Source organism: Acrocarpospora sp. B8E8, assembly GCF_039871605.1.
Lineage (GTDB): Bacteria > Actinomycetota > Actinomycetes > Streptosporangiales > Streptosporangiaceae > Acrocarpospora > Acrocarpospora macrocephala.
Window position 1 is genome coordinate 1 of record NZ_JBDPLV010000061.1, and the last position, 56380, is coordinate 56380.

55 protein-coding genes and 1 pseudogene (1 of these 56 cut by a window edge) are annotated in these 56380 nt (G+C 69.8%); 27 read left to right on the forward strand and 29 right to left on the reverse strand.

The annotated features are described in order from the left end of the window. Positions 1 to 212 precede the first annotated feature (212 nt). Positions 213 to 1829 carry a cellulose binding domain-containing protein gene (locus ABGB08_RS40760; protein WP_347601903.1) on the reverse strand — a complete coding sequence of 539 codons (1617 nt, stop codon included), beginning with the start codon at positions 1827 to 1829 and terminating at the stop codon, positions 213 to 215. A gap of 312 nt (positions 1830 to 2141) precedes the next feature. Between ABGB08_RS40760 and ABGB08_RS40765 the strand changes: the two genes are divergently transcribed. Both ABGB08_RS40765 and ABGB08_RS40770 read left to right on the forward strand, forming a co-directional pair. Beyond that, on the forward strand, positions 2142 to 2312 hold the full coding sequence (locus tag ABGB08_RS40765) for a hypothetical protein (protein ID WP_347602024.1): 171 nt from the start codon (positions 2142 to 2144) through the stop codon (positions 2310 to 2312). Next, complete coding sequence (locus ABGB08_RS40770) at positions 2309 to 2392, forward strand: hypothetical protein (RefSeq protein WP_347602010.1); 84 nt, start codon at positions 2309 to 2311, stop codon at positions 2390 to 2392. Before ABGB08_RS40765 ends, ABGB08_RS40770 begins: the two co-directional genes overlap by 4 nt. Before the next feature lie 41 nt (positions 2393 to 2433). Here ABGB08_RS40770 and ABGB08_RS40775 read toward each other — a convergent pair whose 3' ends face one another. The 10 genes from ABGB08_RS40775 to ABGB08_RS40820 form a co-directional block, all read right to left on the reverse strand. Continuing rightward, positions 2434 to 4395 (reverse strand): DEAD/DEAH box helicase, encoded by a 1962-nt coding sequence (locus ABGB08_RS40775; RefSeq protein WP_347601905.1) that lies wholly within the window; start codon positions 4393 to 4395, stop codon positions 2434 to 2436. Between the two features lie 344 nt (positions 4396 to 4739). Then, positions 4740 to 5108 carry a metal-sulfur cluster assembly factor gene (locus ABGB08_RS40780; RefSeq protein WP_347601907.1) on the reverse strand — a complete coding sequence of 123 codons (369 nt, stop codon included), beginning with the start codon at positions 5106 to 5108 and terminating at the stop codon, positions 4740 to 4742. Further along, positions 5108 to 5539 (reverse strand): Fe-S cluster assembly sulfur transfer protein SufU, encoded by a 432-nt coding sequence (sufU, locus tag ABGB08_RS40785; RefSeq protein WP_155349363.1) that lies wholly within the window; start codon positions 5537 to 5539, stop codon positions 5108 to 5110. Before sufU ends, ABGB08_RS40780 begins: the two co-directional genes overlap by 1 nt. Next, positions 5536 to 6807 (reverse strand): cysteine desulfurase, encoded by a 1272-nt coding sequence (locus ABGB08_RS40790; protein WP_347601909.1) that lies wholly within the window; start codon positions 6805 to 6807, stop codon positions 5536 to 5538. The genes sufU and ABGB08_RS40790 overlap by 4 nt, the downstream gene beginning before the upstream one ends. Then, complete coding sequence (gene sufC / locus ABGB08_RS40795) at positions 6807 to 7553, reverse strand: Fe-S cluster assembly ATPase SufC (RefSeq protein WP_155349365.1); 747 nt, start codon at positions 7551 to 7553, stop codon at positions 6807 to 6809. The genes ABGB08_RS40790 and sufC overlap by 1 nt, the downstream gene beginning before the upstream one ends. A 2-nt stretch (positions 7554 to 7555) precedes the next feature. Continuing rightward, positions 7556 to 7873 (reverse strand): non-heme iron oxygenase ferredoxin subunit, encoded by a 318-nt coding sequence (locus ABGB08_RS40800; protein WP_155356673.1) that lies wholly within the window; start codon positions 7871 to 7873, stop codon positions 7556 to 7558. Continuing rightward, positions 7870 to 8988: a Fe-S cluster assembly protein SufD gene (sufD, locus tag ABGB08_RS40805; RefSeq protein WP_347601912.1), complete on the reverse strand. Its 1119-nt coding sequence runs from the start codon at positions 8986 to 8988 to the stop codon at positions 7870 to 7872. The genes ABGB08_RS40800 and sufD overlap by 4 nt, the downstream gene beginning before the upstream one ends. 2 nt (positions 8989 to 8990) lie before the next feature. After that, complete coding sequence (gene sufB / locus ABGB08_RS40810) at positions 8991 to 10403, reverse strand: Fe-S cluster assembly protein SufB (protein WP_347601914.1); 1413 nt, start codon at positions 10401 to 10403, stop codon at positions 8991 to 8993. After that, entirely contained in the window at positions 10400 to 11140 is a 741-nt protein-coding gene (locus tag ABGB08_RS40815) for a metalloregulator ArsR/SmtB family transcription factor (protein WP_347602012.1), read from the reverse strand. The genes sufB and ABGB08_RS40815 overlap by 4 nt, the downstream gene beginning before the upstream one ends. Positions 11141 to 11298: 158 nt before the next feature. Next, a complete protein-coding gene (locus ABGB08_RS40820) occupies positions 11299 to 12069 on the reverse strand; it encodes a VOC family protein (RefSeq protein ID WP_155356676.1) in 771 nt (256 codons plus the stop codon). 147 nt (positions 12070 to 12216) lie between these two features. On the opposite strand from ABGB08_RS40820, the gene ABGB08_RS40825 reads away from it, so the two are divergent. The 3 genes from ABGB08_RS40825 to ABGB08_RS40835 all read left to right on the forward strand — a co-directional run bounded on the left by ABGB08_RS40825 (position 12217) and on the right by ABGB08_RS40835 (position 15095). Continuing rightward, positions 12217 to 13125: an ABC transporter ATP-binding protein gene (locus ABGB08_RS40825; protein WP_155349371.1), complete on the forward strand. Its 909-nt coding sequence runs from the start codon at positions 12217 to 12219 to the stop codon at positions 13123 to 13125. 193 nt (positions 13126 to 13318) lie between these two features. Continuing rightward, positions 13319 to 14083, forward strand: a complete 765-nt coding sequence (locus ABGB08_RS40830) for an ABC transporter permease (RefSeq protein ID WP_347601916.1) — start codon at positions 13319 to 13321, stop codon at positions 14081 to 14083. A gap of 109 nt (positions 14084 to 14192) precedes the next feature. After that, positions 14193 to 15095, forward strand: a complete 903-nt coding sequence (locus ABGB08_RS40835) for an EamA family transporter (RefSeq protein WP_347601918.1) — start codon at positions 14193 to 14195, stop codon at positions 15093 to 15095. 87 nt (positions 15096 to 15182) lie between these two features. Here ABGB08_RS40835 and ABGB08_RS40840 read toward each other — a convergent pair whose 3' ends face one another. The 6 genes from ABGB08_RS40840 to ABGB08_RS40865 form a co-directional block, all read right to left on the reverse strand. Next, a complete protein-coding gene (locus tag ABGB08_RS40840; RefSeq protein ID WP_347601920.1) occupies positions 15183 to 15860 on the reverse strand; it encodes a GntR family transcriptional regulator in 678 nt (225 codons plus the stop codon). Between the two features lie 131 nt (positions 15861 to 15991). After that, positions 15992 to 16984 (reverse strand): proline racemase family protein, encoded by a 993-nt coding sequence (locus ABGB08_RS40845; RefSeq protein WP_347601922.1) that lies wholly within the window; start codon positions 16982 to 16984, stop codon positions 15992 to 15994. Position 16985: 1 nt separating this feature from the next. After that, a complete protein-coding gene (locus tag ABGB08_RS40850; protein ID WP_347601924.1) occupies positions 16986 to 17876 on the reverse strand; it encodes a dihydrodipicolinate synthase family protein in 891 nt (296 codons plus the stop codon). Further along, positions 17866 to 19332: an FAD/NAD(P)-binding oxidoreductase gene (locus tag ABGB08_RS40855; RefSeq protein WP_347601926.1), complete on the reverse strand. Its 1467-nt coding sequence runs from the start codon at positions 19330 to 19332 to the stop codon at positions 17866 to 17868. Before ABGB08_RS40855 ends, ABGB08_RS40850 begins: the two co-directional genes overlap by 11 nt. Continuing rightward, positions 19329 to 19577, reverse strand: a complete 249-nt coding sequence (locus ABGB08_RS40860) for a (2Fe-2S)-binding protein (protein ID WP_347601928.1) — start codon at positions 19575 to 19577, stop codon at positions 19329 to 19331. Before ABGB08_RS40860 ends, ABGB08_RS40855 begins: the two co-directional genes overlap by 4 nt. Beyond that, positions 19574 to 20830 carry an FAD-dependent oxidoreductase gene (locus ABGB08_RS40865; protein ID WP_347601930.1) on the reverse strand — a complete coding sequence of 419 codons (1257 nt, stop codon included), beginning with the start codon at positions 20828 to 20830 and terminating at the stop codon, positions 19574 to 19576. Before ABGB08_RS40865 ends, ABGB08_RS40860 begins: the two co-directional genes overlap by 4 nt. 82 nt (positions 20831 to 20912) lie before the next feature. Here ABGB08_RS40865 and ABGB08_RS40870 point away from each other — a divergent pair, with 82 nt between their 5' ends. After that, on the forward strand, positions 20913 to 21869 hold the full coding sequence (locus ABGB08_RS40870; RefSeq protein WP_347601932.1) for a COX15/CtaA family protein: 957 nt from the start codon (positions 20913 to 20915) through the stop codon (positions 21867 to 21869). Here the strand turns inward: ABGB08_RS40870 and ABGB08_RS40875 are convergent. Both ABGB08_RS40875 and ABGB08_RS40880 read right to left on the reverse strand, forming a co-directional pair. Further along, positions 21866 to 23083 (reverse strand): PrsW family intramembrane metalloprotease, encoded by a 1218-nt coding sequence (locus tag ABGB08_RS40875; RefSeq protein WP_347601934.1) that lies wholly within the window; start codon positions 23081 to 23083, stop codon positions 21866 to 21868. The two genes, ABGB08_RS40870 and ABGB08_RS40875, sit on opposite strands and share 4 nt — an antisense overlap. A 57-nt stretch (positions 23084 to 23140) precedes the next feature. Beyond that, positions 23141 to 24061, reverse strand: coding sequence for a heme o synthase (locus ABGB08_RS40880; RefSeq protein WP_347602014.1), 921 nt, complete (start codon positions 24059 to 24061; stop codon positions 23141 to 23143). 275 nt (positions 24062 to 24336) lie between these two features. Between ABGB08_RS40880 and tkt the strand changes: the two genes are divergently transcribed. The 9 genes from tkt (at position 24337) to ABGB08_RS40925 (ending at position 34371) form a co-directional block, all read left to right on the forward strand. Continuing rightward, positions 24337 to 26448: a transketolase gene (gene tkt / locus ABGB08_RS40885; RefSeq protein WP_347602016.1), complete on the forward strand. Its 2112-nt coding sequence runs from the start codon at positions 24337 to 24339 to the stop codon at positions 26446 to 26448. Between the two features lie 2 nt (positions 26449 to 26450). Continuing rightward, positions 26451 to 27554, forward strand: coding sequence for a transaldolase (gene tal / locus ABGB08_RS40890; protein ID WP_347601936.1), 1104 nt, complete (start codon positions 26451 to 26453; stop codon positions 27552 to 27554). Positions 27555 to 27556: 2 nt separating this feature from the next. Beyond that, complete coding sequence (locus ABGB08_RS40895; protein WP_347601938.1) at positions 27557 to 29170, forward strand: glucose-6-phosphate isomerase; 1614 nt, start codon at positions 27557 to 27559, stop codon at positions 29168 to 29170. Between the two features lie 3 nt (positions 29171 to 29173). Beyond that, entirely contained in the window at positions 29174 to 30793 is a 1620-nt protein-coding gene (gene zwf / locus ABGB08_RS40900) for a glucose-6-phosphate dehydrogenase (protein ID WP_347601940.1), read from the forward strand. Beyond that, positions 30790 to 31701 carry a glucose-6-phosphate dehydrogenase assembly protein OpcA gene (locus ABGB08_RS40905; protein WP_347601942.1) on the forward strand — a complete coding sequence of 304 codons (912 nt, stop codon included), beginning with the start codon at positions 30790 to 30792 and terminating at the stop codon, positions 31699 to 31701. The genes zwf and ABGB08_RS40905 overlap by 4 nt, the downstream gene beginning before the upstream one ends. A 73-nt stretch (positions 31702 to 31774) precedes the next feature. After that, a complete protein-coding gene (pgl, locus tag ABGB08_RS40910; protein ID WP_347601944.1) occupies positions 31775 to 32548 on the forward strand; it encodes a 6-phosphogluconolactonase in 774 nt (257 codons plus the stop codon). Positions 32549 to 32647: 99 nt separating this feature from the next. Beyond that, positions 32648 to 33028 carry a helix-turn-helix transcriptional regulator gene (locus ABGB08_RS40915; RefSeq protein ID WP_347602018.1) on the forward strand — a complete coding sequence of 127 codons (381 nt, stop codon included), beginning with the start codon at positions 32648 to 32650 and terminating at the stop codon, positions 33026 to 33028. Positions 33029 to 33033: 5 nt separating this feature from the next. Next, complete coding sequence (locus tag ABGB08_RS40920) at positions 33034 to 33450, forward strand: VOC family protein (RefSeq protein WP_347601946.1); 417 nt, start codon at positions 33034 to 33036, stop codon at positions 33448 to 33450. 168 nt (positions 33451 to 33618) lie between these two features. Beyond that, the gene (locus ABGB08_RS40925; protein ID WP_347601948.1) at positions 33619 to 34371 is read left to right on the forward strand and encodes a VOC family protein; all 753 of its coding nucleotides are present in this window, start codon (positions 33619 to 33621) and stop codon (positions 34369 to 34371) included. A 28-nt stretch (positions 34372 to 34399) separates the two neighbouring features. Here ABGB08_RS40925 and ABGB08_RS40930 read toward each other — a convergent pair whose 3' ends face one another. Genes ABGB08_RS40930 through ABGB08_RS40950 form a run of 5 tightly spaced genes read right to left on the reverse strand, consistent with a single transcriptional unit; the run spans position 34400 to position 39338 of the window. Next, positions 34400 to 34615 (reverse strand): hypothetical protein, encoded by a 216-nt coding sequence (locus ABGB08_RS40930; RefSeq protein WP_347601950.1) that lies wholly within the window; start codon positions 34613 to 34615, stop codon positions 34400 to 34402. Then, a complete protein-coding gene (locus ABGB08_RS40935) occupies positions 34612 to 35436 on the reverse strand; it encodes an FAD-dependent oxidoreductase (protein WP_347601952.1) in 825 nt (274 codons plus the stop codon). The genes ABGB08_RS40930 and ABGB08_RS40935 overlap by 4 nt, the downstream gene beginning before the upstream one ends. Further along, entirely contained in the window at positions 35429 to 36844 is a 1416-nt protein-coding gene (locus ABGB08_RS40940; RefSeq protein WP_347601954.1) for an NAD(P)/FAD-dependent oxidoreductase, read from the reverse strand. Before ABGB08_RS40940 ends, ABGB08_RS40935 begins: the two co-directional genes overlap by 8 nt. Beyond that, positions 36841 to 38316 carry an FGGY family carbohydrate kinase gene (locus tag ABGB08_RS40945; protein WP_347601956.1) on the reverse strand — a complete coding sequence of 492 codons (1476 nt, stop codon included), beginning with the start codon at positions 38314 to 38316 and terminating at the stop codon, positions 36841 to 36843. Before ABGB08_RS40945 ends, ABGB08_RS40940 begins: the two co-directional genes overlap by 4 nt. After that, positions 38313 to 39338, reverse strand: a complete 1026-nt coding sequence (locus ABGB08_RS40950) for an amino acid permease (protein WP_347601958.1) — start codon at positions 39336 to 39338, stop codon at positions 38313 to 38315. Before ABGB08_RS40950 ends, ABGB08_RS40945 begins: the two co-directional genes overlap by 4 nt. A gap of 13 nt (positions 39339 to 39351) precedes the next feature. On the opposite strand from ABGB08_RS40950, the gene ABGB08_RS40955 reads away from it, so the two are divergent. From ABGB08_RS40955 to ABGB08_RS40970, 4 genes are all read left to right on the forward strand, one after another. Then, positions 39352 to 40167, forward strand: a complete 816-nt coding sequence (locus ABGB08_RS40955; protein WP_347601960.1) for a DeoR/GlpR family DNA-binding transcription regulator — start codon at positions 39352 to 39354, stop codon at positions 40165 to 40167. A 93-nt stretch (positions 40168 to 40260) separates the two neighbouring features. After that, on the forward strand, positions 40261 to 40398 hold the full coding sequence (locus ABGB08_RS40960; protein ID WP_347601962.1) for a hypothetical protein: 138 nt from the start codon (positions 40261 to 40263) through the stop codon (positions 40396 to 40398). Between the two features lie 452 nt (positions 40399 to 40850). Beyond that, entirely contained in the window at positions 40851 to 41120 is a 270-nt protein-coding gene (locus ABGB08_RS40965; RefSeq protein ID WP_347601964.1) for a hypothetical protein, read from the forward strand. Positions 41121 to 41154: 34 nt separating this feature from the next. Next, the gene (locus tag ABGB08_RS40970) at positions 41155 to 41892 is read left to right on the forward strand and encodes a DUF72 domain-containing protein (RefSeq protein ID WP_347601966.1); all 738 of its coding nucleotides are present in this window, start codon (positions 41155 to 41157) and stop codon (positions 41890 to 41892) included. 2 nt (positions 41893 to 41894) lie between these two features. On the opposite strand, the gene ABGB08_RS40975 is transcribed toward ABGB08_RS40970, so the two are convergent. Beyond that, complete coding sequence (locus ABGB08_RS40975; RefSeq protein WP_347601968.1) at positions 41895 to 44126, reverse strand: molybdopterin-dependent oxidoreductase; 2232 nt, start codon at positions 44124 to 44126, stop codon at positions 41895 to 41897. Between the two features lie 377 nt (positions 44127 to 44503). Here ABGB08_RS40975 and ABGB08_RS40980 point away from each other — a divergent pair, with 377 nt between their 5' ends. Together ABGB08_RS40980 and ABGB08_RS40985 are read left to right on the forward strand one after the other, a co-directional pair. Then, positions 44504 to 46120: a DUF222 domain-containing protein gene (locus tag ABGB08_RS40980; protein WP_347601970.1), complete on the forward strand. Its 1617-nt coding sequence runs from the start codon at positions 44504 to 44506 to the stop codon at positions 46118 to 46120. A gap of 268 nt (positions 46121 to 46388) precedes the next feature. Continuing rightward, positions 46389 to 46628, forward strand: a complete 240-nt coding sequence (locus ABGB08_RS40985; protein ID WP_347601972.1) for a hypothetical protein — start codon at positions 46389 to 46391, stop codon at positions 46626 to 46628. Positions 46629 to 46660: 32 nt separating this feature from the next. Here ABGB08_RS40985 and ABGB08_RS40990 read toward each other — a convergent pair whose 3' ends face one another. Then, positions 46661 to 47521, reverse strand: coding sequence for a hypothetical protein (locus ABGB08_RS40990; protein ID WP_347601974.1), 861 nt, complete (start codon positions 47519 to 47521; stop codon positions 46661 to 46663). Positions 47522 to 47569: 48 nt separating this feature from the next. Here ABGB08_RS40990 and ABGB08_RS40995 point away from each other — a divergent pair, with 48 nt between their 5' ends. Next, complete coding sequence (locus tag ABGB08_RS40995; protein WP_347601976.1) at positions 47570 to 47929, forward strand: hypothetical protein; 360 nt, start codon at positions 47570 to 47572, stop codon at positions 47927 to 47929. A gap of 25 nt (positions 47930 to 47954) precedes the next feature. Then, complete coding sequence (locus ABGB08_RS41000; RefSeq protein ID WP_347602020.1) at positions 47955 to 48428, forward strand: GNAT family N-acetyltransferase; 474 nt, start codon at positions 47955 to 47957, stop codon at positions 48426 to 48428. Positions 48429 to 48433: 5 nt separating this feature from the next. Here ABGB08_RS41000 and ABGB08_RS41005 read toward each other — a convergent pair whose 3' ends face one another. Next, on the reverse strand, positions 48434 to 49210 hold the full coding sequence (locus ABGB08_RS41005) for an SDR family oxidoreductase (RefSeq protein ID WP_347601978.1): 777 nt from the start codon (positions 49208 to 49210) through the stop codon (positions 48434 to 48436). 215 nt (positions 49211 to 49425) lie between these two features. Between ABGB08_RS41005 and ABGB08_RS41010 the strand changes: the two are divergent. Further along, a pseudogene (locus tag ABGB08_RS41010) lies at positions 49426 to 49851 on the forward strand (Clp protease N-terminal domain-containing protein); the annotation flags it as partial. A 642-nt stretch (positions 49852 to 50493) separates the two neighbouring features. Here the strand turns inward: ABGB08_RS41010 and ABGB08_RS41015 are convergent. Next, complete coding sequence (locus ABGB08_RS41015) at positions 50494 to 51072, reverse strand: helix-turn-helix domain-containing protein (protein ID WP_347601980.1); 579 nt, start codon at positions 51070 to 51072, stop codon at positions 50494 to 50496. A gap of 92 nt (positions 51073 to 51164) precedes the next feature. On the opposite strand from ABGB08_RS41015, the gene ABGB08_RS41020 reads away from it, so the two are divergent. Further along, the gene (locus ABGB08_RS41020; RefSeq protein WP_347601982.1) at positions 51165 to 52136 is read left to right on the forward strand and encodes an oxidoreductase; all 972 of its coding nucleotides are present in this window, start codon (positions 51165 to 51167) and stop codon (positions 52134 to 52136) included. A gap of 277 nt (positions 52137 to 52413) precedes the next feature. On the opposite strand, the gene ABGB08_RS41025 is transcribed toward ABGB08_RS41020, so the two are convergent. Continuing rightward, a complete protein-coding gene (locus ABGB08_RS41025) occupies positions 52414 to 53448 on the reverse strand; it encodes a GNAT family N-acetyltransferase (protein ID WP_347601984.1) in 1035 nt (344 codons plus the stop codon). Positions 53449 to 53638: 190 nt separating this feature from the next. On the opposite strand from ABGB08_RS41025, the gene ABGB08_RS41030 reads away from it, so the two are divergent. Further along, positions 53639 to 55030: an FAD-binding oxidoreductase gene (locus ABGB08_RS41030; RefSeq protein WP_347601986.1), complete on the forward strand. Its 1392-nt coding sequence runs from the start codon at positions 53639 to 53641 to the stop codon at positions 55028 to 55030. A gap of 3 nt (positions 55031 to 55033) precedes the next feature. Then, positions 55034 to 56380: the 5' portion of an amidohydrolase gene (locus ABGB08_RS41035; protein WP_347601988.1), read on the forward strand. It continues 288 nt past the right edge of the window; only the first 1347 of its 1635 coding nucleotides appear in the window; it begins with the start codon at positions 55034 to 55036; its stop codon lies beyond the right edge, outside the window.

Below are 56380 nucleotides of genomic sequence, written 5' to 3' on the forward strand. Positions count from 1 at the left end.
CCGGGCCTCCAGGTCTTCGAGAGGAGGAACGGTCATCACGCCTCCGCAATCTGGTTGTTTGATCCGTAACCAGAGTACTCGACGACCAGGACCGATCACAGGAACCTACGATTGTGTCCTACACCCCGCGGAAACCGATGTGACGCCCCGCGCACCACATGATCATCGGGCGGTCGGCTCCCGCCGAGGAGCGGGAGCCGGTCCGGGGATGGTCAGGTGGCCGCGCAGGTCACGGGATTGGGGAGGCCGTTGGTGCTGGACCAGCCGGCGTTGAAGCCGAAGGAGGTGGTGGCGTTCGGAGTGAGTGCCCCATTCCAGGACATGCTGGTAACCGTGATGTTGGCGCCGCTGGTGGTGTGGGTGCCGCTCCACAGCTGGGTGATGGTCTGGCCGTTAGGGAACGCCCATTTCACCGACCATGCGGTGGTGGGGGTGGTGCCGGTGTTCTTCACGGTCACCGTCGCGCCGAAGCCGCCGGGCCATTGGTTGGTCACGACGTAAGTCGCTGTACAGGCTTTCCCAGGAACGGGCGACGGGGACGGGGTGGGACTGGGGGAAGGTGAAGGCGACGGAGAGGGGGAAGGTGAGCGGGACGGAGAAGGTGAAGGGCTGGGAGATGGTGACGGGGAGGCAGGGCCGTTCTTGGCGGCCATTCGGGTGGAGTGGTCGCGGAAGATGGTGAGGGCGGGGTCGCCGAATTTGACCGCGTGATTGTCGCCACCCGCGGATCGATGGGGGTACCACCAGAAGGCGGAGCCGTCCCCGCCCTGCGCTTCGAAATGGTTGTAGATCTCGGTCCACCACTGGTTACGTGTGCCGTTGATGTCGGTGTTCCACTCGCCCATGAAGAAGGGTTTCCCGACCAGGTCATGGGAGTCGGAGATCCACCGGGTGATCAGCGTTTTCGTCTGTTCCAGGCTGAGCGCCGCCCACGCGGCCTGCGGATACGGATGAGCCGACGTGAAATCGATGTACGGCGACTGGTGAATGTAGACGAACGGATTACCCTCGTCCCCACCGAACCCGTAACGCGATTCATGACCTTCCAGACCGGTGCCGAGCAGGTGATTGGGATCGATCCCCTTCACATGCGCACCCATCTCGTCCACCCACGCCCGCAACGTGGCTCCGCTGACATTCTCGGCCGCGCTGACGTCCTGGTACCGAGGCTCGTTCATGAGCTCCCACGCGAAAATGGCGGGCTCGTCCTTGTACTTGACGCCGCTGTAGTGGTTCGTCCTGTTCAGCACGTACGACACGTAGTTCTTGTACTGCACGAAGCAGCCAGCGCATTGCGTCTTGTTGAAGAACTTAGCGCGGCCGGGATGCCCGCCGCTCAGCCCTTCCCATTGGAGTCGCGTGTCGATCCCCCCGTACGCCTCCCAGTAGTTCTCGAAAACCGGGATCAGCTTGATCCCATGCGATTTGGCGGACTGGATCACGTAGTCGAACAACGCGAACTGCTGGTCGTTGTAGACGCCTTTGGTCTTTTCGAAGCCGTGCCAGTCCTCATGACTGAACATCCAGAGGCGGAGCACGCTCACCTTGTCGGCCTGCAGATCGGCGAAGTGGGAGTCGATCTTGGCTTTGTCCATGTACTGGGTCTCGGTGTCGCCGAAACTGCCGCCGAAGGTGAACACGTCGTAGGTGTTGGCGCCGGCGAAGTAGAACGTACGCCCGTCAAGGCAGAAGTGAATGCCGCAACGGTAGGCGAACCCCGCCGGTACGGCGGCACGCGCCGGAGTGCGTGCCACCAGAACGCCGGAGACGGCGAGGACGAATGCGAGCAGCGCGGCGAGCAGAACGCGATGGGAGCGATGGGCGGGCAAAGGATCTCCTCGGTACGGGATCTGATCGAAGACAGCGCCTGACCCGTTGTCGAAACCCAGTGAAGTAATGGACCGGTTAAGTCACAAGAGGCACGAGCATGCCTCTTCGATCAACTGGGCCGACACCGCGCCAGGATCGACTCCCGATGAAACGTTCATTCGGACCGGTCGGCGAATTCCACCAGCGGATAGAGCACGCCGAGCACGACCGGCAGCCGCCACCACGCGGCCCGCTTGCAACTGATCCGGTTCAGTTTCGGATCACTAAATCCGAACGCGACAGGGCCTCAGCCGGAGGCCCCGTTAGCCGAGGTGTCGTGGGCCGAGCACCTCGCCCAGCTGGACTTCTTCGTCAAGAGCCCGGTGCTGCTCGGGCATGCGGCACTCCCCCAGATGCGAGCGCGACGATACGGCCGCATCATCCAGATCGACTCCGAGGTCGCCCACCGGCCGCCGCCGGGCAGGACATCGCGCACGCCGTGAGCTTCCTCGCCTCGGAACAAGCGGGTTTCATCACCGGACAGCGGATCGTCGTGGACGGCGGGCGCGCCCTGAACGCGTGAGCCCACTGGAGCGCGCTCCAGTGGGCTCACGAACGAATCAGCTAGCGGCCGTGCCGGCTGCCCGAGTGACCGCCGGGGCGGCCGCCCTGGCGGAAGCCGCCGCCCGTGCGGGGGCGGAAGCCGCCCCGCTGCTCGGCCGGGCGAGCCTCACCGTTCCAGCCGCCGCGCGAGTCGGACCGGCCTTCGCCGTTGTAGCCGCCCCGCGTCTCGGTACGGGGACGCTCCCCGCCCTGGTAGGACCCACGGTTGTCGCCGTTGCCCCGGTATCCGCCACGCTCGGCGCCCCGGTCCTCGAACCGGCGCCCGCCGTCCCGGTCACCCGTGAACGGACGCCCGCGCCCGGCGGGCCGGTCGCCGTTGAACGGCCGGTTGTTGCCGTACGGCCGGTCGCCGCCGGCCGGGCGATCCTGACGGTCGTAAGCGGGCCGGTCATACGCCGGGCGGTCGTTGCCGAATCCACGGCGATCGTCGCGGTCGTACGAACGCCCGTTGGGACGGTCGGCCGGGCGGCCGTTCTCGCGCGGACGGTCGCCGCCGAACGTGCGCGGCCCGCGGTCGTCGCGGAACTGCCCGCGCGGGGCTCCGCCGCCACTGTCACGACTGTCCCGACGCCGTGCCTCGCCGTCCTCCGCCGGGCGGCGGTTGAAGTCCTCGGAACGGTTGCGGTCGGCGTACCGGCGCGGGCGCCGCTCGCCGTCGCCGAAGCCGCCGCGCGGGCCGCGCTCCTTGGTGGCCCGCAGCGGCTTGCGTACGTCGGGCTCCCAGACCGGGATGGACTCGCCGGAGGGCTGCTGCGCGCCCGCGATCTCGGCCAGCACCGGGTCCCCGGGCACGACCTTGTGCCGGGACGGGTTGATCCCGGCCCGCCGCGCCATCGCCTCGGTGGTCCTGCGCTCGTTCGGCATGACCAGCGTCACCACCGAGCCCCGCTCCCCGGCGCGAGCCGTACGGCCACCGCGGTGCAGGTAACTCTTGTGGTCCGCCGGCGGGTCGATGTGCAGCACCAGGGTCACGTCGTCGACGTGGATGCCCCGGGCCGCGACGTCCGTGCACACCAGGACCTGGACGTTGCCCTCGCGGAACTCGCCGAGGATCCGGGTGCGCTGGTTCTGGCGCTTGCCGCCGTGCAGGCCGCCGGCCTTGACGCCGACCCGGGCGAGCTGCTTGACCACGCGGTCCACGCCGTGCTGGGTGCGGACGAACATGATCGTGCGGCCTTCGCGGGCGGCGATCTCGGCGGTGACGTCGGGCTTGTCATGGAAGGTGACCTGGAACATGTGGTGTTCCATCAGCTCGACCGAGGAGGTGGCCGGGGAGAGCGAGTGGGTCACCGGGTTGGTGAGGAAACGGCGGACGAGCTTGTCGACGTCGCCGTCGAGGGTGGCCGAGAACAGCAGGCGCTGGCCGTCGGCGGGGGTCTCGTTCAGGATGGCGCTGACGACGGGGAAGAAGCCGAGGTCGCACATGTGGTCGGCCTCGTCCAGGATGCTCACCTGGACGTCCTCAAGGGAGCACTCGCCCTGTTCCATCAGGTCGGTCAACCGGCCGGGGGTGGCCACGATGACCTCGACGCCGCGGCGCAGCGCCTCGACCTGCTTGCCCATGGACATGCCGCCGACCACGGTCTTCATCCGCAGGCTGAGGCCGCGGCCGAGAGGCTCCAAAGCGTCGGCGACCTGGAGGGCCAGCTCGCGGGTGGGCACCAGGATGATCGCCCGGGGACGGCGCGGCTGCGCCTTCTCACCAGCGATCCTGGCCATCATGGGCAGGCCGAAAGCAAGGGTTTTGCCAGAGCCGGTCTGGCCGCGTCCGAGCACGTCGTGCCCGGCGAGGATGTCGGGGATGGCCGCTCGCTGGATCGGGAACGGCGCGTTGATGCCGGCGCGGGCCAGGCCCGTGACGAGCGGGCGGGGCAATCCGAGCAGGGTGAACTCCGACACCGCCGGGGTCTCGGGGGCGAGAACGTCGGCGGTGACGGGCATAGCGGGGTCAAGCGTGGTCACGAAGTCGTGCCTTTCCATAGAAGATGACGTGCCGCAGCACGGGCGTTAGGGCGCGTCACTTCTGCGTAAGGACGAGCCAGGTGGTCCGGACGGCCTCAAGCCGTTCCGGACGAGGCACCCCTTTCAGGTGCCGGACGGTGCCGGTTCTGCGCACCGCCCCTGAGGCCGGGGATCCGTCCCCGGCCACGTCGCAGCCACGTCAGCGTGGCGCGAAGTCTGCTCAGCAGTGTGCAGGTGCCGCGGTTCACAGTCGCGGCGCGTAGTCACTGTTCGTGACCGACCCAGCGGCTTGGAAAAGCCGGAGTCCGATGTATCTTACCCCGGATTTCCGGGCGTCATGACCATCACACGTTGAAGCCCAGCATGCGCAGCTGGTCCCGGCCCTCATCGGTGATCTTGTCGGGCCCCCACGGCGGCAGCCACACCCAGTTGATGACCACGCCGGAGACCATGTCGGCCAGCGCCGAGTTGGCCTGGTCCTCGATGACGTCGGTGAGCGGGCAGGCCGCGCTGGTGAGCGTCATGTCGATGGTGGCGACCGGCCGCTCACCCTCGCCGGCGGCGTCCAGGTTGAGGCCGTAGATGAGGCCCAGGTCGACGACGTTGATGCCCAGCTCGGGGTCGACGACGTCCTTCAGCGCCTCCATGACGTCGTCCAGAGCCAGATCGCCGTCATATGCCGCCACAGTCGGCGTCTCAGTGGGCTTGCTCATCAGGAACTCCTCACCACAGCGTCCTTGTATGCCATCCAGGCCAGCAGCGCGCATTTCACCCGCGCGGGGAACTTGGCCACCCCGGCGAACGCGACGGCGTCACCGAGCACCTCTTCGTCGGCCTCGACCGTGCCCCGGCCCTGCATGAGCCGGGTGAACTCGTCGACCACCGCGAGCGAATCCTCGACCGTGGATCCGGCCGCCAGCTCGTGCAGCACCGACGCGGCGGCCTGGCTGATCGAACAGCCCTGCCCTTCGTACGACACGTCGGCGACCTTGCCCGACTCCACCTTGACCCGCAGCGTGATCTCGTCGCCACAGGTCGGGTTCACGTGGTGAACCTCGGCGTCGTACGGCTCTCGCAGGCCACGCCCCTGCGGGTGCTTGTAATGCTCCAGGATCAACTCCTGGTACATCGATTCCGCGATCATCCGAACACTTTCTGCACATGATGGAGCCCGCGAACCAGGGCGTCGATCTCGTCGGTGGTGTTGTAAAGATACAGCGAGGCCCGCGTCGTGGCCGGGATGCCGAACCGCAGGTGCAGCGGCCGCGCGCAATGGTGCCCGACCCGGACGGCGATGCCGAACACGTCGTCCAAGATCTGCCCCACATCATGCGGATGTATGTCGAAGCCACCCGGCGTCTTCAACGTGAACGACACCGTGCCTCCCCGCGACACCACCGACCGCGGACCGATCACCCGCAATCCCGAAATTTCCGACAAGGCTTCCAACGCGTACCCGGTCAGCTGCTGTTCCCACTCCTTGATGGCGGGCATGCCGACGTCGGTGAGGTAGTCCACCGCGACGCCCAGGCCGATGGCCTCGACGATCGGCGGGGTCCCTGCCTCGAACTTGTGCGGCAGCGGCGCGAACGTCGACCGGTCCATCCAGACCGCCTCGATCATCTCGCCCCCGCCCAGGAACGGCGGCATCGCGTCCAGCAGCTCCGCCTTGCCCCAGAGCACCCCGATCCCCGACGGACCGACCATCTTGTGCCCGGTGAAGGCGATGAAGTCCACGCCGAGCTCGGCCACGTCCACCGGCTTGTGCGGCACCGCCTGGGAGGAGTCCAGCAGCACCAGCGCGCCCACCTGGCGGGCCCGCGCCAGGATGGGCGAGATGGGGTTGACCGTGCCGAGCACGTTGGACTGGTGCGCGAACGCGACGACCTTCGTCCGCTCGTTGATGAGCTCGTCCAGGTTCGACAGGTCCAGGCGGCCCTCGTCGGTGACGCCGAACCAGCGCAGCGTGGCGCCGCTTCGCTGGGCCGCGAACTGCCACGGCACGATGTTGGAGTGGTGCTCCATCTCGGTGATGACGATCTCGTCACCGGGGCCGAGCCGGAACCGCTCGTCGGTGTTGAGGGGGTTCCCGAAGGCGTACGCGACGAGGTTGATCGCCTCGGAGGCGTTCTTGGTGAAGATCACCTCGTCCCGCGAGGGCGCGCCGATGAAGGCGGCGACCTTGTCGCGGGCGTTCTCGTACGCCTCGGTGGATTCGGCGCCCAGCGCGTGATGGGCCCGCCCCACGTTGCTGTAGTGCATCGACAGGTGGTCCCGCATGGCCTCGATCACCTGGACCGGCTTCTGCGAGGAGTTGCCCGAGTCCAGGTAGATCAGCGGCCGCCCGCCGGGCAGCTCGCGGGAGAGGACCGGGAAGTCCTTCCTGATCCGCTCCACATCAAGGCCGTCCATCAGAGCGCGGCCTTCGTGTACGCCTCGTAGCCCTCGTCCTCCAGCTTCTCGGCCAGCTCGGGCCCGCCCTCCTCGACGATCCGGCCGGCGGCGAAGACGTGCACGAAGTCGGGCGTCACGTAGCGCAGGATGCGGGTGTAGTGCGTGATCAGCAGCACCCCGGTGTCGCCGGACTCGCGGAACCGGTTGATGCCCTCGGAGACCACGCGCAGCGCGTCCACGTCCAGGCCGGAGTCGGTCTCGTCGAGGACGGCGATCTTCGGCTTGAGCAGCTCCAGCTGGAGGATCTCGTGCCGCTTCTTCTCGCCGCCGGAGAAGCCCTCGTTGGTGTTGCGGGTGGCGAAGGAGCCGTCGATGGCCAGCGCGTCCATGCCCTTCTTCAGGTCCTTGGCGAACTCGCGCAGCTTGGGGGCCTCGCCGCGGACGGCGGTGACGGCGCTGCGCAGGAAGTTGGAGACCGAGACCCCGGGCACCTCGACGGGATACTGCATGGCCAGGAACAGACCGGCGCGGGCGCGCTCGTCCACGGTCATGTCCAGCAGGTCCTCGCCGTCCAGCAGGACCCGGCCGGAGGTGATCGTGTATTTGGGGTGGCCGGCGATCGCGTACGCGAGGGTGGACTTGCCGGAGCCGTTGGGCCCCATGATGGCGTGCGTCTCCCCCGAGCTGACCACCAGGTCGACCCCCTTGAGGATCTCCTTGTCGCCGACGGAGACGTGCAGGTCGTGAATCTCAAGCGTGGACACGGTCATGACTCCTTCGAGAGCGAGACATAGACGTCGTCGCCGTCGATCTTGACTGGATAGGTGGGAACGGGCCTGGTGGCCGGCGGCCCGGTCGGCTTGCCGGTGGCCACGTCGAAGCAGGAGCCGTGCAGCCAGCATTCGAGGGTGCCGTCGTAGACGTCGCCCTCGCTCAGCCTGACCTCGGCGTGCGAGCACACGTCGTGGAGCGCGAACACCCCTTCGCTGGTACGCACGACCGCGACCGGGGTCCCGTCGACCTCGACGGGGATGACTCCCTCGTCCGGGATGTCCGCCAGCTTGCAGACCTTTTCGAATGTCATCGGGTGAGCTCCGCTTCCACCGCCGCCAGCACGCGCTCCTGGATCTCCGGCACGTCGATGCGCTGGATCAGCTCGTTGAAGAACCCGTGCACGACCAGCCGCCTGGCCTCCGACTCGGGGATGCCGCGCGCCTGCAGGTAGAACAGGTGCTCGTCGTCCAGCCGCCCGGACGCGGAGGCGTGCCCCGCGCCGGTGATCTCACCGGTGAGGATCTCCAGGTTCGGCACGGAGTCCGCCCGGGCCCCGTCGGTGAGCAGCAGGTTGCGGTTGAGCTCGTAGGTGTCGGTGCCGGTGGCCTCGGCGCGGATGATGACGTCGCCGATCCAGACGGTGTGCGCGCCCTCGCCCTGCAGGCCGCCCTTGTAGATCACGTTGCTGCGGCAGTCGGGGACGCTGTGGTCCACCAGCAGCCGGTGTTCCAGGTGCTGCCCGGTGTCGGCGAAGTAGAGGCCGACCAGCTCGGCGTCCCCGCCGCGACCGGCGTAGCCGACGCGCGGGGAGAGCCGGACGACGTCGCCGCCGAGGGTCACCAGGATCGACTTGAAGGTGGCGTCCCGGCCGACCAGCACGGTGTGCTGGGCCAGGTGCACCGCGTCCCGGTCGCTGTCCTGCAGGGCCACGAAAGTGACCTTCGCGCCGTCGCCGACCAGGAACTCGACGTTCCCGGCCCGGACGCCGGTGCCGGTGTGGGTGACCACGACGACGACCTCGGCCATCGGCTTGACGTCCACGACCAGGTGGGTGAAGAGCGTGCCGCCCTCGCCGTGCACGTCGATCCGGATCGGCTCGGCGACTACCGCCTCGCGCGGCACGGTGAGCACGGTCGCCTTCTCGAACGAGGCGAACGCCTGGGCCGCGACCCGGTCGGCGGGCTTGCCGGCCTTGCCGACCCGGGGGTCGTCGCGGCCGACCAGCTCGGCACCGATCCCCTCGGGGAGGACCAGTTCCACCTTGTCGGTGCCGTCGGAGACGGCGGAGCCGTCGTGCAGGCCCTTCAGCCGGGACAGCGGCGTGAACCGCCATTCCTCCTCGCGCCCGGTGGGGACCGGGAAATCGGCGAGGTCATATGAGGCCTTCTCGTGCAGGGTGACGAGAGGCTTGGTCTCCAGGCCCATGGTCAGCCCACCGCTCCTTCCATCTGCAGCTCGATGAGCCGGTTGAGCTCCAGCGCGTACTCCATCGGGAGCTCCCGCGCGATGGGCTCGACGAAGCCGCGGACGATCATCGCCATCGCCTCGTCCTCGCCCAGGCCGCGGCTCATCAGGTAGAAGAGCTGGTCCTCGGAGACCTTGGAGACGGTGGCCTCGTGACCCATGGAGACGTCGTCCTCCCGCACGTCCACATACGGGTAGGTGTCGGAACGGCTGATCTGGTCGACCAGCAGCGCGTCGCACTTCACCGTCGAGGCGGAGCCGTACGCGCCCTCCTCGATCTGCACCAGGCCGCGGTACGACGTGCGCCCGCCGCCCCGCGCCACCGACTTGGAGATGATGGTGGAGGAGGTGTTCGGCGCGAGGTGCACCATCTTCGACCCGGCGTCCTGGTGCTGGCCCTCGCCCGCGAACGCGACCGACAGGGTCTCGCCCTTGGCGTGCTCGCCCATCAGGTAGACGGCCGGGTACTTCATGGTGACCTTGGAGCCGATGTTGCCGTCGATCCACTCCATGGTCGCGCCCTCGTACGCCACGGCGCGCTTGGTGACCAGGTTGTAGACGTTGTTCGACCAGTTCTGGATGGTCGTGTAACGGCAGCGGGCGCCCTTCTTCACGATGATCTCCACGACCGCGGAGTGCAGCGAGTCGGAGGAGTAGATCGGCGCGGTGCAGCCCTCGACGTAGTGCACGTAGGAGTTCTCGTCGACGATGATCAGGGTGCGCTCGAACTGGCCCATGTTCTCGGTGTTGATCCGGAAGTAGGCCTGCAGCGGGATCTCCACGCTGACGTTCGGCGGCACGTAGATGAAGGAGCCGCCGGACCAGGTCGCGGTGTTGAGCGCGGCGAACTTGTTGTCGCCGACCGGGATGACCGTGCCGAAGTACTCCTTGAAGAGCTCCTCGTGCTCGCGCAGGCCGGTGTCGGTGTCGACGAAGATGACGCCCTTCTCCTCAAGGTCCTCACGGATCTTGTGGTAGACGACCTCCGACTCGTACTGCGCGGCGACGCCGGCGATGAGGCGCTGCTTCTCCGCCTCGGGGATGCCGAGCTTGTCGTAGGTGTTCTTGATGTCGGCGGGCAGCTCGTCCCAGGACGCGGCCTGCTTCTCGGTGGAGCGGACGAAGTATTTGATGTTGTCGAAGTCGATGCCGGTCAGGTCGGCGCCCCAGGTGGGCATGGGCTTCCTGCCGAACAGCCGCAGGCCCTTCAGCCGCAGGTCGAGCATCCATTCCGGCTCGTTCTTGAGTCCGGAGATGTTGCGGACCACGTCATCGGAAAGGCCACGGCGCGCCACGGCTCCCGCGGCGTCCGAGTCGGACCAGCCGAACTTATAGTTCCCGAGGCCTTCCAGCTCCGGGCGGTCGGTGATAGTCACCTTCCGGACTCCTTGCTCTCTCTTTGCTGCGGGCTGAGGATTACATGCGATCGGGGGCTTACATGGGTGGTGCAGATGCCGTCGCCGTGCGCGATGGTGGCCAGGCGCTGCACGGGCGTCCCGAGCAGCTGCCCGAAGGCCTCGGTCTCGGCCTCGCACAGCTGGGGGAACTCCGCGGCCACGTGCGCGACCGGGCAGTGGTGCTGGCAGAGCTGCTCACCGCCGGTGCCGGTCTTGCTCGCCGAGGCCGCGTAGCCGTCGGCGGACAGGGCTTCGGCCAGCACCCGCAGCCGCTGGTCCTCCGGCACCTCGCGCATGATCGGCGTGAGGCGGGCGACCAGGGCGGACACCTGCGAGCGGGCGAAGTCGGTCACGGCCTCGCCGCCGAGGCGGTCGGCCAGGAAGCGCAGGGCGCTCCCGGCCAGGTCATCGTATGCGTGTTCGAAGGCGCTGCGGCCGGCGTCGGTGATGCCGAACAGCTTCGCCGGGCGGCCCCGGCCGCGCTGCCCGCGCTGGCGGGCGGTGCGCGGCTCGATCATGCCTTCGGCCAGGAGGTTGTCAAGGTGGCGGCGGACGGCGGACGGGGTGAGCCCGAGCCGTTCGCCGAGCGCGGCCGCGGTCACCGGGCCGTGCTCCATGATGAGCCGGGCGACGTGGGCACGCGTCCCACGCTCGGCCGACGGCACAGCGGAGGGCCGCGAGGCCGCGGTCTCCCTAGTGTTCGCCGTCCCGGTCACGTATTTCACAACATCAGTGTGGCGTAATTCCTTCCCTCACCACAAACGGAAGCGGGATACGCGAAGAATGTAATTTGTCACGCAGGTAAGCCTTACCTAACCTGGGCAAACGCGATGATGGGCCGGAACCGATCAAGGCCCCGGCCCCTAATTCGCGATCAGGCCTGCTGCCAGGCGGCGAAAGGCGCGCGCTGCGGGTCGGCGAACACCGCGAACCGCCCCATGTCGGGCACGGTCATCGGCCCGTAGAGCTGCCGCGCGCCGAGGCCGCGCGCCTGCGCGATGGTGGCGTCCAGATCCGCGGTCCCGAGGTAGACCAGCCAGTGCGCCGGCACGTCGGCCGGGAACTGGCTGCCCATCTCCATCATCCCGCAGACCGTCTCCCCGGCCATCATGAACATGGTGTACGGCATGGAGCCCATCATGCGGTTCTCCGTGGTCCAGCCGAAGACCCGGGTGTAGAAGTGTTTGGCCGCCTCGACGTCGCGGGTCAGCAGCTCCACCCAGTTGAGCGTGCCCGGCTCGCCGGCCACCTGGGCGCCGGGGTGGCGGTTGGACTGCCAGACGCTGACGTACGCGCCGGTCGGGTCCTGGAAGACGGCCATGGTGCCCTCGTCCACGATCTCCATGGGCTCCATGATCACGGTGCCGCCGGCCTCCCGGACCGCCTGCGCGGTCTTGCCGGCGTCCTCGGTGGCGAAGTAGGTGTTCCAGCTGGTGGGCTGGTTCTCGCTCATCGTCCGGCCGATCCCGGCCACCGCCTTGCCGCCGCGGCGGAACATGCCGTATCCGCCGGTTTCCGGACGGTCGTCGAACTCGGCCGTCCAGCCGAAGAGCTGCCCGTAGAAGTCCGCCGACTCCTCGACGTTGGTGCTGGACAGGTCCACCCAGCAGGCCGTGCCCGGTCGATACCTCGTGAACTCCGGCATGCCGATCCCCCTTCTCGGTGACACAGGACGATTTAAGCGTTACACGGCATTTGTCCCGAAATCTGCTGACTTTGCGGGATTCCATGCAAGGGTTTACCTGGGACGCCGGAGGCGGGAGCGGGCTCGGCACTCCCTAAACTCGTAGGCATGATTTCCCCTGCCGTCGAGATCACCGGCCTGGTGAAGCGGTACGGGCGGACCACAGCCGTCGACGGGCTGACCTTGAGGTGCGCTCGTGGCGAGGTGACGGCGATTCTGGGCCCCAACGGCGCGGGGAAGACCTCCACGATCGAGATCTGCGAGGGGTTCCTGCGGTTCGACGCGGGTTCGGTGCGGGTGCTCGGCCTGCTTCCCGGGGACCCGAGTCTGCGGGCCAGGGTCGGGGTGATGCCGCAGTCCGGCGGGGTGCCGCAGGCGATCAGGGCGGGCGAGTGGCTGCGCCTGGTGTCCCGGTTCCACGCCCATCCGCTCCCGGCCGCCGCGCTGCTGGACCGGCTGGGCCTGACCGAGCACGCGCGCACGCCGTTCCGGCGGCTGTCCGGCGGGCAGCAGCAGCGGCTGTCGCTGGCCGCCGCCGTGATCGGGCGTCCGGAACTGGTGTTCCTGGACGAGCCGACCGCCGGGCTCGACCCGCAGGCCAGGCACGCCTGCTGGGAGGTCGTCGGCGAGCTCAGGGCGGCGGGGGTCTCGGTGGTGCTGACCACCCACTACATGGACGAGGCGGAGAAACTCGCCGACCACGTCGTCATCATCGACCGGGGCCGCGTCGTCTCCGAGGGCAGCCCCGCCGCCCTCACCGGCGCGGAACGCCAGCTCCGCTTCCGCGCCAGGCCCGGGCTCGACCTCGACGAACTGCTCGCCGCCCTGCCCGCGGGGAGCGCCGCGAAGGAGTCCCCGGCGGGCCACTACATCATCGAGGGCCTGGTCGATCCGTCGCTGCTGGCCACCGTGACCGCCTGGTGCGCCACCGAGGGCGTGACGACCGAGGACCTGAGCATCGAACGCCGCACCTTGGAGGACGTTTTCCTAGAGCTGACGGGAAGGGAGCTCAGGTGAACCGCCGCCAGGTCATGGAGCCCGCACAGACACGCCAGGACGAACCCATCCGGATCCGGCAAGTCCGAAATGCCCAACCGGTTCGCCTGATCGTGAGATTTCGGCATTGCCAACCGATCCGAATGGCGAGAGTCCGACAGGCCCCGGCGTTCCAAATCCGATTTTTCCGACAGATCCTGGCGGACGCATGGCGATGACAACTCTCGACTTCAGTCCCGCGCCCGGGGCCGCGCCGCTCGGGCGGATGGTGCTCGCGCAGGCGGGGGCCGAGGTCCGGGCGATGCTGCGCAATGGCGAGCAGCTGTTGCTGACCATGATCATTCCGGTGCTGCTGCTGGTCGGCTTCTCCAAGGCGCCGCTGCTGGATGTGGCGGGCGAGCGGGTGGATTTCGTGGCGCCGGGCGTGCTGGCGCTGGCCATCATGTCCACCGCCTTCACCGGCCAGGCGATCGCGACCGGCTTCGAGCGGCGTTACGGCGTGCTCAAGCGCTTGGGGGCCACTCCCCTGTCGCGTACCGGGCTGATGCTGGCCAAGACGGCGGCGGTGCTCGCGGTCGAGGTGCTCCAGGTCGTGGTGCTGGTCGCGGTCGCGCTGGGGCTCGGCTGGTCGCCGCGGGGTAATCCGCTATGGGCCGCGGCGCTGATCCTGCTGGGCACGGCGGCGTTCAGCGGTCTCGGCCTGCTGATGGCCGGGACCCTGCGCGCGGAGGCGACGCTGGCGGGGGCGAATCTGGTCTACCTGGTGATGCTGGGTCTCGGTGGGGTGGTGCTTCCGCTGTCGACGTATCCCCAGGGGATCCAGCCCGTGCTGGAGTTCCTTCCCCTGGGCGCCTTCACGGACGGGATGCGTTCGGTGCTCGCCGACGGCGGCGGGTTGCCGTGGCTGGCGGTGTGCGTGCTCGCGGGGTGGGCGGCGGTGTCGCTGACGCTGGCCGCGAGAACATTCCGATGGGAATGACCGCGAAGCCCGACCTTCCCATGAGGGATATTTAACTGTTCGCCCGAATTGGGGGCATACCTCTACGATTTGAGGGCTGCCTGGCTCATATGTGTGAGGAGTTGCGCTCGTGACCGCCGAGACCGTTTCCGGGTCCGCACGGCCGTACAGGATTCGGATCGGGGCGGGGGTCAGGGCCGCGTCCGATGCCGTGCCGCCGTCGGGGCTGGTGTTGCTGGGGATCGTGTCGGTGCAGGTGGGGGCGGGGCTGGCGAAGAACCTGTTCGCGATGTTGCCGCCGAGCGCGGTGGTGTTCCTGCGGATCAGCACGGGGGCGCTGGTGCTGGTGGCGCTCGCGCTGCCCCGGGTGCGCGGGCTCAGCCGCAAGGATCTGCTGGCGGGGGCGGCGTTCGGGGTCAGTCTCGGGCTGATGAACCTCTCGTTCTACGAGGCGCTGGCGCGGCTGCCGATGGGGATCGCGGTGGCGATCGAGTTCATCGGGCCGCTGACGGTCGCCGTGGTGGCGTCCCGGCGCAGGCTGGACCTGCTGTGGGTGGTGCTGGCGGCGGCCGGGATCATGCTGCTCGCGCCGTGGGGGAAGGCCGCGGGCACGAGCTGGGCGGGGATCGGGTTCGCGCTGGGGGCGGGGGCGCTCTGGGCGGCCTACATCCTGCTGTCGGCCTCGGTCGGGCGGCGCTTCCCCGGGACCACGGGATTATCCTTCGCGATGCTGGTGTCCACGCTGGTGGTCGCGCCGGTGGGGATCACCGCCGGGGGCATGGACCTGCTCCGGCCCGAGATCCTGCTGCTCGGGCTCGGCGTCGGGCTGCTGTCGTCGGTCATTCCCTACACGCTGGAGCTGGAGGCGCTGCGCCGGATGCCCAAGCGGGTGTTCGGCATCCTGATGAGCCTGGAACCGGCCGCCGCCGCGCTGGCCGGGCTGTTCATCCTGGGCGAGGTGCTGCACCTGCGCGAGTGGGCGGCCATCGGCTGCGTGATCATCGCCTCGATCGGCGCCACCAGATCCAATTAACCAGAAACCCGTCCCATAGCCAGCCGCATAACCCCGACCAGGCAACTCACCGCCGCGGCTGTCCAAGATCACGACTTTCCAGTTAAATCACTCAGGCTTGTTGGCCCAGATCCCCCGCACATGCTGGATGTGGTGGTTCATGAGGTGCTCGGCGGCGGTCCCGTCGCCGCGGCTGAGGGCGTCGAGCAGGTCGAGGTGCTCGTGCGCCGAGTTGGCCAGCACGCCCCGGTCGGCCAGGCCCTTCAGCCCGTAGAGCCGGGCCCGGCCGCGCAGGTCGCGCACGACCTCCACCAGGTGCGCGTTGCCGGACATGCCCAGCAGCTCCAGGTGGAAGCGCAGGTCGGCGTTGACGTAGGTGAGCAGGTCGCCGCGGACGGCGGCGGTGACGATCTCGCGGGCCAGCGGGCGCAGGCGCTCGAACTCGGCCGCCCTGGCCGGGTCGGCCAGCCGGGCCACGGTGGGGACCTCGATCAGCTGGCGGAGCTCAGTGATCTCGTCCAGGTCCCGTTCCGACATCTCGGTGACCCGGAAACCCTTGTTGCGCACGGCCTCGACCAGGCCCTCCTTGGCCAGGTCGAGCATGGCCTCCCGGACCGGGGTGGCCGAGACGCCGAACTGGGCGGCCAGCACGGGGGCCGAGTAGACCACCCCCGGCCGCATCTCCCCCGCGACCAGGGCCCCCCGCAACGCCTGGGCGACCTGCTCGCGCAGGCTCAGCCGCTCCCCCACCGCCGGCAGGCCGAGCCCTTCAGCTCCCCGAGCCATCCCACTCCCCACTCGCGTACTCCCTGCCAGCATGACATCCGTTCCGGGGCTTTCCGGGGCCGGAATGGTTCCGGCGGGATGGCCAAAGGGGGATCGTACCGTTTCGCATCCGGACAAACGGCATCAGGTGATCAGAGTAGGAATCCATTGGGGAACGGGTCAGAGGGGTCGAGGAAATATTGGGCGGTGCCGGTGATCCAGGCGCGGCCGGTGATCGTGGGGATCACGGCGGGGAGGCCGGCGACGGTGGTCTCCTCGATCAGGCGGCCGGTGAAGCGGGTGCCGATGAAGGATTCGTTGACGAAGTCCGTACCAACGGGGAGTTCGCCGCGGGCGTGGAGCTGGGCCATTCTGGCGCTGGTGCCGGTGCCGCACGGGGAGCGGTCGAACCAGCCGGGGTGGATCGCCATGGCGTGGCGGGACAGCCGGGCGTCGGATCCTGGGGCGAGGAACTGCACGTGGTGGCAGCCTTTGATGCCGGGATCGAGCGGGTGCGCGGGTTCGGGAATGGCGTCCATGATCGCCAGCCCGGCGTCAAGGATCTGCTGCTTGTACGCCCGATCGAACGGAAGCCCGACGGCTTCGATGGGGACAATCGCGTAGAAATTCCCGCCATAGGCGAGGTCGTAGGTTAATTCGCCGTATCCGGTGACTTTTATCGTCTGGTCCAGGGCGACGCTGAACGAGGGCACGTTCTGGATGGTGACCGAGGTCGCGGCACCGTCCTCGACGGCGACCGACGCGGTGACCAGACCGGCGGGCGTGTCGAGCCTGATCGTGGTCACCGGCTCGGTCACCTCGACCATTCCGGTCTCCACCAGGACGGTGGCGACGCCGATCGTGCCGTGCCCGCACATGGGCAGGCAGCCGGACACCTCGATGTAAAGCACTCCCCAGTCGGCGTCCGGGCGGGTGGGCGGCTGCAGGATCGCGCCGCTCATCGCCGCGTGGCCGCGCGGCTCGTACATGAGCAGGGTGCGGACATGGTCCAGGTTGGCCATGAAATATTCGCGGCGCTCCGCCATGGTGGCGCCCGGGATCACCCCGACTCCGCCGGTGATGACGCGGGTCGGCATGCCCTCGGTGTGCGAGTCGACGGCGTGGAACACCCGTTTGGTCCGCATGTCAGCGCAGCCCTTCCGCGAGGGCCTTCTCGGTCGCCGCCCGGACCGCCGCCGCCTGCGCGGGCAGCAGCGGCTGCCTGGGCGGACGGCAACCGCCGCCCGGCCGTCCGGCGAGGTCCATGGAAAGCTTGATGGCCTGGACGAACTCGATCTTGGCGTCCCAGCGCAGCAGCGGATGCAACGCACGATACAGCGGCTGCGCGACGCCCAGATCCCCGGCCATGGCCGCCCGGTAGAGGCGCACCGTGGCCTCGGGCAGCGCGTTCGGGTAGCCCGCCACCCAGCCGACCGCGCCGGCCAGGGCCAGTTCGAGCAGCACGTCGTCGGAGCCGACCAGCAGGTCCAGGCCCGGCGCCTGCTCCGCGATCTCGTACGCCCTGCGGACGTCGCCGGTGAACTCCTTGACGGCCACGATCAAGCCCTCGGCGTACAGCTGGGCCAGCAGCGCCGGGGTGAGGTCGATCTTGGTGTCGATCGGGTTGTTGTAGGCGACGATCGGCACGCCCGCCTCGGCCACGATCCGGTAGTGCTCGATCGTGGCGCGCTCGTCGCCGCGGTAGCTGTTGGGCGGCAGCAGCATGACCGCGCCGCATCCGGCCTCCCCGGCCTGCTCGGCCCAGCGCCTGGCCTCCTGGGCGCCATAGGCGGCGATGCCCGGCATGACGCGGTCCGCGCCGATCGCCGTGACGGCCGTGCGAACAACCTGGGCCCGCTCGCCGGCGGTCAGCGTCTGGTACTCCCCCAGCGACCCGTTCGGCACGACACCGTCACAGCCGGACGCCACCAGCCACCGGCAATGCTCGCCAAAAGCATCGAAATCTACGGACAAATCAGCTTTTAGTGGGAGTGCCGTGGCCACCATCACGCCGCGCCACGGCTTGTCACGTGTCATCGTTGGATCTCCTCAAAGGGTAGGCCGCCAGGTCCTGCAAGCTGATGGGCTGCGCGAACGGGCGGCGCGGCGGTGGCGGGTCCTCCCCGGCCAGCCGGGCGACGGCGTAGCCGCACATCCGGCCCTGGCACCAGCCCATGCCCGGCCGGGCCAGCGACTTGATCGACCGCGCGTCGGTGGCTCCCAGCTCCTGCGCTGCGCCGATCGCCCGGTACGGAACCTCCTCGCACCGGCAGACGATCGTGTCCTCCCGCAGCCAGCTCTTCCAGCCGTCCCGGACCGGGAACACCTCGTGCAGCAGCCGCGCGAACGCCCACGCCCGAGCCCTCCGGCGGGCGATTCCGGGCGGGACGGGCCTGCCGGTGATCGAGTGCGCGGCGATGACCCCTTCGAGCTCGGCCAGTTCCGCGCCGCCGACGCCGGTGGTCTCCCCGGCCGCGTACACGCCGGGAACCGAGGTCCGCATCTCCGCGTCGACGGCCACGATCGGGCTGCCATCGGAGTCCCGCGTGGTCGCGCACCCGAGCTGCACCGGCAGATCGAGTTGCGGGACGAACCCGTAACCCACCGCGAGCACGTCACACTCGATGTCCCGCGTCTTGACCGCCCGCCACTCCGCGTCGATCTTCGCCACGGTGACTTTCGTGAGCTCATCGGTCCCATGCGCCGCGACGACGGCCTGCCCCCGGTGGTACGGCACTCGATGCCGCGCCAGCTGTACCCCATAACCGGCACCTTCGAGGACTTTGGCGGGATACCGCGCCAATGCGCCCACCCGGCGAGCCGCCTCGAACACCCCGACAACGTGCGCACCGGCGGCGGCGAGCCCAGCCGCGACGGGCAGCAGGAACGGCCCGGTCCCCGCCACCACGATCCGCCGCCCGGCCACCACAAGATTCCCCTTGAGCAGCGCCTGCGCGCCCCCGGCGGTCATCACCCCGGGCAGATCCCAGCCGGGAAACGGCACCACCCGATCGTGCGCCCCCGTCGCGATCAGCAACCGCTCGGCCGCCAGCGTCCCACCGTCGTGGTGCACCGAGAACGAAGGTTCCACCGCCCACACCCGGCATCCCAGGTGAAGATCGACCCCAGCCAGACGATCACGAAGCCGCAGAAAGTCCCGCCTGGGTGAAGGCCCGGAAACTGGCGATCCAGACCCACCGCCTGGGTTAGGCCCGCCGCCCGCGCCACCAGCCCGCTCGACCTCGACACCGGCGTGCCCGTCTAGCTGAAGCTCGCCGCCTGCACCGCCACCCCGATGAGGCCGGTCGCGGGTCGCCCTATCTCGCGAGGTTTCCTTCCATACGCCGAAGTCTGGCGGCGGCTGGCGATGGAACTGACCGCCGAGCTGTGGGGCGGCGTCGATTAGTGCGACGTCCAGCCCTTTCCGGGCCGCGGTGCCCGCTGCCGCCATCCCGGCCGGACCGGCCCCGATGACTATGAGGTCATATTTCATGACGGGGTCACCTCGTCCCCGGGGTGGGCCACCGTCAGGCAGGCCCGGACGTTGGGTTCGCCGTTGACGGTGAGCAGGCAGTCGAAGCAGACGCCGATGCCGCAGAACAGGCCACGCGGGCGGCCGTTGATCCGGGTGGTGCGCCAGGATCGGATTCCGGCGGCGTGGAGAGCCGCGCCGATCGTCTGGCCGGGCCGAACCGGGATGGGCCGCCCGGAGAAGAGGATCTCAAAGGGGGCGGTCATGCGAACCTCTCGGGACGGAACGGGAAGAGGTCGATATCCAGTCGGTCGCCGGACATGCCGGACTCTCCCAATCCACCGGATTCGCTCGATTCGGCGAAGGGGCCGGGGCCACCGGAGGGATCGGATCCGCTGGAAGTGCTGAATCGACTGGAGGGGCCGGGGCGGTCGGAAGAGCCCAGTTGGCCGGAGGAGCTGGTGAGGAGTTGGGAGATCAGTAGGCCGGTGGCGGGGGCGAGGCCGATGCCCGCGCCTTCGTGGCCGGTGGCGTGGTAGAGGCCGGGGGCGCGCGGGTCGGGGCCGATGACGGGGAGGTGGTCGGGGCAGTAGGGGCGGAAACCGCAGTAGGCGCGGATCGCTTGTCTGCCGGCGAGGGCGGGGAACAGCGCGATCGCCTGTTCGGCCAGCCGGGCGAGAACCGGATAGGCGATATTTCGGTCATATCCGACTCGTTCGCGGCTGGCGCCGATGAGGATCGTTCCCGCCGGGGTGCCCTCCACGACCGCCGAGGTCTCCAGGCCCTCGTCTTCGCTGGCCACGTTGGTGACGTACGCGGCCGTGTAGACCTTGTGCCGGATCAGCGGCTCGGGGAGCGGTTCGGTGACCAGGATGAAGCCGCGTCGCGGCAGCACCGGCAGGTTGATCCCCGCCAGGGCGGCGACGTCGCCCGCCCAGGTCCCGGCGGCGTTGACGACGGCGCCGGCGCGCAGATCGCCCGCATCGGTCCGGACTCCGGTGACCCGGTCTCCCGATCGGGCGAAACCGGTCACCCGTACCCCCGTACGAACCTCGGCGCCGGAAGCGCGCAGCAGGCGGGCGGCGGCGAGCATGGGCTGGACCTGGGCGTCCTGCGGGTAGTGGACGCCGCCCGCCAGCCCGCGCGCGATATGCGGCTCGTACTCCTCCGGATCCACCACGGCGGCCCGCACCCCGCTGGACTCCTGCTTGGCGGCGAGCCCGGTCAGCGCGGTCAGCACCTCGGGCGTCTCGGCCACGACGAGGCCACCCTTCGGCTCGTACTCGAACCCGCCGACCGCCACGGCCAGCTCCGCCCAGAGCCCGGACGACAACAACGCCAGATCCAGCTCAGGCCCCGGCTCCTTGTCCGAGACCAGGACATTGCCCTCGCCGGCCCCCGTGGTTCCGCCCGCGACCGTCCCCTGATCCACCACGACGACGCTCAACCCGGCCCGCGCGGCATAGAAGGCACACGCGGCCCCCACGACCCCCGCTCCGATCACCACCACGTCCGGCATGGAAGTAAAATGTCACATTCCACTATGCCTTCGCAAGAGGGCGAAACGGGGACCGCACCCCTGGCCACCTACGATGTCAGGCGTGAACCTGCGCTCCCTCCATCAGTCGTTCTGGACCCCCACCCAGCGAAGCATGCGCTCATGGGCCCTCGCGGCGGTCGTGGTCAACGCGGGCATCACCGTCACCGGCGCCGCCGTCCGCCTGACCGGCTCCGGCCTCGGCTGCCCGACCTGGCCGAGATGCACCCCCGACAGCTTCATCCCGGTCGCGCACCCCGAGATCTCCCCGATCAACACCGCGATCGAGTTCGGCAACCGCATGCTCACCTTCCTCGTCCTCGCGGTCGCGGTGGCCTGCTTCCTGGCGGCCCTCCGCCTGACCCCCCGCCGCCCCGCCCTGGTCAGGCTGGCCGTGCTCCAGCCGATCGGCGTGCTCACCCAGGGCCTCTGGGGCGGCCTGGTCGTCCGCAGCGCGCTCAACCCGGTCACCGTGAGCGTGCACTTCCTCATCTCGATCGGCATGATCGCCTCCGCCTTCGCCCTCTACGCCCGCTCCGGCGAGGCCGACAACCCCCCGCAACGCCTGGTCCACCGCGACATCCGCACCCTGGGCTTCGTCCTGGTGGGCGCCGTCCTCACCCTCCTGGTCGCCGGAGTCGTCGTCACCGGCACCGGCCCCCACTCCGGCGACGAGGCCGCCTCCCGCTTCGCCTTCGACATCGAGACCGTCGCCCGCATCCACGCCGACCTCGTCTGGGTCGCCGTCGGCCTCACCATCGCCCTGGCCTTCGCCCTCCACGTCACCAACGCCCCCGGCCTCGCCCGCCGCGCCGCGCTGACCCTCTTCCTGGTCGAACTCGCCCAGGGAGTCATCGGCTACGTCCAGTACTTCCTGGCCGTCCCCGCCTTCCTGGTCGGCCTCCACGTCCTCGGCTCCACCCTGGTCTGGATCGCGACCCTCCGGGTGGTGTTCCTCATGCGCGACCGCGGCGCCCTGGTGGGCGCCGGACCCGTATTCGCCCACGCGGAATCACGTTAGACCGGCGGGGGGTACTGGGTGCCCGGGGGGACGTTCGGGGGCGCGCCGGGGGCGTAGCCGGGCGGGGGGACGCCGCGGGCGGCGGAGGCCTGGTGGCGTTCCGGGATGGGGAAGTTGGTGCGGGCGTAGGCCATGAGGTCGGCGAAGGCGCGCTGCCTGGCGCGGAAGTCGGGCTCGTTGACGCCGCCGCGGACGGCGCGTTCGTGCAGGAGGCCGAGTTCGGTGGCGGCGAGCTGGTAGTCGGTCATGGCGCGCACGCCCGCCTTGCCGCCGTGCGCCTTGGCCCATTGCCGGGCCTGGCGGCGCTTCTGCAGCGAGGAGAGCATGAAGATGTCGGAGGCGTTGATGAGCCCGTTCGCCTCGTACGGCGGCAGGTAGTGGTGGATGAGCCCGACGATCCGCTTCCGGTCGCGGACGATCACCCACAGCTCCACGACGAGCAGCGCCATCAGGAGCAGGTAGGCCACCGCCAGGCCCTGGAACCCGCCGAAGGAGGCGAGCCCGTTCCAGAGCCCGTGCAACACCATGGCCCCGAGCCACCCGAGCAGGACCACCCAGCCGGCGCCCTTGTGCAGCGCCGCGTACGCCACCGCGATGCCGATCATCGACGTGAACAGCGGATGCGCGAACGGCGACAGCACCCCGCGGAGCACCACGGTGGCGGCCAGGCCCTCGGGGCCGTTGTCGGCGAGCGCCGCCAGGTAGTAGCTGACGTTCTCCGACATCGCGAAGCCGAGGCCGACCATGCTGGCGTAGATGATGCCGTCGGTGGGGCCGTCCAGCTCCTGCCGCCGGAAGCGCAGCAGCCCGAGCAGGACCAGGCCCTTCATCGTCTCCTCGACCACCGGCGCGCCGATGGTGGCGACGTAGTTGCGGGCGGTGACCGCGTCGCCGAGCCGGTTCTCGACGTAGATCAGGTTGAGCGAGTTGAGGATGCCCGCGATGAGCACGGCCACGCCCGCGCCCCAGGCGAACGCGAAGATCAGGTTGCTGCGCGGCTCCGGCTCCATCCGGTCCAGCGCCAGCACGCCCGCGAGCAGCAGCGGCACCGGCGCGATGGCCAGCGCCAGGGCGATGAAGAACTGCACCGGATCCCCGTTGAGGATGTCGAAGGAGAACGACACCAGGGCACAGATCCCCGCCACGACGAGACCGAGAATCAGGCCGACCGACGGGCGTTCCCTCAGCACCGCGCGCGGATCAAGGCTCGCCATTCCGCGAGCGTAACCGACCCCCAACGTCCTGTCCGCTCTGGGTGACCAAGATTCTCATCAGACCAGGAGTGAGTCGACGGCCACGGCCAGGAACAGCAGCGCCAGGTAGATGTTGGACCAGTGGAAGAACCGCATCGGCCGCAGGTCGACCCCGGTCTTGCCGGCGTTGAGGCGGTGGCGCAGCGCGTACACCTCGAACAGGCAGGCGGCGCCGAGGGCGGCGGCGACGGCGGGATAGAGCGGGGTGGTCTGGGCGATCGGCCACAGCAGCAGCGAGCAGAGCACGGTCGCCCAGGTGTAGGCGATGATCTGGCGGACGACGACCCGGTCGGAGGCGACCACGGGGAGCATCGGGACGGCGGCGGCGGCGTAGTCCTCGCGGTAGCGCATGGCCAGCGTCCAGGTGTGCGGCGGCGTCCAGAAGAACACCACGCCGAACAGCACCACGGGCGCCCAGGCCAGCTCGCCGGTGATCCCGCCCCAGCCGATCAGCACCGGCATGCAGCCGGCGATGCCGCCCCACACGATGTTCTGCGACGTGCGCCGCTTCAGGATCATCGAGTAGACGAGCACGTAGAACAGGATGGCGCCCAGCGACAACCACGCCGCGAGCCAGTTGACCGTCAAGGCCAGGCCAAGAGTGGACAGCGCGCCCAAAATCACACCAAAGATCAGCGCGCCGCGCGGCGAGACCTGGTGGCGGGCCAGCGGGCGGCGGCGGGTGCGCCGCATCACCTCGTCGATGTCCCGGTCGATGTAGCAGTTGAGCGCGTTCGCGCTGCCGGCCGAGAGGGTGCCGAACACCATCGTCCAGGTGGCGGGCCACAGGCCGGGCAGCCCTCGGGCGGCCAGGAACATGACGGGCAGCGTGGTGATCAGCAGCAGTTCGATGATCCGCGGCTTGGTCAGCGCCACATAGGCCCGCACGACCTCGCCGACGGTGCGGCGGGCCGTTCTCGCGGCCCCTGCCGGGGCCATCGTCGGGTTGTTCGTCAGCACCGTCAAGGCGCTTCCAGCACGTGCGGGGTCAACGCGTAACCTCTGATTAGAGCGGATCTCCGGACAGCCGCCGGTAACTTGAGGACTCACTGTAGTCCGGGGAACCGGTGGTCCCTGAATCGGGGCTGCTCAGGTCGGATCGAGCGCGGATCCAGGGCGGATACACGGTGGTCTACCGAACGGTACGACACCCGACCCGTTAAGGTCCCGTGTGGGCGGGAATTGCCAAAACCGGCGCGAAAAAATCAGAGGGGATCGAGCAGTTGAGCAGCGCAAGCCTTGAGTGGAGCGACCTCGATCGGCGGACCGTCGACGTGGTGCGGGCCCTGGCGATGGACGCGGTGGAGAAGGCGGGTTCCGGCCATCCCGGCACCGCGATGAGCCTCGCCCCCGCCGCTTACCTTCTTTTCCAGAAGACCATGCGACATGACCCGTCCGACCCGACATGGGTGGGCAGGGATAGATTCGTCCTTTCGTGCGGGCATTCCAGCCTGACGCTTTATATACAGCTCTACTTGTCCGGGTACGGCTTGACGCTGGACGACCTGCGCGGCCTGCGCCAGTGGGACAGCCTCACCCCCGGCCACCCCGAGCACGGCCACACGGCCGGCGTCGAGACCACCACCGGACCGCTCGGCCAGGGCATCGGCAACGCGGTCGGCATGGCCATGGCGGCCCGCCGCGAGCGCGGCCTGTTCGACCCGGCCGCCGAGCCCGGCGCCTCCCCCTTCGACCACCACATCTGGTGCGTGGCCTCCGAGGGCGACATCGAGGAGGGCATCAGCCACGAGGTCAGCGCCCTGGCCGCGCACCAGCAGCTGGGCAACCTGACCGTGCTGTTCGACTCCAACCACATCTCGATCGAGGACGACACCACGATCGCCCTCTCCGAGGACGTGGTCGCCCGCTACGAGGCGTACGGCTGGCACACCCAGACGGTCGACTGGACCGAGACCGGGGAGTACGTGGAGAACGTCCACGCGCTCAACGAGGCCCTGGAGGCGGCCCGCGCCGAGACCGAGCGGCCCTCGTTCATCCGGCTGCGCACGATCATCGGCTGGCCCGCCCCGCACAAGCAGAACACCGGCAAGATCCACGGTTCCGCGCTGGGCGCCGACGAGGTGGCCGCCACCAAGCTGGTGCTGGGCATGGACCCGGAGCAGCACTTCGCGGTCCCGGACGACCTCCTGGAGCACGCCCGCCACGTGGTGGACCGGGGCAGGGCCGCGCACGCCGAATGGGAGAAGTCCTACCTGGAGTGGCGGGACGCCAACCCGGACCGGGCCGCGCTGTTCGACCGGATGGCCACCAGGACCCTGCCCGACGGCTGGTCCCTGGCGCTGCCGGGCTTCGAGGTGGGCTCCTCGATCTCGACCCGCAAGGCGTCCGGCGAGGTGCTGTCCGCGCTCGGCCCGGTCCTGCCCGAGCTGTGGGGCGGCTCCGCCGACCTGGCCGAATCCAACAACACGACGATGAAGGGCCAGCCGTCCTTCATCCCCGAGGAGTTCCAGACCAAGGAGTTCCCCGGCAACCCGTACGGCCGGACGCTGCACTTCGGCATCCGCGAGCACGGCATGGGCTCGATCCTCAACGGCATCGCCCTGCACGGCGGCACCCGGCCGTACGGCGGGACGTTCCTGGTGTTCAGCGACTACATGCGCCCGGCGGTCCGGCTGGCCGCGCTGATGAAGCTGCCGGTCACCTACGTGTGGACGCACGACTCGATCGGCCTGGGCGAGGACGGCCCGACCCACCAGCCGGTCGAGCAGCTGTGGGCGCTGCGCGCCATCCCGGGCCTGGACGTGGTCCGGCCGGCCGACGCCAACGAGACGGCCGCCGCCTGGCATGCCGTGCTGGAGCACAAGGACCGCCCGGCCGCGCTGGCGCTGACCCGGCAGAACCTGCCCGTCTACGCGGGCACCGGCGACGCCACCAAGGTCGCCAAGGGCGGCTACATCCTGGCGGAGGCCTCCACCGGGCAGCCCGAGGTGCTGCTCATCGGCACCGGCAGCGAGGTGGAGCTGGCCGTGGAGGCGCGCGAACTGCTGGAGGCGGAGGGCATTCCCACCCGGGTGGTGTCGATGCCGTGCGTGGAGTGGTTCCACGCGCAGGATCTGGCCTACCGGACGACCGTGCTGCCGCCGGCGGTGAAGGCGCGGGTCGCGGTCGAAGCGGGGATCGCGCTGGGCTGGCGGGAGTTCGTGGGAGACCATGGGAACGTGGTGAGCCTGGAGCACTTCGGCGCGTCCGCGCCGTACAAGACCCTGTATCAGCAGTTCGGCCTGACGGCCGAGCGTGTGGTGGCCGCGGCCAAGGGCAGCATCGCGAAGCTGGGCGGCGACCCCGGCGAGACGACGGGAAACTAGACATGAGCGAGAACCTCAACAAGCTGACCGGTTTCGGGGTGTCGATCTGGCTGGACGACATCAGCCGGGACCGGCTCAAGAGCGGGAACCTGGCCGCGCTGATGCGCGACAAGCGCGTCACCGGGGTCACCTCCAACCCGACGATCTTCGCGGGCGCGCTCAGCAAGGGCGACGCCTACCGGACGCAGCTGCACGACCTGGCCATCCGCAAGGTCTCGGTGGACGAGGCGGTGCGGGCGATCACGACGTTCGACATCCGGTGGGCGGCCGACGTGCTGCGCCCGGTCTACGACGCGACCGGCGGCGGGGACGGGCGGGTCTCCATCGAGGTGGATCCCCGGCTGGCCAGGGACACCGCGGCGACGATCGCCGAGGCGCGGGCGCTGTGGTGGCTGGTGGACCGGCCCAACCTGTTCATCAAGATCCCGGCCACCGTGGAGGGGCTGCCCGCGATCACGGAAGCTCTGGCGGAGGGCATCAGCGTCAATGTCACGCTGATCTTCTCGCTGGAGCGGTACCGCGCGGTCATGGACGCCTGGCTGACCGGCCTGGAGCAGGCGCAGGCCAAGGGCATCCCGCTGGCCGGGATCGAGTCGGTGGCCTCGTTCTTCGTGAGCCGGGTGGACACCGAGGTGGACGCGCGGCTGGACAAGATCGGGACGCCGGAGGCGCTGGAGCTGAAGGGCAAGGCCGCGGTGGCCAACGCCCGCCTGGCGTACGCGGCCTTCGAAGAGGTCACCAACACGCCGCGGTGGCAGGCGCTGCGCGCGGCCGGAGCGCGGCCGCAGCGGCCGCTGTGGGCCTCCACCGGCACGAAAAACCCGGAATATCCGGACACGCTGTACGTGGACGAGCTGGTCACCGCCGGGACCGTGAACACGATGCCGGAGAAGACCCTCAACGCCGCCGCCGACCACGGCAAGATCTCCGGTGACACCATCCGGCCCTTCTACGAGCAGGCCTGGAACGCCATGGCCGCGCTCAAGGAGATCGGCATCGACTACGACGACGTGGTTCGCGTCCTGGAGGACGAGGGCGTCGAGAAGTTCGCGGCGTCCTGGCAGGAGCTGCTCAACACCGTCCAGGCCGAGCTGGGGAAGGCCTGATCATGACCGTTGAGGTGTTTCTGGGCGACGCCGCCGGCGCCGTCCAGGACGTGAAGGCCCAGCTGGTCGCGGACGGGGTGCCCGCGGCGCTGGCGGCCGGGGACGCCACGCTGTGGGGTCCGGACGCGCGTGCCGAGGCGGAGATCCGGCTCGGCTGGCTGACGCTGCCGCGGACCAGCAGGGAACTGCTGCCGGAGATCGTCAAGCTGGTGGAGCGGGTGCGGGCCGAAGGGCTCGACCACGTGGTGCTGGCCGGGATGGGCGGCTCCTCGCTCGCCCCCGAGGTCATCTGCGCCACCGAGGACGTGCCGCTGACCGTGCTGGACACCACCGACCCCGGGCAGGTGCGGCGCGCTCTGAGCGACCGGCTCGACCACACGATCGTGGTCGTCTCCAGCAAGAGCGGCGGCACGGTCGAGACCGACAGCCACCGCCGGATCTACGAGCAGGCGTTCCGGGACGCCGGGATCGACCCGGCCGAGCGGATCGTGGTCGTCACCGACCCGGGCTCGCCGCTGGAGAAGGCCGCCGCCGAGGCCGGCTACCAGGTGCTCCTGGCCGACCCCAACGTGGGCGGCCGCTACAGCGCGCTGACCGCGTTCGGCCTGGTGCCGAGCGCGCTGGCGGGCGCGGACGTGGAGCGGCTGCTCGACGACGCGGCCGCCGTCCAGGGCTCGCTGGCCCAGGACGAGGGCAACCCCGGCCTGGAGCTGGGCGCGCTGCTCGGCGCGATGGCGCTGGCCGGGAAGGACAAGCTGATCCTGCGCGACAGCCTGTCCGACATCAACGGCCTGCCCGACTGGATCGAGCAGCTGATCGCCGAATCCACCGGCAAGTCCGGCACGGGCATCCTGCCGGTGGTCGGCGCGGAGGCGGCCGAGGCGCAGGACCAGTTCGTGGTCAACATCGGCGCCGAGGGCGATATCCGGGTCGAAGGACCGCTGGGCGGGCAGTTCCTGGTCTGGGAGTACGCGACGGCGATCGCCGGGCGAATCCTGGGCATCGACCCGTTCAACCAGCCGAACGTGGCCGAATCCAAGGAGAACACCGCCAAGATCCTGCAGGCGGCTCCGGAGATCGGCGCGCCGCTGCTGGTCGACGGCCCGGTCGAGGTGTACGGCGAGCTGCCCGGGCACCCCAGGAACCTGGCCGACGCGCTGACCGCGCTGCTGCACGCGATCCCGTCCGAGGGGTACCTCGCGATCATGGCGTATCTGGACCGGGAGGCGGCCTTCGACGCGGCGGCGCTCGGCTCCCGCGACTTCGAGCGGACCGCCGAGGCCTGGGCCGCCGCCGACGTGGCCACGCTGCGGTCGCTGCTGGACTACCGGACCACGCACGCGGTCACCTTCGGGTGGGGGCCCCGGTTCCTGCACTCGACCGGGCAGTATCACAAGGGCGGGCCGCAGGTCGGGGTGTTCCTGCAGATCACCGGTGCGGTTTCCGACGATGTGGCGGTGCCGGGCAAGCCGTACACGCTGGGGCAGTTGCAACTCGCGCAGGCCCTGGGAGACATCGGGGCGCTACGGTCCCGTAACCGGCCTACCCTACGGTTGCATCTGACCGATCGGGAGGCTGGGGTCGCCCATCTGCTCGCCGTCGCCGAGGAGCTCTGAGCAATGGCACGCAACACTGGGGGCAAGGAGGCGGCCGCGATCTCGGAAGAGGCGCATACGGCCGCGGCCGCGGTGGCGGCCACCGCCACCACCGCGGAGGTGTTCGAGAACAATCCGCTGCGTGACCCCCGGGACAAGCGGCTGCCGCGCGTCGCCGGGCCGTGCGTGCTGGTGCTGTTCGGGGTGACGGGGGACCTGGCCAAGCGCAAGCTGCTGCCCGCCATCTACGACCTCGGCAACCGGGGGCTGCTGCCGCCCGGGTTCTCGCTGGTCGGGTTCGCCCGGCGGGACTGGGCGCATGAGGACTTCGCGCAGGTGACGTACGAGGCGGTCAAGCAGTACGCGCGCACCCCCTTCCGGGACGAGGTCTGGAAGCAGATCTGCGAGGGCATCCACTTCTGCCCGGGCGAGTTCCACGACGAGGGCGCGTTCGACGTGCTCGCGATGATGCTCAAGGAGATCGACGAGACCCGCGGCACCGGCGGCAACTACGCCTTCTACCTGTCGGTCCCGCCCAAGTTCTTCCCGACCGTGGTCGAGCAGCTCAAGCGCACCGGCCTGGCCCAGGCCCCCGAGGGCTCCTGGCGCCGGGTCGTGATCGAGAAGCCGTTCGGGCACGACCTGAAGAGCGCGCAGGAGCTGAACGCGATCACCAGCGCGGTCTTCCCGGAGAGCTCGGTCTTCCGGATCGACCACTACCTGGGCAAGGAGACCGTCCAGAACATCCTGGCGCTCCGCTTCGCCAACACGCTGTACGAGCCGATCTGGAACCGGGGTTACGTCGACCACGTGCAGATCACCATGGCCGAGGACATCGGGATCGGCAGCCGGGCCGGATACTACGACGGCATCGGCGCGGCCAGGGACGTCATCCAGAACCACCTGCTCCAGCTGCTGGCGCTGGTCGCGATGGAGGATCCGACCTCCTTCGACGCCCATTCGCTGCGGCGCGAGAAGGAGAAGGTGCTCAAGGCGGTCCGGCTGCCCGACGATCTGGGCCTGGGCACCACCCGCGGCCAGTACACGGCGGGCTGGCAGGGCGGCGAGTCGGTCATCGGCTACCTGGAGGAACAGGGCATCCCGGCCGACTCCATGACCGACACCTACGCGGCGATCCGGCTGGAGGTGGCCAACCGCCGCTGGGCGGGCGTGCCGTTCTACCTGCGCGCCGGCAAGCGCCTCGGCCGCCGGGTGACCGAGGTGGCCGTGGTGTTCGAGCGGGCGCCGCACCTGCCGTTCAGCAAGGACGACACCGAGATCCTCGGGCAGAACGCGCTCGTCATCCGGGTTCAGCCGGATGAGGGCATCACGGTGCGGTTCGGGTCGAAGGTGCCGGGCACGGCCATGGAGGTCCGGGACGTGTCGATGGACTTCGCCTACGGCGAGTCGTTCATGGAAAGCTCGCCTGAGGCGTACGAGCGGCTGCTGCTGGACGTGCTGATCGGCGATCCGCCGCTGTTCCCGCACCAGCGGGAGGTGGAGCTGTCCTGGCAGATCCTCGACCCGATCGAGGAGTACTGGGCGACGCACGGCCGTCCCGAGGGGTACCCGGCCGGAACCTGGGGCCCCCCGTCGGCCGACGCCATGCTGGCCCGCGACGGACGTGTCTGGAGGCGGCTGTGACCAGCTTCAACCTGACCGACACCCAGGCGTCGAAGATCTCCTCGACGCTCACCAAGCTGCGCCACCAGATGGGCGCGCCCGCCGTGGGCATGGTGCTCACGCTGGTCGTGGTCTGCGACGAGGCCGGGCAGTACGACTCGGTCCGCGCCGCCACCGACGCGGCCCGCGAGCACCCGTCCAGGATCCTGGTGGTGATCGGGCGCGACCCGAACGAGCCCAACCGGCTCGACGCGGAACTGCGGGTCGGCGAGTCCTCCCCCGGCGAGGTGGTGCTCCTGCGCCTGTACGGCCAGCTGACCAAACACGCCGAGTCGGTGATCAGCCCGCTGCTGCTGACCGACACGCCCGTGGTGGTCTGGTGGCCGGGCGCCAGCCCCGAGGTCCCCGCCGAGGACAAGGTCGGCAAGCTGGCCAGCCGCCGCATCACCGACGCGCACGCGGCCAAGGACTCGGTGAAGGCGATCACCGGGCGGTCCGGCGGTTACGTGCCCGGCGACACCGACCTGGCGTGGACCCGGCTGACGACCTGGCGCTCGCTGCTGGCCGCGGCGTTCGACCAGAACGTCGGCAAGGTCAAGAAGGGCATCGTGGAGGCGTCCCCCGGCCACGCCAGCGCCGTCCTGCTGGCGTCGTGGCTGTCGGAACGCCTCGGGGCGCCCATCCAGGTGGGCGAATCCTCCGGTCCCGGCCTTACGGCGGTGCGGATGACGCTGGCCTCCGGCGGCGACCTGACCCTGACCCGGTCGGACGCCCGCCTGGCCACACTGTCCCGCCCCGGCCAGCCGGACCGCCGGGTGGCGCTGGCCCGCCGCCCGACCTCGGAGCTCATCGCCGAGGAGCTCCGGCGCCTGGACCCCGATGAGATCTACGCCTCGGCCCTCCGCCATCTGGCCATCGGCACGAAGTGAACGTGAGGCCGGGTCTCCGGGCCCGGCCTCCGGTTATCAGGTGGCCGTCCGCCGCCAAGCTAAGGAAGAACTCGTGAGTGGTCCGAACGTCCTCGTGCACCAGAACGCCGACGTGCTGGCGGAGGCGGTGGCCGCCAGGCTCATCACCCGCCTGGTGGACGTGCACGCCGCCCGCGGCTCCGCCCACCTCGTCCTCACCGGCGGCACGCTCGGCATCGCCACCCTCGCCGCCGTGGCGGCCACCGCCGCCCGGGACGCGATCGACTGGCGGAACCTCGACCTGTGGTGGGGCGACGAACGTTTCCTGCCCGCCGGCGATCCGGAACGCAACGAAACCCAAGCCCGCGAGGCGTTGCTCGACCAGGTCGACCTGACCCCGTCCCGGATCCACCCGATGGCCCCCTCCGACTCCGGCCAGAGTGCCGAGGAGGCCGCCGACTCCTACGCCGCCGAACTCGCCAAAGCCGCCTACCCGGAGGACCACGGCCCCGTGCCGTCCTTCGACATCCTCCTGCTCGGCCTCGGCCCCGACACCCACGTCGCCTCCCTCTTCCCCGGCCACCCGGCCCTCTACGAGGAGGAACGCTCCGTGGTGGCCGTCCACCACTCCCCCAAACCCCCGCCCACCAGAATCTCCCTCACCTTCCCCGCCATCCAGGCCGCCCGCGAAGTCTGGGTCGTCGCCGCGGGCGCGGAAAAGGCCCGCGCCGTCCACCTGGCCCTCACCGCGGGCCGCCTCCAAGCTCCCGGCGCCGGAGCCCGTGGCCGCCAGCGCACCCTCTTCCTCCTCGATCGCACCGCCGCGGCCGAGATCCCCGCGGGCCTCGGCCGCATCGCCTCACCCTGACGCCTTTCCGATAGGCCTCGACCGCGTCGGCAGCGGCTGTGCGATGCTGGGTGCGTGACGCTGGAGGACCTCGTCCGGCTGCGCCGGGCCCGTGACACGATGGACCGCGACTACGCGAAGCCGCTCGACGTTCCGGCGCTGGCGCGCGTCGCCGTCATGTCGCCGGGCCATTTCTCCCGCAGCTTCCGCGCCGCCTTCGGGGAGACGCCGTACAGCTATCTGATGACGCGCCGGATCGAGCGGGCCAAGGCGCTGCTGCGGCGGGGTGACCTGTCGGTGACGGAGGTCTGCTTCGCGGTCGGATGTACCTCGCTGGGGTCGTTCAGCTCGCGGTTCACCGAGCTGGTCGGCGAGAGCCCGAGCTCATATCGGGCCCGCAGCCATGACGAGGGCGCCGCCATCCCCGCCTGCGTCGCCAAGATCTTCACGCGACCGGTCAGGAACGGAGAAGCGAAGCCCGCTGACCGGCCCGTATCGTGAAACGCATGGACATCAAGCTTTCAACGTGCTTCATCGCAGTCGACGACCATGACAAGGCGATCGCCTTCTACCGGGACGTTCTCGGCTTCGAGGTGCGCAACGACGTCGGGTTCGAGGGGATGCGCTGGGTGACCGTCGGGGCGCCGTCGCAGCCCGACGTGGACATCGTCCTCGAACCGCCCCTCGCGAACCCGAACGCCTCGCCCGCCGACAAGGAGGCCATGGCGGAACTGCTGGCGAAGGGCCAGCTGCGCGGTGTCATCTTCAGGACCGACGACTGTGACGCCACCTTCGAGCGCATCAGCGCAGCGGGCGCCGAGGTGCTGCAGGAGCCGATCGACCAGCCGTACGGCGTCCGCGACTGCGCCTTCCGCGATCCCTCCGGCAACATGCTGCGCTTCAACCAGCCGCGCAAGCGGTGAGCTCCGGTCCCGCGAACCGGGCGCTTCATGGGGCGATTGCCTGTCGTTGATCCCTCCCGGACATCCGGGCCTCCGGAGTAAACCCTTCGACGAGATCGCGCAAAAGCAGGATTTTTCGGGGGTTCTGGGGCGTCGGAGCCATAGAGGGCCACGCGAAGGAGGGGTGGTATGGCAGTGATCACGAAGTATCGGCCGGGGATGCCGTGCTGGGTGGATCTGTCGACTGTGAATGTCGATGAGTCGGTCGGGTTCTATGGGCAGATCTTCGGCTGGACCATCGAGTTCGACGAGATCGGCGGCTACGGCCAGTTCTACCGCCGGGACAAGTCCGTCGCGGGGATCGGCTCGACCATGGGCCCCGAGTCGCCCACCCTGTGGAACATCTACATCGCCACCGATGACGCGGCGAAGAGCGTCGAGCTGGCCAGGGAAGCCGGGGCGAACGTCGTGGCCGAGCCGATGGAGATCACGGGTGAGGGGACCGTGGCCGTCTTCCAGGATCCGACCGGCGCGTACGTGGGGGTCTGGCAGGCCGACCAGCACGAGGGCGCCGAGCTGATCAACGAGCCGGGTTCGGTCAACCTGTTCGAGCTGGTGACCAACGACGTGGAAGAGGCGAAGAGCTTCTACGGGAAGGTTTTCGGGTGGACTCCCGGAATCCCGGCGAAGCAGTACACGCCCATGTTGTCCGAGGGCAGCCCGGTCGCCGGGATGCTCGGCATCGACGACCGGTTCCCGGCCGAGATCCCGCCGCGCTGGCTCGTCTATTTCGGCACCGCCAACCTCGACGCCACCATCGACCAGGCGCTCGGCCTCGGCGGCAGAGTGCTGCTCGGCCCGGTCGACGTGCCCGGCACCGGCCGTTTCGCGGTCTTTGGCGACCCGATGAACGCACCCTTCGCCGCCTGGCAGGCCGCCTGACCGCGCCATGGGCGCCCCCATACCGGAGTCAGCGGGAGGTAGCGCGGCGGCGGGAGACCGCCAGCGCCGAAACCAGCGTGACCGCGCCGAGTGCGAGCCATGCCGTCTTCGGCACGTCCTCGATGCCGACCTCGATCTCCGAGGGCCAGGCGCCCATATGTCCGTGGACGGTGATTCGGGACCCGTGTAGTCGGATCTTGTCGAAGGTGAAGAGGAATGTGCCTACCGGCGAAGAGACCTTCATGGGTGTCCGATCCGTAGGGTCGTCGGGACGTGGTCACGGGGAGCGCGCTGCTGAAGGGCCAGGGTGGCCGCCTGGATGCCCGCCTCGATCGGGGACCAGCCGGGCTCGTCGTCGGCCAGGTCCTGGGCGAAGATCACTCCCGGGCGGTCGAGCACGGCTCCGTCGACGTTGCGGTACGGGACATGGCCGTCGGCGAGCACGAGCGAGTCGCACACCCGCGTCCAGGTGCGTTCGCCGTCGGAGACCTCGATCGACTGGATCCTGGGCGTCCCCAGCGTGCGTACGACCCGGACACCGGGCAGGACCTCGGCGGTGGCCGGGAAGTCGAGCCACGGCGAGCCGAGAACCGTGCACGCTCCGGCCCTGAGGGCTTCGACGGCGACCTCCCTGGCCCATCGCCCGGCGCCGAGTATCACCACATTCCGCCCGAGGATGACCCGTCGCGCCAGCAGGTGGGCCGCGACGGTGGCCGGGATCACTCCCCCGGTGCGCGCGCCGTCCACCCGTGATTCCGCCCGGGTCCGGGGACGATGACCGGTGGCGACGACCAGCGCGTGGGCCGGGTGGAGCCCGCCGGACTGGCCGATGGCCAGCAGCCGGTCCCCCTCCCACCGCACCGCCTGCGTCCCGGCGGCGAACTCGACGCCTCGCGCCTCCGCCCTGGCCCGCAGGTCGACGTGCGCGCGATCCTCCCAATGTTCACCCCCGATGACGGGCAGCCGCTCGAACACGGTGACGCGGGCTTCCCGTCCGAGCGCCGCGGCGCAGGCCAGCCCGGACAGGCCGGACCCGGCGACGACGATGTGCGCCGGTTCAGGCACCGCCGACCCCCCATTCCGAACCCGGCTCGCCCTGCGGGACGTTCCACGGTTCATATCCGTGCTGGACGGACAGGATGAATCCCACCCCGACCGAGCAGTAGGCGCCCTGGCAGCGTCCGGCCATGGCGCGGGTGCGTTTGCGTACGCCGTCGAGTGATCGGGCCGGCACGGCGCCCGTGCAGGCCGCCTGGATCTCGGCGGCGGTCACGTGCTCGCACGCGCACACCACCGTCGAATTCGCGAGCGAGGCCGCGTCCGCGCTGGACAGCTCGGCCAGGCGGGGGACGCGCGGGAGCCGTACCCGCGAATCCGGGCGCGGGGTCAGCGGGACGCCGATGGATTCGAGCAGCGAGCAGACCAGGTCGGCGACCGCCGGGGAGGACTGCACGCCGGTCGAGCGGATCCCGGTCGCGTGCACGAGGTTCGGGACCTGGGCGGACACCTCGATGCGGTAGGTACGGTCGGCCGCCGGGCGCAGGCCCGCGAAGACCTTGATGACGTGGTCGCGGGACAGGGCCGGGATCAGGTTGCCGGCCCGCCGCCAGATCCAGTCGAGCGTCTGCTCGTCGGTGGTCTTGTCGGTCTTATCGGTTTCGTCGGTGGCGGTGGGCCCGACCAGGACCGTCCGGTTCGTGGTCGGCACCGCGAGGACGCCGCGGGTGTGCTCGGTCGGGATGGTCGTGAGGATCTTGGTGATTCGTTCGCCGACCGCCCGGTCGAGCAGGAGGAACATGCCCTTGCGCGGCCATATCTCGAACGATTCGGCCTTGGCGGCGCGGGCGATCACGTCGCCGTTGACGCCGGCCGCGTTGACGACCGCGCCGACCGCGAAGGTCTCCCCGGGGGTCACGACGTGGGTGATGCGCCCGTCCCGATCGTGCAGGAAGCCGGTGGCCGGGGTCGAGCAGCGCAGCTCGACCCCGTTGGTGACGGCGAGCCGGGCCCGGCCGATGGTCAGCCGGATCGGGTCGACGACGGCCTCGCCGGGCACGTGCAGGGCGGCCAGCGCGTCCGGGGCCATCCCGGCGGCGGTTTCGCGGAGCCGCGCGCCTTCGAGCACCTCGAACCCGGCGCCCGCGTTGGCGGCCTGTTCGGCGAGTTTCTCCACTTTCGCGAGGTCGTCCTCGTCGAACGCGAACGAGAGGGAGCCGACCCGCTCGAACGGGACGTCGAGGGCTTCGCAGGTCGACTCCCAGGTGTCGCGCGAGGCCAGGACCAGATCGGATTCGAGCGTTCCCGTGGGCATGTCGTAGCCGGTGCCCGCGATGCCGGAGTTGGCCTTCGACGCGCCTTCGGCCACGTCGTGGGCGGCTTCGAGCCACAGGACGCGCAACCGGCAGCGCGACAGCCGCGCCGCGATGGCGGAGCCGATCACTCCGGCCCCGATGATGGCGACGTCATAAATCAACGGGAGACCTCGAGTTCACTGGGATCGATGCCGCGCGTCGCGGCGACGAAACGGCGCCAGCGGGCCCGGTGCTCCTCCCGCCAGGCGGCGTCGCGGCGCGGCTCGACCGGCGGGTGGAACGCGGCCCGGGCGGCGAGCCCGGGCAGGTCGAGTTCACCGGCCCCCATGGCGGCGAACCCGGCGACTCCGGCGGCGGTGCTGTCCCGGTTGACGGCCGGGAGGATCGCGCGCCCGCACAGGTCGGCCTGGAGTTGCAGCAGGGTGGCGCTGGCGCTCAGACCGCCGTCGACGCGCAGCGCCTCGGGCGGGTCCTGCTCCCGTTCGACGGCGTCGATCACGTCGGCGACCCGGTTGGCCACTCCCTCGAGCACGGCGCGGGCGATGTCGGCGGGGGTGGTCGAGGCGCGCAGGCCGGACAGCACGCCCGCCGCGCCGGGACGCCACCAGGGCGCGCCGACGCCGCTGAAGCTCGGCAGGAACATGGTCCCCGGATTCCCGCCGGCGGCCAGCGCGCTCACGGCGGCGGCGTCCGGGGCGAGCCCGAGCGAGACCAGCCAGTCGACCGCCGTCGCGGCCGTGAACACGCCGCCTTCGATGGCCCACGCCCTGGTCTGGCCCATCGACCAGGCGAACGTCGGCATCAGGCCGTTTCCGGGCCGCCGGGGTTTGGGTCCGGCGTTGGCTTCGATGAAGCAGCCGGTGCCGTACGTGATCTTGACGTCGCCGGCGCTGATGCCGCCGACGGCGGCCAGCGCGGCCTGCTGGTCGCAGGAGCTCGCATAGAGCGGCGCGCCGAGGCGCGTCGGCAGCGGCTCGCTGACGATCGTGTCCACGATGCGAGGGAGCGTGCGGATATCTATCCCGTACGCCCCTGCGCAGCCTTCGTCGAATTCGAGCGTGTCGAGGTCCATCAGCTGGGTCCTGCTGCCGGTGGATGGATCTGTGATGAACTCGCCCCCGGTGAGGTGGTAGATGAAGAAACTGTCGAGCGTGCCCACCGCGAGATGCTCGGCGGCCTCCTGGACGGCGGGAAGGTTCCGCAGCATCCAGGCGATCTTCCCCGCCGAGAAGTACGGATCCAGCGGCAGACCGGTGCGTTCCTCCAGTTCGTGCTGCTGCGGCGTACCCGCCATCGGCTCGACCACCTCGGTCGCCCGCCGATCTGACCAGAGGATCGCCGGAGACAGCGGCTCCCCTGTCCTGCGGTCGAAGGCGATCACGCTCTCGCCCTGGTTCGCCAGCCCGATCCCGGCCAGTTCGGCGCCGCCCTCGACCCGCGCGAGGGCTTCGGCGACGGTGTCCTCGATGGCCGCGAGCAGCGCCAGGCCGTCCTGCTCGTCCCAGCCGGGACGCGGATGCGACGTGGCCGATCGCCGCCGCGCCGACGCCACGCAGCGGCCTTCCTCGTCGTAGAGCCCGGTGAAGGTGCTCGTGGTCCCCTGGTCGACGCCCGCGTAGACACGGATGCTCATTTCGCGCGTTCTCCTTCGTGAAGCAATCGCCGCGGAGCCGTGAACCGGAGAACGGCCCACCAGATCAGGCCACTCGCGAACACCCCGGCCGCGACCAGCGCCGGTTTGTGATTCTCCTCGCGGCCGATCACCAGGACCAGTATCAGCACGGTCCACGCGCACGCGCCCAGCGCCGCCGCCAGATCGAAGCGCCCCAGCGAGAAGGCTCCGGGCATGACGGGGAAGCGTGATCTGCGGAACAGGTAGGCCACGCTGATCACGCCGTACACGCCGACGGGGATGAGCACGGAGGCGATGAGGTCGCTGAACGTGGTGAACCCGACGATGACCACGATCTCGATGAGCGTGGCGAGCATGATCGCGTTCGCGGGCGTGCCGGACGCCTTCTGGACCCGGTGGAAGATCGAGCTGCCGGGGAAACGGTTGTCGCGGCTGATCGCCCAGATCAGGCGGCTGGCCACCATGGTCTGCAGCATGCTGTTGGCGAAGATCGCGATCGCGACGAAGACGATGAAGGTGTTGCCCAGGACCGAGCCGAGCCGATCCTGGGCGATGTGCCCGACCGGGGAGGCGGCCGCGCCGATGGCGGCCCAGTCGCCCTGCCCGGCCACGGTGACGCCGATGAGGAACAGCAGGCCCATGAGGGCCGCCGCGACCGACGCCCGGATGATGCCGAGCGGCACCGCGCGCTGCGGGTTCTGGGTCTCGTCCGCCAGCGCCGCGGCGGAGTCGAAGCCGGTGAAGGTGAAGGCGCCGAGCACGACCGTGCCGGCGAAGGGTCCGAACAGCGCCCAGTAGCCGGACGCGTCCACCGGGGAGGTCGAGGTCAGGTTGTGCACGCCCTCGCCGCCTCCGGAGGCCAGCCCGACGGCGACGAGAACGATCCCGAAGGCGGCGACCGACACCAGTTCGGTCCACACCGCCAGGTTGTTAGCACGCTGTCGTCCTGCTGCAGTGGCTGGCCCATCGCGTGACCTCCGCGAAGTAGGATCAATGCGACAGATTGAATCAGCTTCAATCACGAGAGACAACGCTTTGAGCGAAGATGAGCGATCGGCTGGGGTTCGATCGACGGCGGAGCGCCGCGCCGAAGAGCGCTACGCGCACGTTCTGGACCTGCTCGCGCGGCAGGAGACCGCGTCACTGGACGAGATCCAGGCGGTCGCCGCCGCCAGCCCGGCCACCGTGCGCCGCGACCTCGCGGCTCTGGAAGGCCAGGGCCTGATCCGGCGCACCAGGGGCGGCGCGTCCCTGGTCCCCGTCGCCAGCACCCTGGACGAGACGTTCACCCTCCGCCGCCGCCGCAACGCCCGCAACAAGGGCATGATCGCCGTCGCGGCGGCCGAGCTGATCCCCACCGGTTCGGCCCTGTTCATCAACGACGGCAGCACGACCTTCGCGCTCTGCGAGGAACTCGCCAGCCGGGGCGACCCCCTCTGGGTAGCCACCACCGCCCTGAACGTTGCCGAACGCCTGGCCGGCGCCGGCGTCTTCGAGGTGATCGTCATCGGCGGCACCCTGCGCGGCTCCTCCTTCGCCACCAGCGGCCCGATGGCCACCGCCGCCCTCGACCAGTTCACGGCCGACTTCGCCGTGATCGGCTGCGACGGCCTCGACCTCGAATCCGGAGTCCGCTGGAACAGCCTCGTCGACGCGGAGGTCGCCCAGGTGATGGTCCGCCGCGCCACCCGCACCATCGTCGTCGCCGACTCCAGCAAATTCGACCACCGCGCCCGAGTAGGCACCCTCAACTGGGACGCCGTAGACGATTTGGTAACCAACTCCATCACCGACGAATGGTCCAAACACCTCGAATCAGCGGGCGTCCGCGTCACCCTCGCGTCCGAGTAGACCTCAGGCGCCTTCGTCGTCCTCGGCAGAAGGGCCACAATCCGGCCATACCAGACCAGGCGGGTACGGATATCGGTATACGTCGCATGTCCGATGTTCACCGGCGACCTGGTCGCCTACTGTTTCGATGAGGGTGCCTATGACTACCGGATCACCTCCTACCATGCAGTCCACACCAGTTCGGTCCTGTCGGTGAACACCACCGACAGGACCAACGGGATCCCCTGCTGAAAGGCCGAGCGTGCGCACCGAGGTCACGCTGTCAGGATGGCGGTTCTTCGTCGAGCCGTTGCCCGAAGGCCTCCTGCGTATCGGCGATGGGCCCGCTCTGCGACCCGACAGGATCACAATCACCGACCTAGATGAGGTGGCTCAGCGTCGGGCGGCGGCCATCGCGGTGATGGGACATCGCCAGCACGCTCACCGAGTCAACTGGGCTCACTGGTCGCGCACCACCTTGGTGTGGGGCCTCCACCCTGGAGATGTACGCGTGGAGGTGGTCAGCTGGGTGCGGATTCCCCAGGCGTTGATCGTCCACCGTCTCGGCCCCCAATTCTGGGTGGCCGAAGCGATGGGCCGTTTCCGCCACCTGGCGGTACACGCCGGCAACCTCCCCGAAGTTCGAATCCCAGGGCGCCCCCGCACGCGCCCTCGGCTGACCCGCCTGCGGCGATGGGGAAACGATGAGCCATCAGCCCCATTGCGCTAGACCAGCACGGCAGATCCTTGTCAGAGGGTTTCCGGAGCAGTCGAAGTCCTTCGGGCGGTTACTGGCCGCCGGCGTCTACGACGAGCAGGACGGCAAGCACAGCCGGGAGGCGGCTGTGTTCGCCTACGCGGTGAAGGTGATCTGTGGCGACGGCATCGCCCCGATCCGCCACGGTCCCGGCACCGCAACGTGCGGGCCCGAGAATGGTCCCGTGTATCGCGGGCCCGGTGAGTGTCCCACCTGAGTCGTACCGGCTGACCTCGGGATATGGTTGTTATGTGTTGGTTGGAACGTCAGGCTGGCAGTACGCGGACTGGCGGGGGGTTCTCTATCCGCCCGGCCTCGCGCAGAAGCGGTGGCTGGAGCGGTATGGCGAGTGCTTTCAGACGGTGGAGAACAACGGGACCTTCTACCGGCTGGCGGGGCGGGAGACCTTCGAGAGCTGGCGGGAGCGTACGCCAGACGACTTCGTGATGGCGATCAAGGCGAGTCGTTACCTCACCCATGTCAAGCGGCTCGCGGATCCGAAGGAACCGGTCGAGCATCTTCTGGCCGCGGCCGACGGGCTGGGCGGCAAGCTCGGGCCGGTCCTGCTGCAGCTCCCGCCGACGCTGCACGCCGATCCGATGGCCCTGGCCGACTGCCTGAGCTGCTTCCCCTCGGGGGTACGCGTCGCCGTGGAGCCACGTCATCCCTCCTGGTGGACCGACGAGACCCGGGACGTGCTCGAATCGAACGCCGCCGCCCTGTGCTGGAGTGATCGGCTCGGCCGCCCTCAGACGCCTCTGTGGCGTACCGCCGATTGGGGTTATCTCCGCTTCCATGAGGGAGGATCGGCCAACTTCCCGTCGTACGGGGACACCGCCTTCCGCTCGTGGTTGACCCGCCTCGACGGACTCGACGACGCCTACGTCTACTTCAACAACGACCTGACCGGCGCGGCCGTCCGCGACGCCGTGCGCTTCGCGCATCTGGCCCGGAATCGTGGACACATGGTGAGCAGAACCGAGCTGTGATCTCACACCTTCTCTACTCGGGCGGGGACGTGTTTGTGCCACGGGGTTCCGGCGTGAGGGTCGCGGGCGGCTGAGGCGGTGAGTTCGTTGGGGGCGGCTCCGGTGGTGGCGGGAGTGCCGGGGTAGGTGAGGCCGAGGCCGTTGGGGAGGGAGATGTGGCCGGGTAGCAGGGTTTCGGTGATTTCGATGGGGACTTGCACGGTGCCCTGGCGGGTGGTGACGCGGGCGGGGGAACCGTTGGCGAGGCCCAGGGTGGCGGCGTCGGCGGGGTTGATGCGGAGGCTGCCGGAGGGGTCGCGTCTGCGCCAGGCGGGGTCGCGGAAGATGGTGTTGGCGGTGAAGGCGCGGCGTTCGCCGGCGGAGAGGACGAAGGGGTAGTCAGGGTCGTACGGAGGGCCGTCGCCGAGGGAGGCGATCTCGGCGAGGAGGTCGGGGAGGGCCAGGTGGATCCTGCCGTCGGGGGTGCCGACGCGGGTCAGGCCGTCACCGGGCTCGTCCAGGGTGAACACGATCCCGGAGGGGCTGGCGAGGATGGCGTCGAACAGGTTGTCGCCGAGGGCCAGTCCTTCGCCGTCGATTCCGGCTCGGCGGACGGCGGCGGGGTGGGCCAGGGCGACCTTGTGGGCGAGCGCCCAGAGAGAGGCGGCCGCGGCGGCGCCGCCGGGGAGGGCCGGGCCGAGGGTCCGGTAGAGGATGACGGGCGCGATCTTGGCCACGGCGGGGTCGGCGAGGGCGTTCAGGAAGGCGGCGGCGAAGGCGGGTCGGCCTTGGGCCAGGGCCTCGCGCAGGGGCGTGACGTCGGGGACGGCGTCGATGGCTTCGCAGAGGCGGGCGTGGATCTCCGGTTCGGGGAGCAGGTCGGAACCGGGCGGAGGGTCGAGGACCGGACGGCGCAGGTGGAAGTAGTTGGCGGGCGTCTCCAGGTTGAAGAACGTGGCCTCCCACTTCTCGAACTGGGAGGGGGCCGGGAGGACGTAGTCGGCCAGGCGGGCGGTCTCCGTCATGGCGACGTCGATGACGACCAGCAGGTCGAGGGCGTTGAGCGCCTCGCGCATACGACGGGAGTCGGCCAGCGAGTGCGCGGGGTTGGCGGTCTCGACGAGCATGGCGCGATAACGTCTCGGATCCTCGGTGAGGATCTCGTCGGCGATGACGTTACAGGGGACCAGGCCGGAGATGATCCGGGCGCCCGCCACGGGGCTGAACCGGTCCGGGCGTGACCCCCAGTGCGTGAACGTGACCAAAGGGGCGAACAGGATCGGCGGGTTGTTGGTGCCGGGGCGGCCGACGTTGCCGGTCAGCGCCCAGATCAGCGTGTCGAGGTAGCTGTTGACGGTTGAGTGCAGGGTCATCTGCACGCCGAGATCCTCGTGCACGGCCACCGAGCTGGCGGCGGCGACGCGGCGGGCGGTTCGCCGGATCAAAACCTCGTCCACTCCGGCGACGTCGGCGTACCGGCCGATCGGGACACGGCCGAGCACGTCGCGCACCTCGTCCAGGCCGGTGGTGTGGGCGGCGAGCCAGTCGTGCGGCAGCAGGTCCTCCTGGACCAGGGTGGCGGTGAGCGCGGCCAGCAGCCAGGCGTCGGTGCCGGGTTTGGGGCGAAGGTGGATGTCGGCCAGTTCGGCGGTCTCGGTGCGGCGGGGATCGATGACGATCAGGCAGCGGTCCGGATCGCGGGCGATCTCGCGGAGGGCCGGGCGGGCACGCGGGATGCCGTGCGACTGCCAGGGGTTCTTGCCGATGAAGAGCGCGACCTCGCAGTGGTCGAAGTCGCCGGTGGCGACGTTGCCGAGCATGCGGTCGCCGACCCAGAACTGGCCGGTCTTCTCCTGGGCGAGGGCGTTGGACCGGTAGCGGGCACCGAGGGCGCGCATGAACGACCCGGCGTAGGAGCCGCCGAGGTGGTTGCCCTGCCCGCCGCCGCCGTAATAGAAGATCGTCTCGCCGCCGTGGGCGTCGCGGGTGGCGGCGAAGGCGGCGGCGACCTCGCGGATCGCGGTGTCCCAGTCGATCCTCTCGAATCCGCCGTCGGGGCGGCGGCGGAGCGGGTGGGTCAGCCGGTCGGCACCGTTCTGGTAGTGGTCGAGCCGGAGCGGCTTCTCGCAGGTGTAGCCCTGCGAGGACGGATGCGCCTTGTCACCGCGTATGCGGTCGAATCTCCGGCCGTCCAGCTTGATCTCGATGCCGCAGTTGCAGGCGCACAACACGCAGGCCGTCGAATGCCACTCCATGCTCGCCTCCTGAGTTCACAAGATGAACCCAGACTACCGAACAAACCTCTACTTGTCCCGGCCCACCGATCCCTTTCCCGTACGGCTCGCGCCAGCTCGCAAGCCCAATTCCGATTCCGCGGGCCGCGCCGGGCACCACGCGAAGTGCGCATCCCTCACACACAGCGCTCCCGCAGCGCCCCTTTGCAGCGCCCCCGCAGCGCTTTCGCATGAATCCTCACCCCCAGCAGGGGACAGCACTGACACACCACGAAGGACAACACCACATTGCTGACAATTCGTACATAAGCGAATACGAAGAGTTGAGAATCGAACGTGTGAGCGATATCATGAAGGAGGTCGACCGGCCGATCCAAGACAGGAGGTGGTCCGCGGTGATGACTGATCGTCCTGGCTGTTCTGATCATCCTGATCCGGGTTTGGCCGCAGCGGCGATACGGGAACTGCTGCGCCGGGCCGAGGCGCTCACCGCCGCCGACTCGCCCGTGCCCTCCGACGCCGAGACGGCGATGGCCGAGATCGTGGCCTGGTCGCGGGTGATCGACCGGGCCGAGGCCGCGATCGCGGTCCGGCTGGCCGTGGCCGATGCCGGCAAAGGCCACCAACTGTTCGGGCGGCGTTCGATCGGGGCGTGGCTGGCCGCGGCCACCGGTTCCCGTGCCGCCCGGGCGGGGGAGCGGGTCACTCTGGCCCGCCAACTGTCGCGGCTGCCGGATCTGGCCGCGCGGCTGGCCGAGGGCAGCCTGCCGTTCGGGGCCGCGGCGGCGGTCGCCTCAGCGGTCCGGCCTCTGGATGACGATGAGGCTCGGCTGGCCGAGCCGATCCTCCTCACCCTGGCCGCCGATCCGGCCGCCACCGTCGAAGATGTCACCCGGGCCGGTCAGGTGCTCCTGGAGACCGTCGACCCGGGCGGCAGGCTGGCCCGCGCCGCCGCCCGCACCGAACGCCAGCACCTCAACATCGCCGCCACCCTGGACGGGATGGGCCGCCTCACCGGCCTGCTGGACCCGGAACTGACCCTGCAGTTCCAAACCTGGCTCGAACCCCTGGCCGTCAAGAACGGCGCCGAAGACGGGCGTGATCACGGGCGGCGGATGGCCGACGCCCTGGCCGTGCGCCTGTCGCAGGGTGGGCGACGCACCGTCATGCACGTCTCGGTCACCGAACAGACCCTCACCGGCGAAAGCGAGGATCCAGCCTATCTGCAGGACGGCACCGCCATCCCAGCCGCCGACGCCCGCCGCATGGCCTACACCGCCGACCTACGCCGCGTCCTGCGCGACACCGACGGCGCCCTCCTAGACCTGGGCCGCACCCGCCGCCTGGCCTCTGCCGACCAGCGCGAAGCCATCCTCGCCCAATACACCACCTGCGCCCGCGAAGGCTGCCACATCCCCGCCTACCTCTGCGAAATCGACCACATCCAACCGTGGCACCCGGTCGGCCGCACCGACCTGGCCAACCTCGCCCCCCTGTGCACTCCGGACAACAAATGGAAATCCCGCCACCCCGACCGGGTCGACATCATCGACCTAGGCAACGGCACCGTGGTGATGCGCTTCCACCGCCACCCCAAACTCCACCCCCGCAAACAGCCCAGTCAGCAGCACCGCCAACCCCAGCAACCCGGGCAACCGGGCCGCTCCTGGCAGCCCCAACAACCCGGGCAGCCCGGACAGCCCGGACAGCAAGCACCCACAACCCCGACTGCAACCCCGGCCGCGTCCGGGGCACCACAGCCAACCCCGGCCCCGCCCAGGGCGTCACACCCGACTCCGGCATGGCCCGCAATACCGCACCCAACCGCGGCATGGCCCCCACCAGCCCCGCACCCAACCCCGGCCTCGCCCGGGAGATCGCACCCGACCCCGGTCACGTGTCCGACTCCACACCCGGCCCCTCGCCGGGCGGACGACGCACGCCTACAGGCAGACCGGGCAACCTCACCCCCCACGAGCGCGACTAAATCATCACCATGGGTGCGGAGACAGTGACCAACAGAAGATCGCAAGGACCCACAGAAGATCACGAGCTGATCGCCATCGGGTCGCCCGCGTGTTCGAGCAGGCTGTGAGCATGGAATCCTCGATCGTGTGGAAGCGTTCGCCACGAAGGGGCCGGTCGTTCTCGCACTCTCGCCGAGTTCGGGCCTCCGCTATGAGGACGCCCCACCGAGGTCTGCCTGCCATACCGAAGCCCGGGGCGGGACATCGTCACGGCTCCGGCCTTCGCGGGGAAATAGGTCCCGATATCCGACAGGAAGTGGCAGCCACCTACAGGCCGACCGACGAGCAGATCCGGGACAATTACGCCCATCGCGCGATCCGCGCCCTCGCCGGACGTGCGAACGCCAGCTCGAGTTTCAAGGTGTTGCGGAACCCAGCAATTGTCCGTGGAGGATCGGTGACATCGTTCGATGCCGCGCTCGTGTTCTTCCACCAACAGCTCAGCTCTACCAGCAGCACAGAGCACTGCCCGGCCATCGAAAATCACTCAACGTAGTCGCGGCCCGAATGTGTCGCACGACGCCTCTTCTACGGGTCCCGGACGGTTTTGCTCGCGGCGGCAGCGGCCCGGGCGCGGGCGGCCTCGGCGGTGCGTCGGGCGCGCGACTCGTCACGTTGCGCCGCATCAGCCCGTTTGGCCGCCAGCGCGAGTTTCGCCCGCGCGTCGGTCAGCTTGGCCTCCAGTTCCGCTAGTTTCGTCTCCAGGGCGGTCACCTTCCCGGCCCGCCGATCCCTTTCCTGTACGGCTTGCGCCAACTCGCGTGCCCAATCGGCGTGGATCGCCTCCGACTCCGCGGCTTCGCGTTCCGCTGCCGCGGCTGCCTCGGCGAGTTCCCGAGCCCGGCGCTCCCGCTGCGCTTCGAGGTCGACGGTCTTGTTCCGGCCGGTGGGGCGTGCGGCCCTCGGTCGGTCCGTGACGGGGGCGGGGGCGAAACCGCTGTAGGCGAGGGCGGTGGTGAGGGTCGCCTGCCGTACCTGGGTGGCGGCTTCGGCGTCGACCACGGCTGCGTCGAGAGTCTGTTCCACCTCGGTGAGGGTGGTGAGGCGCTGGCCTGAGGAGGCGGCCAGGTCGGCGATCAGGCGGGCGACGCGGGCGGTGAGGGGGGTTCTGCGGGCGGAGAGGGCGGTGAGGGTCTTGGCGTCCTGGTCCTGCCAGGCTCGGCGTAGATCCTCGCCCAGGGCGAGGAGTTCGGCGAGCTCTGGCGGATTCTGGCGAGCGAGCTGGTTCACGGCCCAGGCGACGACGGTGGGGCGGCGGAGTTTGCCGATCTCGCGGGCCAGTGTGGCGTTTCCTGCGGCTTTGACCTCTTTGGCGAGGGCGTCCCTGGCGGCGGTGAATTCGGCGGGAGGCAGCGCGTAGAGGGTGTCCGCGGCGTCATTGAGATCCACGTACCGACATATACCCAGTCGCGATATATCTCTGGCAGATTGTCAGGTATGGCGGATCCTTCCTTCCCGCGCGACGATCTGCGCGCGACCATCGCGGCGAGGCGCGATCTCGGCCCCGAGTACGAGGCGGCGCTGACCGAGTCCTTCCTCAACCGGATCGAGGCCACCATCGCGGCCCAGGTCGCGGCCGAGGCCTCCCGGCGGATGCCGAACCCCAAAGAGCGGGCCCGGGAGGACCGCGCGGAGGGCGGACGCGCGCTCGGGCTGGCCCTCGGCTCGCTCGGCATCGCCATCCCGCTGACGGCGGGCGCGGCCATCGGCGCCGGCCTGCCGGGGATCATCACCGCCTGGAGCGGCATCGTCCTGGTCAATTTCGCGTACGCGCTGGGGCGGCACCGTCGCCACTGACATGTGATTTGCTCTAAGGGTGACCATGCTCAAAGGGACCCGGCTGGTCCTGCGGCCCATCGCGGGCGAGGACGCGGCCTGGCTGCTGACGCACTGGAGCAGGCCGGAGGTCCGGCGGTTCCTTTTCGACGACGAGACCGTCTCGGCGGAGCTGGTGGCGGAGATCCTCGACGAGAGTGACGACGACTTCGCGCGACATGGGTACGGGTTGTGGCTGCTGCTGGAGGGGGACGCGGCGGTCGGGGTGTGCGGGTTGCGGGCGATGGATGACGGGGCCGAGCTCCTTTACAGTGTAGATCCATTGCATTGGGGGCGTGGGCTGGCCAGCGAGGCGGCGCGAGCCGTACTCGATCATGTGGGGCCGATCGAGGTGGTCGCCGAGACCGACGCGGGGAACGTGACCTCCGAGCGGGTCGCGACCGCGCTCGGACTGCGGCTGGAGTCGGAGCGGCCGGGGCCGAACGGCGTGCTCAAACGGTTCGTCCGGCCCGGGTCGTAGGGGCCTCAGCTGGCCTGGGCGGTCGGCATGATCGTGACCTGCTGGAGGTTCACTCGGGGCGGAAGGGTGGCGATGAAGGCGATGACCTCGGCGATGTCCTCCGGGGTCAGCCACTCGATCGTCTTCTTGGAGCCTTCCAGCCACTGCAGGGCGCCCTCGTCGGTGACATGATTCTGGAGTTCGGTGCCGACGATGCCGGGCTCGATCGCGGCGACGCGGACCTTCTTGGGGCCCAGCTCGACGCGCAGGTGCCGGGACAGATGCGTGACATACGCCTTGGTCGCGGAGTAGACGGCGAAGTTCGGGAAGATGTTCTCCGCGGCGATCGACGCGGTGTTGATCAGGTCGGCGACGCCGTGTTCCGCGCCCGCCTCGACGAGTTGCGGGACGAACGCGCCGATGACATTCATCAGGCCGGTGACGTTCAGGTCGATCTGTTCCTGCCACTGGTCGGTGCGCAGTTCCTCGATCGGCGCGGGGAGCATCACGCCCGCGTTGTTGAACAGCAGGTCGGCGCCGCCCAACTCGCCCGCCACCCGGTCGGCCACCGCGCGTACAGCTCCGGCGTCGGTGACGTCGACGGCCATCGCGACCGCGCTGCCGTCACTCTTGGTGATCCGCTCGACCAGGCTGTCCAGCCGGTCGGCGCGGCGGGCCAGGAGCGCGACCGTGGCACCCAAGCCCGCCAGGCGCTCGGCCGACGCCTCGCCGATGCCGCTGGACGCGCCGGTGATGACCGCCACCCGGCCCTCCAGAGGCTGGGAATCCGTGTGCGTGGACATCGTCGTCCCACCTTTCTGAGCAGCTGAAAGGGTCCAGTTCCATGACATCACCGCGAGTCCCAAACCCGGCCATTGACCAGGCAAGCTCTGTCCCGGCAGGTGCGTCCGGGCGGTCACGGGATCGCCAACCAGAGCGTTCGTGCGTTTCGTCCTGCCCGGATCCGCTGATTCTGGCGCATAGTGGAGACGCGTCTTCTTGATGACGGAGGTCTGTCGTGTTCGAGCGCTTCACCGACCGGTCCCGGCGCGTCGTGGTCCTGGCCCAGGAGGAGGCACGGCTGCTGCAGCACAACTACATCGGCACCGAGCACATCCTGCTGGGGCTGGTACGCGAGGACGAAGGTGTGGCCGCGCAGGCGCTGCGGGACTGCGGCATCGATCTCGCGGGGGTACGGGAGAAGGTCCGGGAGGTCATCGGTCTCGGCACTTCCGCGCCCATGGGGCATATTCCGTTCACGCCTCGCGCCAAGAAGGTGCTGGAACTGTCCCTGCGGGAGGCGCTCCAGTTCAGCCACAACTACATCGGCACCGAGCACATCCTGCTCGGCCTGATCCGCGAAGGCGAGGGCGTCGCCGCCCAGGTCCTGTACGAGCAGGGCGCCCACCTCCAGCGTGTACGCGAACGAATTCTCGACATCCTCGGCCAGCCCTCCGGCGAACGCGCCGACGAACCTCTGGCCCAGACGTTCGACCCGCTCAGCGCCGCGGTGACCCGTCGAATGAACGTGCAGTACCCACTCCTGCTCCGCATCCAGGCCAGCCTGGACGCCATCAACCGCCGCCTGGACGCCATGGGCGCTCCCCCGGACCCGGGGGTTCCCATCAAAGAGACCCCGGACGAAGAAGCCCCAGAAGAGCAAGCAAGCTAGGGCCCGCCTTCGTCAAGTTTCTTGATTGCGGGGGTTCTCCCACCCACCCATCCCTTTGTTTCCCCTCGGGCTCCGCCCGACCCCGGCATCGCCGTGATTGCCCTCCCGAAACGGCTGTGGCGGCACGGTGGACCGCCCACCCACCCAGCCCTCTGTTCATTCTCGGGCTCCGCCCGACCCCGGCATCGCCGTGGTTGCCCTCGACAGTCGCGGCACGGTGGAGGTTCCGCCCAGCCCTAATCAGGGCTATCGGGTTGTCTTTGGGCAGACTTGGTACTGGTAGCCGCCGGGTGGGTGAGCGCTCCCCAGCCCTGGGTCCTTTGGGAGCCCTGAACAAAGATCGTGCCCCTTCCGGACGGCAGCCTGCTGGGATGTCGTGCCACCCCTGATCGCGGGGGCGTGAGTGCTCGTTGATCAGGTCGCCGATGGTTCTCCCTCGCCGTCCGCCAAGAGGCTGCGCAGGACTAGTTGGACCCAGCGTCGCCGGGCTGGGTCCGGCGTCTCCTCGCCCGGCAGGAGGGCCAGGATGAGCGCCACGTCGTCAGCGGAGACATCGCGGTAAAGGGCCTTCTGCCGATGGCCGGCCGCCACGATCTGGCGGAGCGCCGCTATCGCGCGGTGCTCGACGTCGTTCAGGGAAGTCCGGACGAGGTCTCCGGCCGCGGCCTTGAGCAACCGGTCCTCCCCTGCCCGGGCAGCCACCGTCGTCACGAGCGCCACCAGCTCGTCGCGGGCGCTGCCGCCGGCGTCCAGGCGGGCCGATGCCGCGTCAAGGTCGGCAAGCATCTCCTCGATCCGCTCGCCCACGATGGCGGCGATCAGGTCCGCCTTGGCGGGAAAGTGGCGGTAGAGGGTGCCGACCGCGACTCCGGCCTCGCGGGCGATGTCGTCCATGCCGACGTCGACGCCGTGTGCGGCGATCAGGGCCCGGGCAGCACGCACGATGTTGGTTCGATTCCGCGCCGCGTCCGCGCGCAGTCCCCTGTCAGCCATCGCACCCGAACACCCTCTCACTCCTTGCGCTCAACCTGAACGTTAGTTCATCATAAATCATGAACCAACGTTCAGGTTAGGAGTGATCGAGGATGAGCACAGCACGCGCCTGGTCCACCGCCGGCCTGCCAGACCAGACCGGCAGGACCGTCATCGTCACCGGCGCCAACACCGGCCTCGGCAAGTCGACCGCCCGAGCGCTGGCCGGCCAGGGCGCCCTTGTGGTGATGGCCTGCCGGAACGAGGCGAAGGCACTGGCCGCGCGAGACGAGCTCACCGCGACCGGCGTCGATCCCCGGCAGCTCGCGGTACGCCGGCTGGATCTCGGCGACCAGGCCAGCGTGCGCGGCTTCGCCGAGGGGTTCCTCGCCGAACACGACCGGCTGGATCTGCTCATCAACAACGCGGGGCTCAGCGGCACCAGGTACGCCAAGACGGTGGACGGCTACGAGACCCAGTTCGGCGTCAATCACCTGGGGCACATGGCGCTCACCCTGCGGCTCCTGCCGGCCGTGGTGGCGACGCCCGGTTCCCGGGTGGTCACGCTCTCCAGCGGCGCGCACCGGTTCGGCCGGATCAGGTTCGACGACCCCCACTTCGACCGGGGCGGGTACCGGGCCTTCCCCGCATATGCGCAGTCCAAGCTGGCGAACTACCTGTTCAGCGCCGAGCTCGGGCGCCGGCTCGCCGCGGCCGGGCACCGGACCATCTCGGTGGCCGTCGACCCGGGTTTCGCCCGCACCGAACTCGGCACCAAGCAGGCGAGTCGCACGCAGCGACTCGTCATGCGAGTCAGTTACCTGCTCGTCCCGTCCCATTCCGCCGAGACGGGCGCCGGACCGACCCTCCGGGCCGCCACGGATCCGAACGCGGTCAGCGGGCAGTTGTACGCACCACGCCTGGGCACCCGCGGCGGACCGGTGGTGCAACGGCCCAGCCGCCGTACCACCGGAGACCCGCAGGTGGCCGCCCGGCTGTGGGACGCGTCGCTGACCATGCTCGGCCTCGAACCCCCAGCCGTACTCGCCGCCGTGGACGCCCGAAACAACCCCACCGACCGCTGAGCACGCCTCGCCCTCGCCGAAGGCTTCGCCACAGCAGGGATGTCCGTCGTGCCGGCCGACATGGATACCGCGGGGGCTCACCACGGCCACGAAAAGACTCACCGAACGGGACGCTGCCGGGTACGGACCCGGGTCATCGAGCGCGAACTCGCCCACCAGTACGGGCCAATGCGGCAGCTTCAGCCATTGACCCCTTCGCTGGCCTGGACGTGCTCGAACCCGCCATCGCCCGGCGGGTCTTGCCTCCGCCCCTCCAGACCAAGAACCGGCCCGGCATTCAGGAGTACGGCGTCGCCGCCGTCAGTACGCCCACAGGAATGCGGGCCTCGAGAACGCCTGGGTCCTCGGTGTAGTTGAGGGTCGCGCCCAAGGACAGCAGAAGGCGGCGCATGCGGGTGTTGTCGGAGAGAAGGGTGGCGCGGACTTCGGCGAAGCCCAGGTCGCGGGCCTCGGTGAGGAGGGTGCGGGCCAGGGCGGTGCCGAGGCCGCGGCCCTGCCAGCGGTCTTCGATGAGGAAGGCGAATTCGGCGATGCCGGGGTCGGGGGTGAAGTTGAGGGAGGCGAGGGCGACGAACTGGCCGTCGCGGCCGGCGACGATGGAGTGGCCGCGTTTGCGGTCGCAGAGGTGGTCGAAGATGCGGGGGGTGAGGGTGGGCATGGCGGTGAAGTAGCGGAATCGGCGGGATTCGGGCGAGCAGCGTTCGTGCAGGTCGCGTACGGCTTCACGGTAGAGCGGGTTGAGGGGTTTGACCTGGACCTCGGCGCCGTCGGGCAAGCGGATGACGTGGTCGGCGGCGGGCTGGTCGACGGGGGGCTGGGCGAGGCGGACGAGGGCGGCGGCGCGGGCGGCCTCAGTGAGGGTGAAGGGGAGGCCGGAGCGGCGCAGGCGGATGGAGCGGCGCGGGGCGACGGGCACGGTCAGCAGGGTCGGATCCGGCATTCCGGAGATGTCCGAGCCGAAGATCCAGCGGGCGTCGTCGGCGCGCAGGAGTTCGCGCAGGATCTCGGGGAGCCGCCAGGGCATCGCGCGCAGGCGGGCCGCCAGGAGCAGGGCGCGGGTGGGTTCGTCGGTGAGCTCGTGCGCGCTGGCGGGCAGGACGAGGACGCGGCGGCCCCCGGCTTCCTCCAGCGCGGCGCGGACGTCCTCGGCCGAGGCGGGGATCTCGGCGACGAATTCGTCCACCGTGCCGTCGGTGTCGGGTTGCACGGACAGCCCCAGTATGTTGCCCCCCTTCTCGGCCAGCGCCGAGGCGAGCGAGGCCAGCCGTCCGGGACGTTCGTCCACCGTCGTACGAATGCGCAGGAACCCCATGAATTCCGCTCCTTCCATCGCGGACAAGCCTGCCGAACAACTGTTACACGATTGCTACACAAGGGTGTGGCGGTCGTTTCTTTACCAAGAAATCACTACAAACCTTCGCTTCTCGCGGCGACATGGGGGATCAGCCGCGACTTCCGTCGCCAGATGCGGAGACTATGACGGATATAGCAGGATGAGCGTCATGAACGCTCCGCTCGCTCCGGGTTTCGTCAACGGGGACGTGTCCTTCTGGTATCGCTCGATCGGGGTGCCCGTACCCACCGAACCCCTGGCGGGGGACGTACAGGCGGACGTCGCCATCGTCGGGGCCGGATACACCGGCCTATGGACGGCGTACTACCTCAAGAAGCTCGACCCGGCCCTGCGGATCGTCGTCCTGGAGAAGGAGTTCGCGGGATTCGGCGCGTCCGGCCGCAACGGCGGCTGGCTGGCGGGCCTGCTCCCGGGCTCCGCGGCGAGGTACGCGAAACACCACGGACGGGACACCGCGCTCCGGTTCCAGCGGGAGATGTTCGCCGCCGTCGACGAGGTGATCCGGGTCGCCCAAGCGGAGGGCATCGACGCCGACCTGGTCAAAGGCGGCCTCTTCAACGTCGCCAGGACCCCCGCCCAGACCGCCCGGCTGCGCGCCGAGATCGTCGCCCAGCGCTCCTGGGGCTGGACCCCCGAGGACGTCGACCTGCTCAGCACCCGCGAGATGGCCGCGAGGATCAACGTCGAAGGAGCCCTGGCCGCGTCCTGGAGCCCGCACTGCGCCAGGATCCAGCCCGCCCTGCTGGCCAGAGGGCTGGCGCGAGCCGTACGCAACCTGGGGGTGGAGCTCCACGAGCGCACGCCCGTCACGGAGATCGCGCGAGGCCGGGCGGTCACGCCCGGCGGGACGGTCAGCGCGGACCTGGTGCTGCGCTGCACCGAGGGTTTCACCGCCGCCGTGCCGGGCCACCACCGCGACTGGCTCCCGATGAACAGCTCGATGATCGTCACCGAGCCGCTGGACAACTGGGACGAGATCGGCTGGAGCGGCCGCGAACTGCTCGGCGACATGGCCCACTACTACATGTACGCCCAGCGCACCGCCGACGACAGGATCGCCTTCGGCGGCCGCGGCCGCCCCTACCTGTACGCCTCCCGCCTGGACGACCGCGGCCACACCCACGACTGGACCGTCGACGCCCTCTGGCACCTCCTGACCTCGTTCTTCCCGGCGCTGAAACACGCCAGAGTGGAACACGCCTGGTCCGGCGTCCTCGGCGTGCCCCGCGACTGGTGCGCCACGGTCGGCCTGGACCGCTCGACCGGCCTCGGCTGGGCGGGCGGCTACACCGGCCACGGCGTCACCGCCACCAACCTGGCCGGACGCACCCTGGCCGACCTGGCCCTCGGCCGCGCCACCGACCTCACCACCCTCCCCTGGGTCGGCAGGCGGGTACGCCGCTGGGAGCCGGAGCCCCTGCGCTGGCTGGGCGTGCACGCGATGTACCGTCTCTACCGGCTCGCCGACGCCCGGGAGGCCACCGGCACGCCGCGCACCTCCGTTCTCGCCCGCATCGCCGACATGATCACAGGACACTGAAACATGACCGACCTGCTCTTCCGCGGTGGCCGCGCCTTCACCCCCGAGGGTTTCGCCGAGGCGGTCCTGGTCCGCGACGGCCGCATCGCCGCCGTCGGCCGGGAATCCGATCTGGTACGGCTCGCGCCGCACGCCGAGCCGTACGACCTGGACGGCGGCCTGCTCACCCCCGGCTTCACCGACGCCCACATCCACCCGATCCAGGCGGGCCTGGAACGCGCCCAGTGCGAGCTGTCGGAGGTGTTCGGCCTGGACGCCTACACCACCTTCATCGCCGACTACGCCACACAGAATCCGCATAAATCATGGATTGATGGCGGCGGCTGGGATATGTCCGCCTTTCCTGGGGGATTGCCGCACCGGACGCAGCTGGATTTCCTGGACCGCCCGGCCTACCTCATCCAGCGCGATCACCACGCGGCCTGGGTGAACACGCGAGCCCTCGAACGCGCCGGGATCACCAAGGACACCCCCGACCCCGCCGACGGCCGGATCGAACGCGACCCCGACGGCACCCCCTCCGGCGTCCTGCACGAGGGCGCGATGGACCTGGTCGGCCTCCTGACCCCCCGCCCCACCCCCGCCGACCAGGCCGCCGCCCTCCTCGACGCCCAGCGGCACCTGTTCTCCCTCGGCATCACCGGCTGGCAGGACGCCATCGTCGGCTCCTACGCGGGCTCCGACGACCAGCTCCCCACCTACATCTCCGCCGCCGCCACCGGCACCCTGAAAGCCCGCGTCGTCGGCGCCCTCTGGTGGGACCGCGCCCAGGGCGCCGAGCAGATCGCCGCCCTGACCGCCAGAAGGGCCTCCGCCGAAGGCCTGGACCGCTTCCGCGCCACCGCCGTCAAGATCATGCAAGACGGCATCGCGGAGAACTTCACCGCCGCCGTCATCGAGCCCTACTGCCACGGCGATCTCAAAAGTCGGGATGAGATCGCATGTCACTGCGGCGGCACCGGCCTCTCCTACGTCGACCCCGCGCTCCTGGGCGGCTACGTCAAGGAACTGGACACCCTCGGCTTCCAGGTCCACTTCCACGCCATCGGCGAGCGCGCCGTCCGCGAGGCCCTCGACGCCCTCACCGGCACCAACCCCGCCAACCGCCACCACATCGCCCACCTGCAGATCGTCACCCCGCCCGACGTCCCCCGCTTCGCCGCCCTGAACGTCACCGCCAACCTGCAGCCCCTCTGGGCCACCCACCACGCCCAGATGGACGAGCTCTGCATCCCCTACCTGGGCTTCCCGCGCTCCGACTGGCAGTACCCGTTCGCCGGCCTGGTCGCGCACGGCACCCGCCTGGCCGCGGGCTCCGACTGGCCGGTCTCCTCCGCCGACCCCATCCAG

Coding starts and splice junctions, on each gene's coding strand:
- ABGB08_RS40780 (WP_347601907.1), bottom strand. CDS start 5,108: ATGAGCAAGCCCACTGAGACGCCGACTGTGGCGGCATATGACGGCGAT.
- sufU (WP_155349363.1), bottom strand. CDS start 5,539: ATGATCGCGGAATCGATGTACCAGGAGTTGATCCTGGAGCATTACAAG.
- ABGB08_RS40790 (WP_347601909.1), bottom strand. CDS start 6,807: ATGGACGGCCTTGATGTGGAGCGGATCAGGAAGGACTTCCCGGTCCTC.
- ABGB08_RS40800 (WP_155356673.1), bottom strand. CDS start 7,873: ATGACATTCGAAAAGGTCTGCAAGCTGGCGGACATCCCGGACGAGGGA.
- sufD (WP_347601912.1), bottom strand. CDS start 8,988: ATGGGCCTGGAGACCAAGCCTCTCGTCACCCTGCACGAGAAGGCCTCA.
- ABGB08_RS40820 (WP_155356676.1), bottom strand. CDS start 12,069: ATGCCGGAGTTCACGAGGTATCGACCGGGCACGGCCTGCTGGGTGGAC.
- ABGB08_RS40825 (WP_155349371.1), top strand. CDS start 12,217: ATGATTTCCCCTGCCGTCGAGATCACCGGCCTGGTGAAGCGGTACGGG.
- ABGB08_RS40830 (WP_347601916.1), top strand. CDS start 13,319: ATGACAACTCTCGACTTCAGTCCCGCGCCCGGGGCCGCGCCGCTCGGG.
- ABGB08_RS40840 (WP_347601920.1), bottom strand. CDS start 15,860: ATGGCTCGGGGAGCTGAAGGGCTCGGCCTGCCGGCGGTGGGGGAGCGG.
- ABGB08_RS40845 (WP_347601922.1), bottom strand. CDS start 16,984: ATGCGGACCAAACGGGTGTTCCACGCCGTCGACTCGCACACCGAGGGC.
- ABGB08_RS40850 (WP_347601924.1), bottom strand. CDS start 17,876: ATGACACGTGACAAGCCGTGGCGCGGCGTGATGGTGGCCACGGCACTC.
- ABGB08_RS40855 (WP_347601926.1), bottom strand. CDS start 19,332: ATGAAATATGACCTCATAGTCATCGGGGCCGGTCCGGCCGGGATGGCG.
- ABGB08_RS40860 (WP_347601928.1), bottom strand. CDS start 19,577: ATGACCGCCCCCTTTGAGATCCTCTTCTCCGGGCGGCCCATCCCGGTT.
- ABGB08_RS40865 (WP_347601930.1), bottom strand. CDS start 20,830: ATGCCGGACGTGGTGGTGATCGGAGCGGGGGTCGTGGGGGCCGCGTGT.
- ABGB08_RS40875 (WP_347601934.1), bottom strand. CDS start 23,083: ATGGCGAGCCTTGATCCGCGCGCGGTGCTGAGGGAACGCCCGTCGGTC.
- ABGB08_RS40880 (WP_347602014.1), bottom strand. CDS start 24,061: ATGGCCCCGGCAGGGGCCGCGAGAACGGCCCGCCGCACCGTCGGCGAG.
- tal (WP_347601936.1), top strand. CDS start 26,451: ATGAGCGAGAACCTCAACAAGCTGACCGGTTTCGGGGTGTCGATCTGG.
- ABGB08_RS40895 (WP_347601938.1), top strand. CDS start 27,557: ATGACCGTTGAGGTGTTTCTGGGCGACGCCGCCGGCGCCGTCCAGGAC.
- zwf (WP_347601940.1), top strand. CDS start 29,174: ATGGCACGCAACACTGGGGGCAAGGAGGCGGCCGCGATCTCGGAAGAG.
- ABGB08_RS40915 (WP_347602018.1), top strand. CDS start 32,648: ATGGACCGCGACTACGCGAAGCCGCTCGACGTTCCGGCGCTGGCGCGC.
- ABGB08_RS40920 (WP_347601946.1), top strand. CDS start 33,034: ATGGACATCAAGCTTTCAACGTGCTTCATCGCAGTCGACGACCATGAC.
- ABGB08_RS40925 (WP_347601948.1), top strand. CDS start 33,619: ATGGCAGTGATCACGAAGTATCGGCCGGGGATGCCGTGCTGGGTGGAT.
- ABGB08_RS40930 (WP_347601950.1), bottom strand. CDS start 34,615: ATGAAGGTCTCTTCGCCGGTAGGCACATTCCTCTTCACCTTCGACAAG.
- ABGB08_RS40945 (WP_347601956.1), bottom strand. CDS start 38,316: ATGAGCATCCGTGTCTACGCGGGCGTCGACCAGGGGACCACGAGCACC.
- ABGB08_RS40960 (WP_347601962.1), top strand. CDS start 40,261: ATGTTCACCGGCGACCTGGTCGCCTACTGTTTCGATGAGGGTGCCTAT.
- ABGB08_RS40965 (WP_347601964.1), top strand. CDS start 40,851: ATGAGCCATCAGCCCCATTGCGCTAGACCAGCACGGCAGATCCTTGTC.
- ABGB08_RS40975 (WP_347601968.1), bottom strand. CDS start 44,126: ATGGAGTGGCATTCGACGGCCTGCGTGTTGTGCGCCTGCAACTGCGGC.
- ABGB08_RS40980 (WP_347601970.1), top strand. CDS start 44,504: ATGACTGATCGTCCTGGCTGTTCTGATCATCCTGATCCGGGTTTGGCC.
- ABGB08_RS40995 (WP_347601976.1), top strand. CDS start 47,570: ATGGCGGATCCTTCCTTCCCGCGCGACGATCTGCGCGCGACCATCGCG.
- ABGB08_RS41000 (WP_347602020.1), top strand. CDS start 47,955: ATGCTCAAAGGGACCCGGCTGGTCCTGCGGCCCATCGCGGGCGAGGAC.
- ABGB08_RS41005 (WP_347601978.1), bottom strand. CDS start 49,210: ATGTCCACGCACACGGATTCCCAGCCTCTGGAGGGCCGGGTGGCGGTC.
- ABGB08_RS41015 (WP_347601980.1), bottom strand. CDS start 51,072: ATGGCTGACAGGGGACTGCGCGCGGACGCGGCGCGGAATCGAACCAAC.
- ABGB08_RS41020 (WP_347601982.1), top strand. CDS start 51,165: ATGAGCACAGCACGCGCCTGGTCCACCGCCGGCCTGCCAGACCAGACC.
- ABGB08_RS41025 (WP_347601984.1), bottom strand. CDS start 53,448: ATGGGGTTCCTGCGCATTCGTACGACGGTGGACGAACGTCCCGGACGG.
- ABGB08_RS41030 (WP_347601986.1), top strand. CDS start 53,639: ATGAACGCTCCGCTCGCTCCGGGTTTCGTCAACGGGGACGTGTCCTTC.